Genomic DNA, 54,416 nt, shown 5'->3' with positions numbered 1-54,416 from the left:
GCCTGCGACGCCGACATCATCCCCGTCCTGCTCGGGGGTGAGGGACGGATCCTGGACATCGGACGCGCCTCACGGCTCTTCCCGCCCCACCTCCGCAAAGCCCTCATCGCCCGGGACCTCGGCTGCGCCTTCCCCGGCTGCACCATCCCCGCGCCCTGGTGCGAAGCCCACCACATCACGTACTGGTCCCGCGGCGGAACCACGGGCACGGAGAACGGAACCCTGCTGTGTTCCCATCACCACCACCTGATCCACAAAGAGGCGTGGACCATCCGGCTCCGGACCGGGGTTCCCTGGTTCATCCCGCCACCCCACATCGACCCCGGCCAAAAACCCCGCCGCAACCACTACTTCACCCCCGCCCGACCCACCCGGGCCGCATGACCGCAGCCGGACTGTGGCGGCCATATCGCGGCTCTACTGCCGGCCGTGTCATCACGGACCCGGCAGTCACGGCAGTTCGGGCAGCGACGGCGTCAACAGGCCAACGTGCCACCACGTGATCGCACACCAAGGGGTAACGGCAGCACGGGTTGCCGTCCGCGGTTGCCACGGCTCCTTGGCACGGCCGCACGACAGCGGCCAGAATCAGCCACTGCGCTACCCGGGCCGAGTAACGACCACGTAATCGCAGACCAGGCGGTCGCGGCAGCCGGGCAGCGACGGCGGCTCCCGGTTACGGCCGTCTGACGGACGCCCGCGGTCTCCCGGGCAGTTGAGCAGCTTCCACGACGGCGGTCCGGGGCATTGGCTGCATCACCCGGGCCAAAGTGCGGGCCGTGAAATCGCAAGCCCTGATGACAACGGCATCCCGCACGGCGATTAGGGTTCGGCATCCTGGCAAAACATCAACAACACTTCATCGCAGCTATTCGACAGCAAACCGAGATGCGACTGCGTTTTCCCAGCCACGAGGCCGCCGGAACGAGGGCAGCGCGCGGGAGACTTCCGCAAATGCCATCCTTGCCACGCAAGGCCACATGTCATGCGACCCCGCGCCCCAGCGGGCAAATTACCGGCGGTGGCAGTTGCTGGCAGGTGCTGGCGCCGTGGCAGTGACACGGCGGCCAGCCATGAGCTACTTCTGCATGGGGTGCCCCCGACAGGAACAGTTAGCCCGAGAGAGCCCGGTCCCGGCCTCAGCAGCGCCGGCTCAGCGCTTCACGGGAGGCGCGAGCGGGAGCAGTGCCGCCCCGGCAGTGGCCGTGTCGGCAGACATTTCCCAAACGCGGCGCAGAGCGCAGAATTTCCACCAGTGGTGTTTCAGGACGTCGGGATTGGCACGCTGCGGACGGACTTCCGTCTCGCCTACTGCCACAGCCAGGAGGATCGGCGATTCGCCGTGCTGCCATGATTCCCACTCCCCCGCCACGGGATCCACGAGGCTTTCTTCCGCCTTCATACCGGCGACGAGCTGCATCACGACCTTGTCATCGAGCGGTTTGACGGTGCCGTCCCGGCTGGTGCCCTTAGTCTTGTAATCGATGAGGCAGGTCCGGCCGTTGATCTTCGCTACGAGGTCCAAGGTGCCGGCATAGCCAACCGTCTTGTTCCACACCGTGATCTCTGGGGCGATGGGTTCAACCTGGAAGAGATCCCACCATTCATCGAATCGCGCAGCGAAGGCTTCCTCGCCGTTGGCGGCGAGGGCCTCGCGGGTTTCCTTCATCTGGTGCGGCCGGCCGAGCGCGCGCAACGCAACCTGCTCACAGTAGTTGTGGACCCGATCGCCGCGCTTGGCGGCCTCGTCCCGGTAACTCTCCGCCGCCTTGGCTGCCCGGCTGACTGCCTGGCGCAGCTTGCCGGGGCTCCCCAGGATGCCGGGGAGTTCGGGATCCTGGGCAAGGCTGTTGGCCCCCATGTAGCCGAACCAGCCATCGAGTCCGTGGGGCTGTTGGCCAATCACCGTAGTGATTGACGGGACGGAGAATTGTGCCGATGTGGAGCGAGCGTACATCCGGCCATAGTCAGTGGCGTGGGCGAGGAGTGGAGCAGTCATGTAAAGACTCTTTCACGGGGGTCAGACAACGATGAAAAGCAAAATGGCCCGCCCCGCTGAGTCAGCGGAACAGACCATTTCGTTGGTGGGCGATACTGGGTTCGAACCAGTGACCTCTTCGGTGTGAACGAAGCGCGCTACCACTGCGCCAATCGCCCCAACGACATTGAATGCTAGCCCACCCGGACGGATTTTAGAAATCGGCGCTGATGACGACCCCCGCGACAGGGGGTCGCACCGGTCGCTCGCACCAGTCCGGTGCGGAAGAACTCGCACCAGCCCCTTCGCGGAAAGATAACGCGAAGTGCACCAACGGTCGGCCACTACGCCAGAACACCGCCCGTGCGAGCAGCACCTCACACGGCTCCCAGCAACGCGTCACCCGCGCAGGCAGCCCTTACTCCCCAGTTGCGGCGTCACCTTACCAGCCCGGATTCCGGACGCCCGATCCCCCCTACACCCTGGAACTCCGCACACCGGGTCCCCAAGAATGTGGGACCTACACCCGGATCCCAGGCACGGAGTTCCGCACGAGCACGAAGCCGCGCACCCAATTCCCAACCCGGAGACTCCACGCCCAAGCCCGAGCCCAAGCGGTGGACGGCCTTCCATGGCCGCCAGGGCATCCCTGCGAAGCTAATTACAGCCCTGTAATTCGAAAAATCCCCTAGAAATCAAGGAAGTAGGGCCATTGAGTCGGCGCCAGCGAGCCTCGATTTGTAGATTCCCGGAACCTCCTATAGAGTTCTTACTCGTTGGAACGCGAGGAAATGCCGAATGCGGCAAGGAAATGCACCCCAATAATGCGGACGTAGCTCAGCTGGTAGAGCACCACCTTGCCAAGGTGGATGTCGCGAGTTCGAATCTCGTCGTCCGCTCGCAGGACACTGTCACGGCAAAGGTTCTTCGGAATCCTGCTTACACGGTGGGTTGGCCGAGAGGCGAGGCAGCGGCCTGCAAAGCCGTATACACGGGTTCGAATCCCGTACCCACCTCGGTGAAAACCATGGTTTCCGGTGTAGGCCGGATGAAATGGGCGATTGGCGCAGCGGTAGCGCGCTTCCCTGACACGGAAGAGGTCACTGGTTCGATCCCAGTATCGCCCACCAAAGCAAGGTAACTTGCTTGATGCAGTACCACCGGCCAAGCCGGCATGGACTTCATATTGCGGACGTAGCTCAGCTGGTAGAGCACCACCTTGCCAAGGTGGATGTCGCGAGTTCGAATCTCGTCGTCCGCTCTCTTGTGTAAATGATTGACACAAATCCACTCCGGATTCTTCCGGTTGCGGGCGATTGGCGCAGCGGTAGCGCGCTTCCCTGACACGGAAGAGGTCACTGGTTCGATCCCAGTATCGCCCACCATCAAGCAGCTCCCCTGGAGCTGCTTTTTTCATGCCCTTGTGGCCCCCGGACGTTAGCCGGATTATCGGTATCGGGCGTTGATCTGGGCGGGCCCTGCCGGACCGGGCCACAAGGCCCTTGACAGGAGTCCGCCGAGAACGGGCTGGCTCTTGGCATGAACCGGACGGGCCGTTAGTATCGGAAGCCGGAGGGGCGATCTGGCTCCGCGACCGAAGGGAGGTGCCCGTGGGTTTACTTGACGATCTGAAGGGCAAGGCTCAGCAAGTCATTGGTGGCAACGAACAGGCCATCAAGGACGGCATCGAAAAGGCCGGCGATTTCGTCGACTCGAAGACCGACGGCAAGTACGCCGACAAGGTCGATGCAGTGCAGAAGGGTGCTTCCGACTTCGTGGATCAAGCAGACGACAGGCCGACCACGGCCCCCGTCGTCGAGCGGCCCCTCGTCGCGGATGAGCCTCCTGTGGCCGGGGAAACCCGGCAGCAGGGCCTCTGACCCAGGTACGTCAGCGAGGTGTCGGTCCCGCCGAGAGGCGGCGCCGGCACCTTCGGCGTTTAACGACGCCGAATGAAGCAACGCGGGGTTCGCCTTGGTGGGGTTTCGATGTCGGAGTGTCACCACGTCGCCGCGTTCCGGCTGCGGACGGTTCAAACTCGCGACGATCCCGGCCCAGGCCGAACCTCGCCTACGCCGGTCCAGGCCTAAGACGGTTCGTGGTTCTGGCCCTCACGGGCAAGCGCGGTAAGCCGGGAAACGGCGCGGAAGTACTTCTTCATGTACCCGCCGGTCATCATTTCCTCAGTGAAGAGCTGGTCGAACGGCACGCCGCTGGCCAGGATGGGCACGTCCTTGTCGTACAGCCGGTCCGCCAGCACCACGAACCGCAGAGCCACGGCTTGCTCGGTGATCGTGTGCACGTTCTTCCACACGACGCCTTCGATCCCGTCCAGCAACTGGCGGTAGCGGCTCGGGTGCACACCGGCCAGGTGGTTGATCAGGGTGCTGAACTCGTCCCGGGCTACGGTCTTGCCGTCGAATTCGGACTGCATGTGGTGGGTCAGGTCATCATTGCGCAGCGGAGCGGGCGCTGCCGGCAGGCCGCGGTGGCGGAAGTCCTCGCCGTCGATTCTTACGACGTCGAACTGGTCGGCCAGCACCTGGATTTCGCGCTGGAAGTCGACGGCGGCAAAGCGTCCGTCGCCGAGTGAACCCGGCAGGGTGTTCGACGTTGCGGCGAGCTTGACGCCCGCGTCGGCGAGTTCGCGCATGAGCCGGGACATCAGCACGGTGTCGCCCGGATCGTCGAGCTCAAACTCATCGATGCACACGAGCTTGTAGTGGCTCAGGGCCTCCACGGTCTTGCGGAACGACAGCGCGCCGACGAGGTTGGTGTATTCGACGAAGGTGCCAAAGGCCTTGGGCCCGGGGGCGGCGTGCCATAGCGATGCCAGCAGGTGGGTCTTGCCGACGCCGAATCCGCCGTCGAGGTAGATGCCCGCCCGGGAGGTGTCCTTCTTGCCGAAGAGCCGCTTGAACAGGCCATCGCCATCGCGCGCGCCCACACCAGCGGCGAAGTGCTGAAGGGCGTGGACCGCGTGCGCCTGGCTGGGCTGGGCGGGGTCGGGACGGTAGCTGGAAAACGACACCTCACCAAACCGCGGCGAAGGATAGAACCCGTTGAGGAGTTCGTCCACGGAAACTGCCGGCGTGCGGGCGGCGAGCTGTTCGATGTGTACCAAGGTGGTCCGTTCTGCTGGTCTCTTGTCCCCAGCAAGAATACCGGCAAGGGAAGGCCGCCCCGTGTGCGCGGATGCGAACGGGCGCCCGGCGTGAGCAAGACCACATTTCCCCGTGTGAACCCGGTGAAGCATTCCCGCGGGGCCGTGACTAGTGTTGTAACAGGCTGGTGCCGCGCACTCTTTTCCGCGCCCGGCCCCCTGACCGTTTCAGTGAAAGGCCATCACAATGTCCTACCCCGTTGAGCAGAACGAAAAGTTCGCAGCTTACGCCCACCCAGAACGCCTAGTATCGACCGACTGGCTCGCCGCGGCAATCGACGCCGGCGCGTTCGACGGCGGCAAGCTCGTGGTGGTCGAGTCGGACGAGGACGTGCTGCTGTACGAAACCGGCCACATCCCCGGCGCCGTCAAGATCGACTGGCACACGGATCTCAACGACGAGGTCACGCGCGACTACATCGACGGTGAGGCTTTCGCCGCCCTGGCCGCGGCCAAGGGAATTTCCCGGGACAGCACCGTGGTCATCTACGGCGACAAGTCCAACTGGTGGGCCGCGTACGCCCTGTGGGTGTTTACCCTGTTCGGCCACGAGGACGTCCGGCTCCTGGATGGGGGCCGCGATAAGTGGATCGCCGAAGGCCGTGCCCTCACCACCGAAACCACGGTTCCGGTTCCGGGGACCTACCCTGTCGTGGACCGCAACGATGCCCCGATCCGCGCCTTCAAGGAGGACGTCCTAGCGCACTTCGGCAAGCCGCTGATCGACGTCCGCTCGGCTGAGGAATACACCGGCCAGCGCACCCACATGCCGGCCTACCCGGAGGAAGGCGCCCTGCGCGGCGGGCACATCCCCACTGCGGCCTCCATCCCTTGGGCCCGCGCGGCCGCCGAGGACGGCACCTACCGCGACCGCAGCGAACTCGAGGCCCTGTACCTGGGCGAGGCCGGGCTCAAGGAAGGCGACGACGTCGTGGCGTACTGCCGGATTGGCGAGCGGTCCAGCCACACCTGGTTTGCGCTGAAGTACCTGCTGGGCTTCGACACCGTCCGCAACTACGACGGGTCCTGGACCGAATGGGGCAACGCCGTGCGCGTCCCGATCGTCAAGGGCGCCGAACGCGGCGCGGTCCCGGCCGGTCGCTAGGGGACGGCGACGCCGGTTACGACCGGGACACAATTGCCGCTCGTGCGTAAGCTGGGAGAGATGAATACTTCTGCCCTCCCCGCCGCACTGGCGGAAATTGTTGACGACTTCCAGGCCCTGACCGAACCCGAGCGGCTTCAACTGCTCCTTGAGTTCTCGCAGGGACTACCGGAGCTTCCGGAGCGGCTCCAGGACCACCCGGAACTGCTCGAGCAGGTGGTGGAGTGCCAGACCCCGCTCTTCCTCACCATTGAGACAGAACCGGCCGACGGCGGCGCGCCGGAGCGCGTTCGGCTCTACTTCAAGGCGCCCAAGGAAGCCCCGACCACCCGCGGCTTCGCCGGCGTGCTCCACGAAGGACTCGACGGCCTCAGCGCTGCGGAAATCCTGGCCGTCCCGGACGACATGCCCGAACAGCTCGGCCTCACCCGGGCCATCACTCCCCTGCGCATGCGCGGAATGACCGCCATGCTGGGCCGGATCAAGCGTAAAGTCGCCGCCTCCGGATCCCAGCACGCGCCGGCGCGGTCCTGACCTGCGACGCCCGGACAATCAGCCGATATGGCCCGAAAACAGGCATCCCAGGGAACTCCGGCCACCGCCGCACTCGCGGCCGCCGGGGTTCCCTTTGTCGCGCACCCTTACACGCATGATCCTGCCGTAGCGAGCTATGGCCTTGAGGCCGCGGAGATGCTGGGCATCGACCCCGCCCGGGTCTTCAAGACCCTGATGGTCGACGTCGACGGCCGGCTCGCCGTCGGCGTCGTGCCCGTGAGCGGAAATCTGGACCTCAAGGCGATGGCTGCGGCCCTGGGCGGCAAGAAGGCCGCGATGGCGGACCCCGCCGCGGCGCAGCGACGGACCGGCTACGTGCTCGGTGGCATTTCGCCGCTGGGGCAACGCCAGTCCTCCCCCACCGTGGTGGATGACAGTGCCCTGGCGCTGGCAACCATCCTGGTATCGGGCGGCCGGCGTGGCCTGGACATCGAGCTGGATCCGGCCGAGCTCATTCGGCTTACGGCCGCCCGCACCGCGAGGATCGGCACCCGGCACGACTGACTGCCGGCGATCGCGCTCTCCCGGCGATCGCGGGGCACATCACGGCATTGTTGGCGTGAATCACCGCCGCCACCTGTCAGCCCGGTGTGGAGTGCCCGGCCGCCGGCTCCTGGTCCCCGGGATTGGCACGGGGCGCCAGCTGCTGCCGGAGCCAGGCCGTGACCTGCCGCTCCCAGCGCTCCGGATCCACGTTCCATTCTTTGGTGTGCCGAGCGGTGTTGAAGGACTCGAACGTGACCATCTCGGGATTCTTCTCGGCCAGCTCGGCGGAGGGCCCGTACGGGACGTATTCGTCGTCCACGCTGTGCACAATGAGGGTCGGCGTCCGCAGTTCCACGGCCCTCGACACCCAGTCCATCGCCTTGAGGTCCACCGGGGCGGCCAGCCCGGTCAGCCTCCGGCCCAGGGGGTGGCTGAGCATCAGTTGCCCGTACCGCCCCACGGAGGACGGGATCCGGTTCAGCTCCGCATGGTGGGCCAGCACGTTGACCCAGTTGATCACGGGGGCGTCCAGAACCATCGCCCGGATCAGCTGCCGGTGCCGCGAGAGGTCGGCCGTCTGGAGGCAGATCGCGCCGCCCATTGACCAGCCGAACAGGACGACCTCGCGGGCGCCCTGCTCCAAGACAAAGTCAATGGCGGCTTCGACGTCGCGCCATTCGGTGGAGCCCAGCCCGTAGCGCCCGTCGCTGGCTGACGGCGCCAGGCCGTCGTTGCGGTAGGAGATCAACAGACTGGGCATGCCCAGTTCCCGAGCGGTCCGGACGGCCCTCAGGCCCTCCTGCCGTGAGGCGCCGCGCCCGTGCACCATGATCGCCCAGACGTCCGACACCGTGTCTTCCGACGCCGGTACGGCGCGCACCAGCCATGCCGGCGCGGTTCCGCCCTCGACGTCGATCAGCACGTCGTCCGCTGAAAGCCCGATGGCGGCCGGATCCGGATAGGCCGCCCCGCTCCACCAGCCGCGGCGGGCGGTGGAAATGTCCCCGCTGTAGACGGTCTCGACTTCCCGCAGCACGGTGCGTTCGGCCGGCGAGTAGGACAGGATCCGGCCGATCCGCGCATGGCCCCGGCCGCCGTCGAAGAAAAACCCGTACACCCCGTCCACCGTGGCGTCCGGGGTTGCGGCCAGGATGACCTGCAGCCCGCGGCCCTCCCGGATCACGGCCAGCACTTCCTGGTCCGCGTCGCGGAACCTGGCAGGGGTGATGACACGGCGGGCGAAATACAGCGCGAGGGCGGATGATCCGGCAGCGAGCACCCCCGCAGCGGCGCTGCCTCCGATGATCCCCCCGACCGCCCACTTCGCGCTTCCGGACGGCCCGGCAGCGGCGGATGGGGCAGGGACCGTTGCAGAGACTGCGGCAACAGGGGTTGCCGTACCGCGTGTGGCGGTCCGGGAGAGATCCGGCGGGAGGCGCAAGGAGGATGCCATGGCACCATTCTGACTGAACTGTCCGACAACAACGGCATTATGCCCTTCACGAAGGTGGGGGCTGCTCCCGCAGCACCGCGCAGCCAGTTCCCCGCCAGCGGACAGACGGCGGGGCCGACCGACGGGCGGGGCCGGCACGCGGCGGAGACACACCAGCGGGGACACGGCACGATGCGCGCCTGGAGAGAACCATGCACGGCGAGACCAGCGCGACTAGGCTGGGGTCATGAGTGATCCAATCGTCATTTTGACAGAAGAGCCCCTCGGTGCGGATGACCGCGTCAACATCGAAACCCTGATTGCGGACGGCGATGCGCCCCTGCTGATCCTGGTCCCGGCCAATACCGAGCGGCACCTGATGGTGGATTTCCTGGAAAACCTTTCCATGCTCGAAGTTTCCAAAGCCTTCCGTGAACTGACGGCACATTCCGACCCCGCGGAGGAGCGGGCCGAAGCCGCCGACACCCTGGCAGCGTCCCTCGCGGCCCTGGCCGGCCTCGGCGGCGGAGTCTCAGGCGAAATCGTCGAGGGCAAGGCCGTGGACGGTCTGGTTGCCAAGGTCAAGGAACTCAGCGCCGGGCAGGCCGTGGTGATCACCCGCCCGCATGCTGTCGCCGACACCTTCCACACCGACTGGGCCACCAAGGCACAGGACAAGCTGGGCCTGCCCGTCCTGCATCTCTACGCCGGTTCGGGATTTATCGGGGACTCCTAAGCGTTATCCAGACTATGAGCATCTTCAACAACAGGCCCAAAGCCATGCCCCTGGCAGTGCCCTCCGCTGAACCCGACCCCGGCACCGCCACCACGCCGCTCGAACACAACCCGGTCGAAAAGACGGATGCGCAGTGGCGCCAGGAACTGACCCCGGAGGAGTACCGGGTGCTGCGCCAAGCCGGCACCGAACGGCCCTACACCGGAGAATACTGGGACACCCACACCCGGGGCGTGTATCAGTGCCGGGCGTGCGGCACCGAGCTCTTCACGAGCAACGAAAAGTTCGACTCGCACTGCGGCTGGCCGTCCTTCTGGGCGCCGCTTGCCGACGGCACGGTCCGCTATATCCACGACCGCACCATGGGCATGGACCGGGTGGAAGTCCGTTGCGCCACGTGCGATTCCCACCTGGGCCATGTGTTCGACGGCGAGGGTTACGGCACCCCCACGGACCAGCGGTTCTGCATCAACTCCGTCTCGCTGAAGCTCGTACCCGCGGACGACGCCGGAAAGTAAGCCCTACTGCGGGGCCGGCCGGTGCCGAAGCGCCGCCGGCGGGCCCCGCAGCCCTCCCTCTTCTTCCGCTGGAACAGCCTTTCGGAATCACTTGCCACAGTCTTTCTTATGCTCGAGGCAATTTTGCATTAGAGCTGCTGTTTGCTTGCTACGCTCGATTTAGATCCAGCGACACGCACCACAGCTACTAGAAAGGCGACCGTCGACGATGACCACGACCGCTCTTACCGCCCCCGCCCAGATCGCGGCCAGCAACCAGGAATGGCTGCGGCTCAAGGCTGCCGCCACCGCGCTGCAGGCCCTTCAGATCCAGGACGGATCCGTCCCGGAAGCCACAGCCCACGAAGCCGCAGCCGGGTACGTCGCAACCATCACCGCAGCGGTTTCGGCCTTGGCACCGTCCTTCCCGCACGACGCCCGCTACCTTGAACTGCTCGTCACCGACTTCGGCCGCTGGGCCGATGGCGGCTTTGGCGTGCCGGACTTCCTGGATTCACTGCAGGCCTTCCAGCCGCAGCAGCACCGCGTCAACGGGCTCCAGCACCTCGTCGTCTTCCCGATGTACACCCAGAACGGCAGCAGCAACCGCCTGGTCGAAGCCGTGCTGATCGAAGTCATCTGGCCCGAGTTCATCGGCGGCTTGGAACAGGGCGAATACTCCAACAAGCTCTTCGTCCCGATCCGCTTCCTCGACTTCACCCCGGGCTACAACACCAACTCCGCCGTGCTCTTCCCGGAGACCGTCGCCGTCCGCGAGACCCCCACCTTCACGTGGGGCGCGATCTTCGCCGACCGCGAGGCTGCCCGCTTCCGCCGCGTCCTGCGCGCCGCTGCGGACATCACCTCGCTGCAGCTTCCCGACGACGCGGCAGCACTGCTGGAGGACCAGAAGCTGACGCAGGAAACGTTCGTCATGTGGGACCTGATCCATGACCGCACCCACATGCGCGGAGACCTGCCGTTCGACCCGTTCATGATCAAGCAGCGCATGCCGTTCTTCCTCTACTCGCTGGAGGAGCTGCGCTGCGACCTCACCGCCTTCCGCGAGTCGGTCAAGATCGAGAGGGACGAGGACGCAGATCCGGAGGCACGCCGTCACGCCAAGCTCGTCCAGTACGCCGTGATCTTCGATCGCATCTTCCGCTTCGCGATCACCGGAACCCGCGTCCGCAACTACGACGGACTCGGCGGCCAGCTGCTCTTCGCGTGGATGCACCAGCACCACGTCCTGCACTGGACCGACAGCAAGCTCAGCATTGACTGGGACGAAGTTGCCGACGTCGTGGTTGAACTCGGCGCCCGCATCGAGGAACTGTACTGGCGCTCGATCGACCGTCCGAAGATGGCCCACTGGCTCGCCGCCTACGAGCTCATCTCCGGCACGGTCACGCCCAACCCGGCGTCGGTCTGGGCCAAGGGCCCGGACGCCCTCCCGCTGGCCGGCCCGCCGCGCGGCCTCACGGACCAGGTCCTGGACGACGAGTTCCCGCTCTCCATGTTCTACGAGGCCCTTGAGAAGAAGATGCGGCCGGTCATTGAATCCACCGCCGGCATTACGGGGTCCTCTGACACCGGAGAAACCAGCGGCAGCGGCGCCGAGGCCCTGAACGCCGGATGAGTGCCGGACGCACTTTGAACGTGCTGGTCACGGGGGGCAGCGGGCCGTCGGGAATCGCGACGGCCCGCGCCCTGCGCGACGCGGGCCATGCGGTCTTCACGGTCGGCTCGGACGCCGCCCGGATCGAGGCCGCCGCTGCCGACGCCGGCAGCGGCGTCACGCCGCTTGTCTGCGACCTCGCCAGCCTCTCCGACGTCCGGGCCTTGCGGGCGATCGTCGCGGGACTGGCGGGAAGCGTCGACGGCGTCATCCACCTCGTGGGCGGCTGGCGCGGCGCGAAAGGCATCACGGACCAGAGCGACGAGGACTGGGACTTCCTGGAACGCAACGCCGTCACCACGCTGCGGAACGTCAGCCGTGTCTTCTTCGATGACCTCGCGGCCTCGGACACCGGGCGCTTCGCCATGGTGTCCTCAACGGCCGTGAGCGCCCCGACGGCCGGCGCCGCCAGCTACGCCGCGGCCAAGGCCGCAGCCGAAGCCTGGACGCTGGCGGTCGCGGACGGCTTTCGGCGGGCCCGGCCCGCGGCCGACGGCACCGGAAGTACCGAGCCAACCGGCCCGGTGCAGCACGCCACCGGCCAGGACCAAACGGAACTGAGCAGCGCCGCCGTCATCTTCGTGGTGAAGGCCCTCGTTGACCCTGCGATGCGGGCCAAGGCCCCCGAGCGCAAATTCCCCGGCTTCACGGACGTCGCAGACCTGGCGGCTGCCGCCGTCGGGCTCTTCAGTACTCCCGCCGAGGAACTGAACGGCCAGCGGCTGCTGCTCAGCCACTGAACTGCCCCCCGGACTTAGCGACCGGACTTAGCCCTTGCGGGCCGACCTCTTAGACTGAAAGCGTGAGCAAAGCGATGACCAGCACAGTTGAAACTGCCCCTGCCAGCACTGCGGTGCGGCTCCATGATCCCTCCGTCCGCGGCTTCGCCTCGGACAACTACTCCGGCGTGCACCCGGAGGTCCTCGCGGCCCTGGCCGCCGCCAATGAAGGGCACCAGGTCTCCTACGGCGAGGACGAGTACACCGCCCGCCTGCAGAAGCTGATGGAAGACCACTTCGGCGACGGCATCGAGTGCTTCCCCGTATTCAACGGCACCGGCGCCAACGTCCTTTCCCTGCAGTCGCTGCTGCCGCGCTGGGGTGCCGTGATCTGCGCCTCCACCGCCCACATCAACATGGACGAGAACGGCGCACCGGAGCGGATCGGCGGCATCAAGCTCCTGCAGGTCCCCACCACCGACGGCAAGCTCACGCCTACGCTGATCGACCAGGAAGCCTGGGGCTGGGGCGATGAGCACCGCGCCCAGCCGCTGGCCGTCTCCATCACCCAGACCACCGAGCTCGGCACGTGCTACACCCCGGATGAGGTCCGGGCCATCGCTGAGCATGTCCACTCAAAGGGCATGAAACTGCACATGGACGGCGCCCGGCTGGCCAACGCCGCCGCGCACCTCGGCGTTCCGCTGCGCGCCTTCACCCGTGATGCCGGTGTGGACATCCTCTCCTTCGGGGGCACCAAGAACGGCCTGCTGTTCGGCGAGGTTGTCATCGCACTGAACCCGGATGCCGCCCACGGCCTGATCTACCTGCGCAAGATGAACATGCAGCTGGCATCGAAGATGCGCTTCATGTCAGCGCAGTTCATTGCCCTGCTCGAGGGGGATCTGTGGCTGCGGTCGGCCTCGCACGCCAACGCCATGGCCGCCCGGCTGCGCGCCGGCGTCGAGTCGATCCCCGGCGTCACGCTGAGCCAGAAGACCGAGTCCAACGGCGTCTTCGCCATCCTGCCTGCCGGTGTCGCAGACCGGCTGCGTACGTCCTTCCGCTTCTACGACTGGAATGAGGCGGCCCGTGAGGTCCGCTGGATGTGCTCCTTCGACACCACCGAGGAAGACGTTGATTCGTTCATCGCGGCCATCAAGCGCGAGCTCGCAGCTGCCTGATTCCTGCACTGCTTCCCCTGTCCGGCGGCGAGTCTTCCGGGCAGGGGCACAGCCGTTGCATAACCTTCCAAGGTGAGCTCCCTCGATCAGGTTCCGGCAGATTTCCTCTTCGCCTTGGGGACCCTTCGACAGGCTCGGTGCCGCAGCGAACTTCACCTGGATGAAATTCCGGCACCGTCACGGCTGGCACCGTTCGCCGTCGCCCTGGGCGCAGAAGTGATCGGCCCGGGCGAATCCGCCGGCGGCGCGGTCCACGGCCCGGCCGCCGCGGCTTTGGCGCGTGCGTCCGGCAGCGACGACGTCGAACTCGCCACCGGCCGCTTCATCCTGCTCCACGATCCCGACGGCTCGGCCGTGTGGGACGGGGAGTTCCGGATCGTCACCTACATCCGCGCCCAACTGGAACCTGAGATGGGCAACGACGAACTGCTGGGATCGGTGGCGTGGGCCTGGCTGGTAGAGGCGCTGGACAACCACCAGGCACCCTACCGCTCCGCCGGCGGCACGGCCACAAGGGTGCTCTCAGAGAGCTTTGGAACGTTGTCGGACAGGCCGGATTCGATCGACATCGAACTCCGGGCTTCCTGGACCCCCGCCACCCCGGACATCACCTCGCACCTGGAGGCGTGGTCGGACATGGTCTGCACCTTCGCCGGGCTGCCGCCCCTGCCCGAGGGTGTCACTCCCCTTCCCCGGCGCCCCCGCGGACACGCGTGAGGCGTTTATTCGGCCACGGTCACGGCCTTATACGCCATGTTGTCGGTAAACTGTAGGGACCATGACCCCTCAAAATCCGGAAATCAGCACGGCCGGCGCCGTTCACAATACGACAGAGGCCGCTGACACCACAGCCCACATCACGGTGGAAGGCTTCGACAGCCTGGTCCCTGAAGTGATCGACCTCGACGCCCCCCGTGACGGCGTGCCTCTGGTCATCGAAACCCAGTCCGGACTCGAACGCTGCGCCGCGGCCCTCGCCGCCGGCCACGGGCCAGCGGGCGTGGATGCGGAACGGGCCTCGGGCTTCCGCTACGGCCAGCGCGCCTTCCTCGTCCAGATCCGGCGCGAAGGCTCCGGGACCTGGTTGATCGATCCCGAACCGTTCGGGGACCTGAGCATCATCAATGACGCCCTGCGCGGCGTCGAATGGATCCTCCACGCCGCCAGCCAGGACCTCCCCTGCCTGTCCGAACTCGGCATGTGGCCGGACAAACTCTTTGACACCGAGCTCGCCGCGCGGCTGGCCGGGCTGCCCCGAGTGGGCCTCGCCGCCGTGATCGAACAGCTCCTGGGCTTCGGTCTGGCCAAGGAACACTCCGCCGCCGACTGGTCCACCCGGCCGCTGCCGGAACCTTGGCTGCGCTATGCCGCCCTCGACGTCGAAGTCCTCACCGAGCTGCGCGAGGAACTCATCGAACTCCTCGTCGCGGACGGCAAGCTGGAGTATGCCGAACAGGAATTCGCCGCCATCCTTGAGGCCGGACAGGCCCCGCCGCGCGTTGACCCGTGGCGCAAGACCTCCGGGCTGCACCAGATCCGGGACCGCCGCCAGCTGGCCGCCGTCAGGGAGCTGTGGCTGGAGCGCGATTCCCTGGCCCAGAAGCGCGACGTCGCCCCCGGCCGGCTGATCCCCGACTCCGCCCTCGTCGCCGCCGCCAAGGCCATGCCCACCACGGTCCCGCAGCTCCTCGGCACCAAGGGGTTCCATGGCCGCGCCGCCCAGCGCGAGGCGCCCCGCTGGCTGCGCTGCATCGCCACCGCCAGGGCCCTGGAAGACCTTCCCCCGCTGCACCTGCCCACCAACGCTCCCCCGCCGCCGCGCGTCTGGTCGGACCGGGACCCGGAGGCCGCCGCGCGGCTTGCCACAGCCCGCCCCAAGCTCCAGGCCAGGGCCGAGGAACTGAATCTGCCCGTGGAAAACCTCCTGACGCCTGACTACCTCCGCCGGGTCGCGTGGCGTCCGCCGGTCGAACTCAGCGAGGAAGGCGTGGCCGAAGAGCTCGCGAACCTCGGAGCACGCCAGTGGCAGATCGAAATCACCGCTCCGCTCATCACCGAGGCCTTCCTGCACCCCGAGCCGCTGCCCGTCAAGGAGCCGAAAGCTTCCGCGGAGGTGCCGTCCGGTTCCGCCGGATAGTCCGCCCCTCACGGGAAACCTCAAACGCGGCTCCCCCGCCTCCTTGCCAGCTATGTTACTGGCGAGTAACATGATGCATGATGTCGCCCGGATTCCACCTGCCTGCGGCAAGTCCTGCACCAGGCCTTGCCGCTAGCGCGGATCCGGCACCCATGTCTCAATGAGGAGCACCACGTGAGCCCAGCCAGCACGAGCGGAACAACCAGCAGCGGGAAAACCAACAGCGCGAGTCCCCGCACCGCGGATCCCCGCGCCATTCGCGAGGTCGTCTTCGTCGACGGCGTCCGCACCCCCTTCGGCCGCGCGGGCGAAAAGGGCATTTATGCCGGCACCCGCGCCGATGACCTCGTGGTTAAGTGCATCCGCGAACTGATGCGCCGAAACCCCTCGCTTCTGGCGGAACGGATCGACGAAGTCGCGATCGCCGCCACCACGCAGACGGGCGACCAGGGCCTGACCATCGGCCGCACCGCCGCCCTGCTCGCCGGGCTCCCGCGGACCGTGCCCGGCTTCGCGATCGACCGCATGTGCGCCGGCGCCATGACCGCCGTGACCACGACGGCAAGCGGGATCGGCTTCGGCGCGTACGACGTCGTCATCGCCGGCGGCGTGGAACACATGGGCAACCACCCGATGGGCGCCGGCGCCGACCCCAACCCGCGCTTCATCTCGGAGCGGCTCGTTGACCCGGCGGCCCTGAACATGGGCAACACGGCCGAGAACCTGCACGACCGCTTCCCGGCCATCACGAAGGAACGCACCGACGCCTACGCCGTCGCTTCCCAGGACAAGCTGGCCGCTGCCTACGCCAAGGATCAGATCCAGCCCGACCTCGTGCCGGTGGCCACGATGAAGCCGGGTCAGGGCTGGACGGTGAACACGGTAGATGAGCCGCCGCGCCCGGGCACCACGGTTGAGGACCTCGCCGCACTGCGGACCCCCTTCCGCGCCCACGGCCGGGTCACCGCGGGCAATGCCGCCGGACTCAACGACGGCGCCACCGCCGCCCTGCTGGCCTCCGCGGACGCCGCCGAGGAACTCGGCCTGCCGGTCAGGATGCGCCTGGTGTCCTACGCCTTCGCCGGTGTGGAACCTGAGGTCATGGGGATCGGCCCGGTTCCGGCCACCGAGAAGGCGCTGAAGAGCGCCGGCCTCGGCATCGGGGACATCGGCCTCTTCGAGATCAACGAGGCTTTCGCCGTCCAGGTCCTCAGCTTCCTGGACCACTTCGGGATCGCCGACGACGACCCCCGTGTCAACCGCTACGGCGGCGCGATCGCCGTCGGACACCCGCTGGCGTCCTCCGGGGTCCGGCTGATGAACCAGCTGGCCCGGCAGTTCGAAGAAGACCCCACGGTCCGCTTCGGCATGACCACCATGTGCATCGGCCTCGGCATGGGGGCCACCGTCATCTGGGAGAACCCCCACCACGCGGATTACGGCACCGAGTACACCATCCCCGATTCCGCCACCACCACGACTGGAGCCCCAGCATGAGCGCCGCTGATTTCCGCAAGCTTGCCGATCTCTTCCCGAACGAGACGGCCACCCACTCCTACGTCCAGGACATCGAGCTACCCGCCGCAGGTGGGAAGGCGACTGATGGCAAGAGCCCCGGCACCTTTGCGCTCATCACGCTGGACAATGGCCTGGACCACTCCAAACCCACCATGCTCGGGCCCAACACCCTCGTGGAACTCGGGACGGTCCTGGAGGGGCTGAAGGAGCGCGCTGCCCGCGGCGAGATTGCCGGCGTGGGCGTTACCGGCAAGCCGTACTTCCTGGTGGCGGGCGCGGACCTGTCCACGGTCAAGTCCGTCAGCGGGCGTGAACAGGGCCTGTGGATGGCCCAGCTGGGCCACGAGGTCTACTCCACCCTGGCCGACCTCGGCGTCCCCAGCTTCGCGTTCATCAATGGCCTGGCCCTGGGCGGCGGCCTGGAGATCGCGCTGCAGTCCACCTACCGGACCGTCTCCACGGGCGCCGGCGCCCTGGCGCTGCCGGAAGCCTTCATCGGGCTGATTCCGGGCTGGGGCGGAGTTTATATCCTGCCGCGGCTGATCGGGCCGGAGAACGCGCTCAAGGTCATGATCGAAAACCCGCTGAGCAACAACCGCACGCTCACGGGCCCGCAGGCCTTTGAGCTCGGCGTGGCGGACGCCATGTTCGAGCCCGCGGACTTCATTGAGCAGTCCGTCGCCTGGGCCGCGAAGGTCATTGCCGGCGCCGTGGCGCCCGAGCGGGCCAACGCCGTCGACCCCGCCGATCCGGAGGTCGCAGCGCGCTGGGCGGCCGCCGTCGCGAAGGGCAGGGCCTTTGTCGAGGCCAAGACGTCCAATGCCTCCCCCGCGCCGGCCAAGGTCCTCGAGGTCATGGAGGCCAACCGGACCCTGACGCAGGCCCAGTCCGCCGAACTCGAATGCGACACCCTCGCGGACCTCATGCAGACCCCCGAGTTCCGCTCCACCGTCTACGCGTTCCTGGACCTCGTGCAGCGGCGCGCGAAACGCCCGGCCGGCGCCCCGGACCGAAAGCTTGCCCGCCCGGTGGGAAAAGTGGGCGTCGTGGGCGCCGGTCTGATGGCAAGCCAGCTCGCCCTGCTCTTCGCCCGCCAGCTCAAGGTGCCGGTGGTGATGACGGACATCGACCAGGCCCGGGTGGACAAGGGGGTTGGCTACGTGCACGCCGAGGTGGACAAGCTGCTGGCCAAGAAGCGGATCAGCCCCGACGCCGCGAACCGCACCAAGGCGCTGGTCACCGGCTCGGTGTCCAAGGAAGTCTTCGCAGACGCCGACTTCGTGATCGAGGCCGTCTTCGAGGAACTCAACGTCAAGAAGCAGGTCTTCAAGGAGGTCGAGGCGATCGTATCGCCCGAGTGCATCCTTGCCACTAACACCTCGTCACTGTCTGTCACGGCAATGGCTGCGGACCTCGAACACCCCGAGCGGCTCGTCGGGTTCCACTTCTTCAACCCCGTGGCGGTGATGCCGCTGCTGGAAATCGTCCGCGCGCCGAAGACCGACGACGCCGTGCTGGCCACCGCCTTCGAACTCGCCAGGGGCCTGAAGAAGTCGGCCGTGCTCGTCAAGGATGCCGCCGCATTCGTGGTCAACCGCATACTGCTGCGCCTCATGGGCGAAGTGACCGCGGCCTTCGACGAGGGCACCCCGGCCGAGGTCGCAGACAACGCGTTGCGGCCGATGGGCCTGCCGATGACTCCCTTTGTGCTTGGCGCCATGGTGGGCCTGCCGGTGGCCCAGCACGTCCAGGAGTCGCTGCACGCGGCCTTCGGGGACCGGTTCCGGGTCTCGACGAACCTGCAGGCGCTGATCGACAACGGCGTGAAGTCCATCTGGGCTCCGGGTGCGGACGGCAAGCCCGTCATCCCGGCCGAGACCCTCGCGCTGATGTCCTTCGGCAGCAGCCCGTCCACCGCGGAGGAAGTCCTGCGCCGCACACAGGACGCCCTGGCGGAGGAAATCGGGCTCATGCTCGAGGAGGGTGTGGTGGCCGGTCCGGAGGACATCGATCTCTGCATGATCCTTGGCGCAGGCTGGCCGATGTTCCTGGGTGGCATCACCCCGTATTTGGACCGGGTGGGCGCCTCAGAGCGGGTCAACGGCAAGAAGTTCCTGGCCCCGGGCGTAGCCTCCGAGCCCGCCGCCTGACCGGCTCCCAAGGCCACGCAGAGCCGCCGCCGCCCGCACCGATGAAAGGTGCGGGCGGCGGCGCTTGCTGCTGGGTGCGCGCCGTCGATTCGTTACTGACCGGCGGAGGGCGTTGCGGCACCGCCCTGCCCGCCGGCTCCGGCTCCACCTGCGGTCCCGCCGCCGGCAGCCCCTCCTGCGGTCCCGCCGCCGCGACGCCCCTGGCCGGGTGAAAAGTTGCCGGATCCGGTTCCTGTTCCGGCGCCGGGACCCTGGAAATTGCCGAAGTTGGAGCGGGATCCACGCGTTCCGGCATCAATCTGCTTCTGGATGGCCGAGCCAGTAAACATGCCGGCTGCCACCAGGACCACGCACGCCAGGACCTTCGTGGACCGCCCCATGACGTACTTGCTCTTGGGAATGAAGGGTTCCTCGTCGGCGCCGGGCAACTCGGGGTTGTCGCTGGCTTCGGCCGGTTGCTCGGCAGCTCCCGCCAGCCAGCTTCCCGGGGCGGCGCCGGATTTCGGTTGGAGACTGCGACGCCAGCCTGTCACCGGCGTTGGATCTGCGGCCTGTGTCGCCTCCGCTGCGGGCAGCGCTTCCGTGGGGGACGACTCTGCGGGTTCGCCGCCACCGCGCGCGGCGCCGCTGGTATCTGGGAAGAAACTCTTCATGGAAATCCTATTCATAGCGGAGTGCATCGATGGGCCGCAGCTTCGCGGCTTTGTTAGCGGGGTAGACACCGAACACGAGGCCTATGAAGGCCGAGACGGCAAGCGACAGCCACACTGTCCACGGCTGCACCTCAGGCTGGACCCCCAGGACGGGGAAGGCGCTGCCGGCAAAACCGATCACGATTCCAGCGATACCGCCAATGACCGAGATGATCAGCGATTCAATCAGGAATTGCGCGACGATGCTCCCGCGGGAGGCGCCGATGGCCTTGCGGATGCCGATTTCACGGGTCCGCTCGGTGACCGTGACCAGCATGATGTTCATGACGCCGATCCCGCCGACGAGGAGGCTGATGGCGGCCACGGCACCCAGCAGGATAGTGAGGGTCTGCGTGGTGTTGGTGGCGGTGGTGAGGATCTGTGCTTGGTTCCGCACTTGGTAGTCACGGGTGCTGGCGTCAACTCTGTGGCGGGCATCGAGGATCATCTGCAGTTCGTTCTGCGCCTGGTTCATGACATCGGCTGATGCGGCCTGCACGGTGATGGATGCCAACGTCGGAGCGTATCCGGTGAACTTGTTTTGGGCGGTGGACAGCGGTACCACCACGATGTCGTCAGGGTCGTTCAGTCCCGAGGACCCCTTGACGGTCAGCACGCCGGTTACGGTGAAGTTCTGGCCGTTCAACTGGATGGTCTGCCCGACGGCGGAAGCCGAGTTGGTGCCGAAGAGATCGGCGGCGACAGTATTGCCGATGACGGCCACGGGGTTTGCGGCCTGTTGGTCGGCATCGGTGAAGAGGGCGCCCGATGCCACCGTACTGTTGCTGATCTCGAAATAGGGCGACGTTGTGCCGAGGAAGCTCGCCACCGAGTGCGTGGCGTTGTTGTAGGTTCCCGTCACGCCTTGCGCCTGCACGATCGGTGCGGTGCGGGCGATGTCGGGGGCGAGGACGGGGTCGGTGAGGGCTTTTTCGTCGTCGAGCGTGAGGTTGGTGCTGCGGGTGCGGCTGGCGCCGACCTGGGCTCCGGCTCCGGCCCGACCGCCCACCGATGTTGAGCGGCTCACGGTCAGCACGTTGGTCCCCAGCTTGCCAATTTGGGCCTTGATGGCGTTGCTGGTTCCGGCGCCGACGGCGAGCAGCACAATGACGGCGGCGATGCCGATGAGGATTCCCAGCGTGGTCAGCACCGAGCGCATCTTGTTGGCCGCGACCCCGGCGAGGGCAAACCGCGCGGACTCCAGGAGGCTCACTGCGCCGCAACCAAGGCATGACCGCCGAACGGCTGCTGGCGGTCGTCGGAGACGATCCTGCCGTCCTGCATGCGCACGACCCGGCCTGCCCGCTCGGCGACGTCGGCCTCGTGGGTGATCATCACGATGGTCCGGCCCGTTCCGTGCAGCCGGTCGAACAGGTCCAGGATTTCCGAGGATGACCGCGAATCCAGTGCGCCCGTCGGTTCATCGGCCAGCAGCAGCACCGGGTTGGTGACGAGGGCCCGCGCAATGGCCACGCGCTGCTGTTGGCCGCCCGAAAGCTGGGATGGCTTGTGGTCAGCCCGGCTGGACAACCCGACGGCGTCGAGCATCGCCAAGGCACGGGTGTGCCGTTCCTGCCGGCGGACGCCGGCGTAGGCGAGCGGCATGGCAACGTTCTCGACGGCTTTGGTGCGGGAAATCAGGTTGAAGTTCTGAAAAACAAAGCCGATCTTGCGGTTGCGGATCTGTGCCTGCTGGTATTCGTCGAGCTCTGCGGTGTGGATGCCGTCCAGCAAGTAGTTTCCCGACGTCGGGGCATCCAGGCAGCCAATGATGTTCATCATGGTGGACTTGCCGGAGCCGGATGCCCCGATGATGGCCACGAAGTCGCCGCGCTCGATGGTGATGCTGACGCCGTCGAGCGCCCGGACCTCTGCCTCGCCCTTGCCGTAGAGCTTGTTGACGTCGGAGAGTTCGATGACCGCCGCCATGGCCTACTGCCCTCCGTTCCGGGTGCCGCCGCCACGGTTGCCGCCGCCGAACCCGGCACCGCCGAACCCGTTGCCTTGTGTGGTGCCGGTACCGGTACCGGTGTCCAGGGCGCTCGAAATGGCCGGAAGTTCAATCTGGTCACCCTCGGAAAGTCCGCTGAGGACTTGGGTCCGCCCGTTGGCGGTGATCCCCGTGGTGACGCGCGTCGGCGTCGGCGTGCCGTCCCTAACGACGTTGACGATCTGGCCCGCCCCGACGGTGGACACCGCGAGGCTTGGTACGAGCAAGGCGTTGTCGGCAATGCCCGTGGTCACGGAGATGTTGGCGCTCTGGCCCAGGCGCAGGGTTGATGGCGGATTGGCGATCGAGACCGTGACCGGGTAGGTCACCACGCCGTTGGTGGTGCTGGAGGTCTGCGCGATCGAGACCACCTTGCCGGTGACGGGCGCGGCGTTGGCGTCCTGGCTCAGGGCGGGGAAGGTGAACTGAGCGGTCTGGTCCGGTTTCATGGTCGCGACGTCGGATTCGGAGAATCCGGCCACCACCTGTAGATGGCTTGTGTCACTGATCGTGACGAGGCCGCTTCCGGAGGCGGAGGACGTTGACGCGGCGGCGGCACCGGCGGACGCACCGGTGGCGGCCGGGCCGGACGCTGCGGCGCCGTTTCCGGAAGATCCGGTCAGGGCGCCCACCGTGGCGCTGACCGCCGTGATCGTGCCGGCCGCCGGGGCGTTCAGGGTGCACGCGGCGAGGTTGGTCTGAGCGGCTTCGACCGCGAGCTGCGCGCTGGTGACGTTGGTTCCGCCCGAGGAAGCCGCGGAATTTTGGGCATTGCCGAGGGCGGTGGCCGCCGTCGAGACCTGCTGCTTGTCTTTGAGCTGCGTCGAGGAGGCCTGATTTTGCGCCTGGGCCAGGGCTTGCTGGTCCTTGGCCAGCTGGTTCTGCGCCGCCGCCACGGGGTCCACCCACGTGGCCGGTTTCGGGTTGGGGACGGGCTGAGCCCTGGCGGCACTGACGGCCGCCGTGTCCGCGTCCACGGTCTTTTGCGCCGCCGCGACGGCGGCGGCCTGCTGCGAGGCGTCGAGGTTGGCGGACTGCTGGGCGTTGACCAGGTTCTGGTTGGCGGAGGACACCTGGCCCGCAGCCGAAACCTGCTGCTGATTGGCCTGCGCGCTGACCGACGTCAGCTGTGCCTGGGCCGTCTTGAGCGCATCTTGCGCATTTGTGGGGTCGATGGTCAGCAGTTGCTGACCGGCCGTCACCTGCTGGCCCAGCGTCGCGCTGACGGAAACGATGGGGCCGGTGCAGTTCTGCGCATTCACCACTGTGGTAGTCGCGGGCGAGACGTTGCCCGACGCGGTCGCGACCGAGGAGATGCTGGCCTTGCTCACCGCGACCGTCCGGACCGATGCCGCGGGAGACGTTGACCCTGCGGCCGTGACGGACAAGTAGGTCCCCGCTCCGAGCGCCAGAATAACAGCGCCCAGGGCAGAGTTGATGACAAGGGTTTTTGAGGTCATGGCTGGACCGTATCCACCATGTCTGGGCGCAAGCCGGGAAAACCGTGGGAGGGCGCCGGTGCGGCCCGGTTTTGACGGAAAACAGGGCCAGCCTCCGCCGCCATGGACGTAACAAAGCCGTAAGCCCGCGCGTGGCCCCTCGGCAACGGCGCACGTTCCGGGTGCTGTCCCGGCCTCAGAGCTCCCGCAGGGTCCCGCCGTCGAGTCCAAGGATCCGGTGCGCGGTGGCGCGGGCGTAGGAGAGGTCGTGGGTGACCATAACGACGGCGGTCCCCCGCGCCGCCGCGGCCGCGACGGCCCTGCCGAGCCGTTCGAGTCCGTGCCGGTCCAGCCCCACGGTGGGCTCGTCCAGGGCCAGCACTGCCGGTTCGCGGGCCAGGACCGTGGCCAGGGCGAGCAGCCGCTGCTGCGAGGCGGACAGTTCGGCCGGGTGGACCGCCCCGGCGTCGGCGGAAAGCCCGACGGCGGCCAGCGCGGCCCGTGCCCTGTCCCCGGCTTCGGCTTTGCCGAAGAGCTGCCGGAGGCCGAACGCAACTTCCCGCAGGACGGTCCGTTCGAAGAGCTGGTCCCGCGGATGCTGGAACAGCACGCCCACCGAGGCCGCCACCGTTCCCACCGGCACCCCGGCGATGCTGCGTCCGCAGACCCGGACGTCTCCCTCGGCCGGCCGCAGCAGTCCGTTGAAGTGCCGCAGAAGGGTCGACTTGCCGGCGCCGTTGGCACCGGTCACGGCGATGATCTCGCCCGGGTGAACGGCGAGGTCCACGTCCCGCAGGACCCGTTGCCGGGGACCGGTCCCGCACCGCCGCTGGTCCTGGCCGTAGCCGAACCCGACGCCGCACAGTTCAAGGCATGGTTCGGGCGTTACCGCCCCGGGGGCAGGTACGGCGGGAGGCACCGGGCCCGGACCGGGGACTGCGCCGGCGTCAGGGCGGTGAGTTCCGGGCACAAGCACCCCGGCGTGCTCCAGCTCGGCCGAGCCGATCAGCTGTGCCGGCGCCCCCGCGGCGGTGACTGTCCCGGCGTCGAGGACGGTCCAGTGCGTGGCTTCGCCGGCAAGCCGGTCGGCCGCTTGGCTCAACAGGACGACGCCGGTGCCGGTGGCACAGAGTCCGCGGATCAGCTCCTCGATCCGGGCGGACCCGGCCGCGTCCAGGGAAGCCATCGGCTCGTCAAGGATGAGCATGTCCGGTTCCGCGATGACCGCGCAGCCCACCGCGAGCCGACGCAGCTCTCCGCCGGAGAGCGTGGCCGGGTCGCGGTCCAGTAGCCCGGACAGGCCGGTCCGCGCGGCGGTGTGTTCGACTGCGCGGAGCATGTCCCCCCGTGGCGTCGCACGGAGTTCCATGCCGAAGGCCAGCTCCTCGGCGACTGTGGCGCGCACCGTGGAAAGCATCGAGGCGGCGTCCTGCGGGACGAAGGCCACGCGGCGGGACCATTCGGCCGGGTTGATCCGCGGGTCGTCCGGCGCGCCGTGGAAATCCAGCCGGGTGCCGTCGAGCTCTAGGCTGCCTCGGAACTCCCCCGCCTGGCCGGCGCGCAGCCAGGCTGCCAGCAGTTTTCCGAGCGTGGACTTTCCGCTCCCGGAGCCGCCCAGGACGGCGGTCAGGGAGCCGGGCGTGACCGAGAGAGTTACATCGCGCAGCGCCGGCTGGCTCTCGCCATGAAACGTGAAGGCATCAATCCGCGCCCGGAGCGCCGTGCGGGTGGCCGCTGTCACGACGACCCTCCAGCAGGCCAGGAGACAACGAGCCGCGCGGCGACGGCTGCAGCAGCGAGAACGAATGCCGCGGCCCGGAAGAGCCGCTGGGCAGGCGGGTCGGCGACGTCGCGGTAACTGGTGCGGGGTCCCGGGCTGCCGAACCCGCGGGCCTCGAGAGCCTGGGCGCGGCTGCCGGCGTCGTCCATCAGGGCCAGAACCAGCGGAATCATCTGCAGGCGCAGCGCGCGGGCGCGCGACCACAGGCCGCCGCGGATCACCATCCCGCGCGTTTCCTGGGCCTGCCGGATCCGGTCCAGGCGCCCCGCAACGGCAGGCAGGAGGGTCAGGGTGGAGGCCAGGACGAATCCGAACTGCGGCGGTATCCGGCGGGCCGAGAGGGCCGAGACGAGGTCCGGAACGCTCACCGTGAAGGAAAAGAGGAGGAACACCAGGACGCAGGCGGCGGTCCGGGTTCCGAGCTCCAGCGCGAATCGCAGGCCCTCGGCGGTGACCCGGGCCGGTCCCCACTCAGCGAGGACAGTGTGGCCTTCGGGGAAGAAGAGACCGTGCAGCACCAGCAAGGACAGGAACAGGGGCACAAGGATCACCGCCGCGGCCGACAGGACCCGCCCCGCGACTCCACGGCGCACCGCGAGGACCGCCGCGGCGAGTCCGACGGCGACGGACAACGGCCAACTGGCTGCCGCCGTCGTGATCACGGCAGTACAGGCCGCCGCAGTCAGTGCGGTGAAGGGGTGAAGGCGCAGGGTCATAGGATCAGGGCCGCAGTGTCACAGCATCACGGCTCAGGCGTCGGGCGCCGACGGGGCTTTGCCGGCGAGTACGCGGAAGCGCCGTACGAAGGGGAACTGGAAAGTGGTGCGGCGGGGCAGGGCGTAGGCCAGCAGCGCCGCGACGGTGAAGACGATCGCTTTGTCCATGGGGTCCGAAATCAAGGCCTGCTTGGTGATGGCGGCCAGGAGGGTGTCCCCCATGGCGCGGAAAGCGCTGACGATCGCACCGGTGCCGAGGCCGGACGTGCCGCCAAAGACGAAGGCGGCGATCGGGGCGGAGACGACGCCGGCGAGGATTCCGGTGATGAAGCCGGCCACGGGTGCGAGGTAGAAGCGGCGGAACAGGCCGACGCGGGCAGCCATGCCGGCGAGGAAGCCGATGAGGGCGGCGCCGGCGGCGAACGGCAGGACCGTGGGATTGAAGAAGGACCAGACGATGCTGCTCAGCGCGCCCGTGGCGGCGCCGGCGGCGGGACCCGCCAGGACGCCGATCAGGACCGTGCCGATCGCGTCGATGTAGAACGGCAGGCCGGTGCTGCCCATGAGCTGCCCGAGGACCACGTTCAGGACAAGTGCCACGGGGATGAGGACCAGAGTGGAGGTGGGAAGCACCGGCAGGACGGCGACAATCAGCAGCACCGCGCCGAGCAGGAAGCCGCCGAGGGCCACGAGGGCCGAGAAACTCGCCGGGCCGTTGGCAATGTCAGCGGGCTGGGTCAGCACCAGGAAGACGTAGGTGGCGGCGATGGATGCGGCGCCGGCAATTTCGAGCAGGCGGCGACCGCGGCCGGCCCCCTGTCCAGGGTCCGTGACAGTAAGAGCTGGCTGTGACATGGGAGGTGTTCCTTTGGGTGGGTGCGACAACATCCGCCTCATGTCACCTCGGCGCAGCTACCATCCTAGCGATCCGCGGACCCGCGCGGGAACCCACTGGCGGCCCCGTCTCAGGCGGAACGCCTCAGGTGCCCGGCGACCGCGCACCCACGGCGCGTCCAAGGGCACCAATTGAGGAAATCAGTTCGTCGAAACAGTGTTCGGGATTGTTGTCGGACACAATCCTGGCGTTGGGCGGCAGCCCCCACAGCCCACGGAAGTCTGCCACCGTGGTGCCGATCAGGAGCGGAGAGTCCGTTTCGACGTCGACCGTGGCCGGGCGGGTGGTGAACGGTGTTCGTCCGGCGGCAACGCACGCCGCGAAGGCGTCGTGCACGTGCGCCACATAGCCTTGGTCGTAGAGCCGGTGGAATTCGAAGTAGAAGCGCAGGGCGTCAGACAGGCAGGCGACGAGCGGGTTCCCGGACGGGCTGCGCAGACCCTCCGGCTGCTCCGGAAGGACCAGTTCAGGTTCCGGTGCGCCCGCGGCCTCGCTCAAGCGCCGCAAGTGCTCCGGTTGCATCTCGATCCGTTCGGTGGTCTCCAGCGCACAGACGATCGGCAGCTTGTCCTCGGGCAGCCCGCGGTAAGCGGCGAACACTTCCTTGGCGGCGTGCGGGTCCACCGAAGTGTTCCATTCGGCCGTCGGGGTGGTGTTGCCCTGGTAGTAGTAGCTGCCGCCCATGATGACGAGCCCCTTGAGCAGCCGAGGGAGCTCCGGTTCGCGGCGCAGGGCGAGGGCAAAGTTGGTCAGCGGGCCGGTAACCAGTCCGGTGATCTCCCCCGGATGTGCCCGCACCTCCTCCACCCAGACGTCGACGGCGTGCCGCGCCGAGATCTGCTGGACCGGCGGCGGCAGCTCGGCGTAGCCGATTCCCTGCGGCCCGTGGGTCTCCTCGGTGGTGACCAGCGGGATCTCCAGCGGAACCTCGGCGCCGATGGCCACCTCGATGCCTTGGCGGCCGCACAGCTCCAGCAGGGCCAGGTTGTTCAACGCCACCTGCCGCGCCCCGACGTTCCCTGCGGTGCAGGTGATGGCCTGGATCCGGATGTCGGGCCGGGCCAGCAGATAGACCAGGGCCAGCGCGTCGTCGATCCCGGTGTCGACATCCATGAGGATCGATTGGGTCGCTGGGAGACCGTCCGGGAAGCTGCCCCCGGTCCGACGGTTCAGGGTCGGATTATTAAATGCCGGATTATTCAGTGCCGACTCGCTCGAGGCTTGATTGGTCAGAACAGTGCCACCTTGGGTGTGCGCGGGAAGAGGTCGTCCAGCTCGGCGAGTTCGGCAGGGCTGGGCTTCCAGGCCACGGCGGCGGCGTTCTGGCGCACCTGCTCCGGCGTGGTGGCGCCGGCGATGACGCTGCTGACGGACGGCTGGGCGGCCAGCCAGGAGAATGCGACCTGGACCTCGGTGAGACCGCGTGCGGCGGCGAAGTCGCCGAAGGCACCCAGCTGTTCCCAGTCGGCGTCGTTCACCAGGTTGGTGCGGCTGTGGCTGAGCCGGGAGCCCTCGGGGGCGCGGCCGGCAGAGTACTTGCCGGTCAGCAAGCCGTTGGCGAGCGGGAAGTACGGCAGCACGCCCAGCCCGTAGGCCTCGGCGGCGGGGGTCACCTCAAGCTCCGCACGGCGGTCCAGCAGGTTGTAGTGGTTCTGGCTGGAGATGAAGCGCACTCCCCCGCGGGCACGGGCCACGAACTCGGCCTCGGCGATCTGCCAGCCGGCCCGGTTGGAGTGACCGATATAGCGGACCTTGCCGCTGGTCACGAGGTCCTCGAGGGCCGAGAGCGTCTCATCGATGGGCGTCAGCGGGTCCGGGGTATGGAACTGGTAAAGGTCGATCCAGTCCGTGCCGAGCCGGCGCAGCGAGGATTCCGCGGCCTTGATGATGTAGCGGCGGGATCCGCGGGCGCCGAAGTCCTCGCCGTTGGCACCGCGCATGTCCATGCCGAACTTCGTGCCGATCACGGCGTCGTCCCGGCGCGAGCCAAGGGCGCTGCCCAGCATCCTCTCGCTGAGTCCTGGTTCCCGGCCGTAGCTGTCCGCGACGTCGAAAAAGGTGATCCCGGCGTCCAGGGCGGCATGCACGACGGCGTCCGTGCCCTCCTGCGATTCCGTCACGGTCCCGGGCCGGCCCAGGTTGTTGCAGCCCAGTCCCACGACCGAGACGGATAGTCCGGAATTTCCCACACGGCGGTATTCAGTCATGGATTTACCCTATAACGGCCGGTCGGGCGTCCGGTCCAACGCCGCCGTCACGGCTATCCCGCGGGCAGTTCCAGGCCGTGCTCGTCCATGGCGTCCTGGAGCTGCGCGAGGGTGCGCGGGCAGACGCCCGGCATCCCGGCAAGCCGGCGCCGGCCAAGCTCCACGAGATGCTCGAGGGTTTCCACCCCCGCGTGCGCGAGGGACTTGCGTGCCGGCGCCGCCAGTCCCGTGGGGAGCGGTGTGCTGCCTGGTTGAGAGGATTTTCGCGTCATTGCGTTGCCTTTCAGTCGGTTGCCCCCAAACTGATGCGAGCCGTGTAGGGCTCCTTGCCGGTGTTGGCTAGAGCGTGAAGCTGCTGGCCGGCTTCGGTGAGTGTTTGAGCTTGAAGGTCTCCTCGCCAAACGGCGCGGCCCCAATGCTCAGCTTGGTGAAGTCCAGGTCCTCACCCCGGATGCATACCTTGATGGCGTTGACCGTCTTGTTGACGTCCGGGGTGAGGCAGAAGATGTTCAGCCGGCCATCTGAAAACTCGCTTCGATCCACGATCCCCAGGCCCCGCCAGGCCAGATGGCTGATGAGGGCATCCTTGGCTTTCTCCTCGAGGTACTTGTCGCGGCTGGTCCCCTCCTTGGTCTTCAGCGCGTACTGGGCCACCACCCAGAACTGTTCCTCGTCCGGAATTTCGGCGTAGCCGTCCTCGGCGCACTGCACCGCGAAGGCGTCCATGAGGCGCTCGGCAACGTCGGCGTCCTCGACGTCGGTCTCGTCGGTTTTGCTTTGGTGCCCGACGACGCCGTGGTTCATCACGAACTGGCTGTAGTCCTCGTCAAACCAGGCCTCCCTGAACTGCAGGGTGCCCTCTTCGTCGCGTTTGTAAACCCGGATAATTCCACTCATATGCCAGTTCCTTCCTGGTCCGCACGGCGCCGCCAAGGGTGGGGCCGTACGGGGTAGTGCTCAACAGACGTGCTGGCTACAGCAGCGGCAGGCTGCCGGTGCTGGGGTGTTCGTGGCCGGGCAACGGACGCGCGAACGGCACCTTGGTGCCCAGGACCTGGGCGACGACGTCGTGCGTGATCTGCTGGGCGGTCAGCCCGACGCGTTCGAGGACCTGTTTGCGGGTGCCGTGATCGAGGAATTCGACCGGGAGGCCGACCTCGTTGAGGGCGGTGTCCACTCCCGCGGCGCGCATCTCCTGGCGGATCCGCGAGCCGACACCACCGGCGCGCACACCGTCCTCGATGCAGATGACCAGGCGGTGGTGCGCGGCGAGGTCGATGATGGACCGCCGGACCGGGAGGACCCAGCGCGGATCCACCACCGTGGAGCTGATCCCCTGGGCGCCGAGCCGGTTGGAGACGTCCAGCGCGAGTTCGGACATGGCGCCGACGCTCACGATCAGGACGTCGTTCTCGGTGGAGCCTGCGGGGCGGCGGGCCAGCACATCGACGCCGTCGGCCAGGCGTTCGAGCGCCTCGACCTCGGCGCCGACGCTGCCTTTGGAGTAGCGGATCACGCTGGGGGCGTCTTCGATGGCCACGGCCTCGCGCAGTTCCTCCCGCAACCGTGTCGCGTCGCGCGGTGCGGCGAGGTGGAGGCCGGGGACGATCTGGACCATGGCCATGTCCCACATGCCGTGGTGGCTCGCGCCGTCCGGCCCGGTGACGCCGGCCCGGTCGAGGACGATCGTGACGCCTGCTTTGTGCAGGGCCACGTCCATCAGCAGCTGGTCGAAGGCACGGTTCAGGAACGTTGCGTAGACGGCGACCACCGGGTGCAGTCCCCCGAACGCCATGCCGGCCGCCGAGGTGAGGGCGTGCTGCTCGGCGATGCCGACATCGAACACGCGGTCCGGGTGCCGGGCGGCGAACTTGTGCAGCCCGACCGGGATCAGCATGGCCCCCGTGATGCCGACGATGTCCTTGCGCTCGTCGGCGATGTCGGCGATCTCATCGGCGAACACGGCGGTCCATGACTTGGCGCCACCGGCCTCGGAGGGTGCGCCGGTCTCCGGGTCGATGATCCCGACCGCATGGAACTGGTCCGCTTCATGGGCGCGGGCCGGGGCGTAGCCATGACCCTTTTCCGTCATGGCGTGCACGATCACGGGCCCGGCATAGTTCTTCGCCGTGGAGAGGGCGTTTTCCATGGCCTGGAGGTTGTGGCCGTCCACCGGACCGATGTACTTCATGCCGAGGTCCTCGAACATGCCCTGCGGAGCCCACCAGTCCTTGAGGCCCTTCTTCATGGCGTGCAGGCTCTTGTAGGTGAACTGCCCCGCGGGGCCGCCGTTCTGCAGCCTGCGCTTCCACCATTCGAGCGTGCCTTCATAGGCGGGGGCGGCGCGGAGGGAATCGATGGTGGGACGCAGGGATGCAAGGTAGTCGGCGAACCCGCCGACGGTCGGGGCGTAGGAGCGTCCATTGTCGTTGACCACAATGACGACGCGGCGCTTCTTGTCCGCCGCGATGTTGTTGAGGGCCTCCCAGGCCATGCCGCCGGTCAGGGCACCGTCGCCCACCACCGCAACGACGAAGCGGTCGCCGTCGCCGGTCAGTTGCCGGGCGCGGGAGATGCCGTCGGCCCAGGACAGTGACGAGGACGCGTGCGAGCTTTCGACGATGTCATGCTCGGATTCTCCGCGGTCCGGGTAGCCCGAGAGGCCGCCCTGCTGGCGGAGGGTGCTGAAATCCTGGCGACCGGTGAGGAGTTTGTGGACGTAGGACTGGTGGCCGGTGTCGAAGACAATGCTGTCACGGGGGGAATCGAAGATCCGGTGTACCGCGATGGTGAGCTCAACGACGCCGAGGTTCGGGCCCAGGTGCCCTCCCGTCTGGGAGACGTTGCCGATCAGGAAATCCCTGACCTCGGCTGCCAGCTGATCCAGCTGCGCCCCGGACAACTTACTCAGGTCCTGCGGATTCCGGATGGTGTCCAAGATTCCCAACGGCCCCTCCTTCGGGTGGTAGACATGCCTTTTAACTCTAACGCCTCCGGGGAACGCCCGCTGCCGGAACGGCGCAGGAACACCGAAGGAACGCAGAAGCCCCGGCCGGTCAATGACCGGCCGGGGCCGCTACTGCTATTCCTCCCGGCGGGAGGACCTCCCCTAGTTCGCGGAGATCTGGCGCAGCACGTACTGCAGGATGCCGCCGTTGCGGTAGTAGTCCGCTTCGCCCGGGGTATCGATGCGCAGGACCGCGTCGAATGACGTGACGGAACCGTCCTCAGCCGTGGCGGTGACCTTGAGCGTCTTGGGCGTGGTGCCTTCGTTCAGGGCGGTAACGCCCTCAACCGCGTAGGTTTCCGTGCCGGTCAGGCCCAGGCTGGCAGCGTTCTGGCCGGCCGGGTACTGCAGCGGCAGGACGCCCATGCCGATCAGGTTGGAGCGGTGGATGCGCTCGTAGCTCTCGGCAACGACAGCCCTGACGCCCAGCAGTGCCGTGCCCTTGGCTGCCCAGTCACGGGACGAGCCGGAGCCGTACTCCTTGCCGGCCAGGACCACCAGCGGGGTGCCCGCGGCCTGGTAGTTCTGCGCGGCGTCGTAGACGTAGGCCTGCGGGCCGTCGGCCTGGGTGAAGTCGCGGGTGAAGCCGCCCTCGACGCCGTCCAGAAGCTGGTTCTTGATGCGGATGTTCGCGAACGTGCCGCGGATCATGACCTCGTGGTTGCCGCGGCGTGAGCCGTAGGAGTTGAAGTCCTTGCGCTCCACACCGTTGGCCAGCAGGTACTGTCCGGCCGGGGTGTCCGACTTGAAGGAACCGGCCGGGGAGATGTGGTCCGTGGTGACGGAGTCGCCGAGCTTGAGCAGCACGCGCGCACCGGTGATGTCCTGGACCGGCTCCGGCTGGGCCTTCATGCCATCGAAGTACGGGGGCTTCCGGACGTACGTGGACTTCTCGTCCCAGGCGAAGGTGTCGCCGGCCGGGGTGTCGAGTGCCTTCCAGCGGTCGTCGCCTTCGAAGACGCCCTCGTAGCCGCGGGCAAACATTTCCTTGTCGATCGAGGAATCAATGACCTGCTGGACCTCGACCGGGTTCGGCCAGATGTCCTTCAGGAAGACGTCGTTGCCGGCCTCGTCCTGGCCCAGGGCGTCGTTGTCGAAGTCGAAGTCCATGGTACCGGCCAGGGCGTAGGCGATGACCAGCGGCGGGGAAGCCAGGTAGTTCATCTTCACGTCCGGGTTGATCCGGCCTTCGAAGTTGCGGTTACCGGAGAGCACGGCGGTGACCGAGAGGTCGTTGGCCTGGATGGCCTCGGAGATCTCGGCGTCCAGCGGACCGGAGTTGCCGATGCACGTCGCGCAGCCGTAGCCGACGATGTAGAAGCCGAGCTTCTCCAGGTACGGAGTCAGGCCCGACTTGTTGTAGTAGTCGGTGACGACCTTGGAACCGGGAGCCACGGAAGTCTTGACCCACGGCTTGGAGGTCAGGCCCTTGTCGACGGCGTTGCGGGCCAGCAGTGCGGCGGCCAGCATCACAGACGGGTTGGACGTGTTGGTGCAGGACGTGATCGAGGCGATCGAGACTGCACCGTGGTCCAGTTCGAACTCGCGGCCGTCGGCGGTCGTGACGCTGACCTTGTTGGACGGGCGTCCGTTGGACTTCGGGCCGTGGGCGTGCGGGGCCTGGTCCGTGACGTGGCTTGCCGATCCCGTGAAGGACGGCGAGTCGGACGCCGGGAAGCTCTCGTCGATTGCTTCGTCGACGCTTCCGCCGGCGAGGTCTTCCTTCACGTAGTTGCGCAGGTCCTCGCGGAACTGGGCCTTGGACTCGGTGAGGATGATGCGGTCCTGCGGGCGCTTCGGGCCGGAGATCGACGGAACAACCGTGGACAGGTCCAGCTCGAGGTACTCGGAGAACTTGATCTCCTTGGAAGGATCGTGCCAGAGGCCCTGTTCCTTCGCGTAGGACTCGACGAGGGCGACGTTCTCTTCGGACCGGCCGGTGAGGCGCAAGTAGTCGAGGGTGACGTCGTCGATCGGGAACATCGCGGCGGTGGAGCCGAACTCGGGGCTCATGTTGCCGATGGTGGCGCGGTTGGCCAGCGGCACAGCCGCGACGCCTTCGCCGTAGAACTCCACGAACTTGCCCACCACTCCGTGCTGGCGCAGCTGCTCGGTGATGGTGAGAACGACGTCGGTGGCGGTGGCGCCGGCCGGGATGGAGCCGGTGAGCTTGAAGCCCACGACGCGCGGGATGAGCATGGAGACGGGCTGGCCGAGCATGGCGGCCTCGGCCTCGATGCCGCCAACGCCCCAGCCCAGCACGCCCAGGCCGTTGACCATGGTGGTGTGCGAGTCGGTGCCGACGCAGGTGTCCGGGTACGCCCGGACGACTCCGTCAACTTCACGGGTCATGACGGTGCGGGCCAGGTATTCGATGTTGACCTGGTGCACGATGCCGGTGCCCGGGGGGACAACCTTGAAGTCATCAAACGCCGTCTGGCCCCAGCGCAGGAACTGGTAGCGCTCACCGTTGCGCTGGTATTCAATCTCCATGTTGCGCTCCAGTGCGCCGGAGTTGCCGAAGGCGTCAATCTGGACGGAGTGGTCAATGACCATTTCGGCCGGTGCCAGCGGGTTGACCCGCTTCGGGTCACCGCCGAGCTCCTTGACAGCCTCACGCATGGTCGCGAGGTCAACGACGCAGGGCACGCCGGTGAAGTCCTGCATGATCACGCGCGCCGGCGTGAACTGAATTTCGGTGTCGGGCTCGGCGCTGGGGTCCCAGCCTGCCAGTGCACGGACGTGGTCGGCCGTGATGTTGGCACCGTCCTCGGTCCTCAACAGGTTTTCAAGCAATACCTTGAGGCTGAACGGAAGGTTTTCTGCACCTTCGACGGAGTTCAACCGGAAAATTTCGTATTCGGTTCCGGCTACATTAAGTTTGCCTTTTGAACCGAAGCTGTCCACAATGCTCATCGCAGGACTCCTCTCGCAACAGTTTCATCTTTGTCGCGCTGCTGAACCCTTGCTAGTTAGGCCTGCCTAACTAATACAGGCATCAGTACATGGTTGTACGCGATGCAGGTACGGAACACAGGGAACAGCCGTTCTCGTTAACGGCAGTCTCACTAACAGCAGTGTTGATGGAGCGCGACGACGGACTACTACGCCCATCCTAGTAGCATCACGGTTGGGGAGTCAGTAACGCCACAGTCTCCATGTGGTGGGTGTGCGGGTAGAGGTCGAAGGCGCGCAGCGCCGCCATCCCCCAGCCGCCCTGCCGGAAATAGCCGAGGTCGCGGGCGAACGACGCCGGATCGCAGGACACATATGCGATTGCCGGGGGACCGGCGTCGATCAGCTGTTTGACCACTGCTTTGCCGGCCCCGGCACGCGGCGGATCCAGGATCAGGGCGTCAAAGTTGCGGGGTTTCTGCCGCAGCACCCGCTCCACGCGGCCCTGGACAATTTCCACCTGGGCGGCGTCGTGCAGGTTCTTGCGCGCGTCGCGGCTGGTTCCCGGCGCTCCCTCCACCGAGAGCACGGAGCCGGTCACGCCCACGGCGTCGGCCAGGGGCGCCGTGAACAGCCCGGCCCCGGCGTAGAGGTCGGCCACTACGGAGCCCGGCGCGAGGTAACCGCCGTCGTGGAGGAAGCCGGTGACGGCCCCGACGAGCGTGTCCGGGCCGTCCCGGTGGATCTGCCAGAAGCCGTCGCCGGTGACCCGGTAGTCGTGGCCGGCCGCAGATTCCTGGACATAGGTGCGGCCGCGCAGTTGCAGGACCTCGCCGGTGGTCGGGTGCAAACTGGCCACCGAGACGTCGTCGGGCAGCTGCGCCAGGATGCTGCTGAGCCGCTTGGACCTGGTCCCCGCGGCGGGCACGAGCAGCACGAGCGGTCGGGAGCCGTTCGCCGGGGCGGCGACCTCGACGCGGTCGATACCCTGCAGGTCGATATCCCAGAGCCGGAGTGCGTTGATGCCGTCCACGGCCAGCGGCATCTCCCGCACCGGCAGGATGGCGTCGGAGCGGTGGGCGTGCATGCCGAGCTTGCCTGCGGGGGTCACGGCGAAGGCGGCACGTGTCCGCCAGCCCAGGCCGGCCGCGGCGGCATCGCCCTCCCCTGTGTCAGGTCTCGTGCGCTCCGCTGCGTCTTCCGCGGTGTGGCCCCCGGCGGCAGTGCCGACGGCTTCGACGGTGATCTGCCCTGTGGGCGAAAGGTCGACGCCGGCCAGCCGCTTAAGCTGTTCGGCCAGGACCTCGGCCTTGAGGCTACGCTGACGTGCCAGGGAGATGTGGCCAAGTTCGGCACCGCCGACGGGCGGATGGCGGTGAGACCATGAACGGCCGGAGTCGGCAAGGTCCCAGAAATGCGGTACGCGGTCCGGCGAGGGTTCCAGGACCTCCACCACATCGGCACGCCAGAATTTGGCGGAGGGGCCGTCGTCGGTGAGCCGGACGCGGACTTTCTCGCCGGGAATGCCGTGGCGGACGAACACGACGCGGCCCTCGTGCCGGGCCACGCAGTGCCCGCCGTGGGCGACAGGCCCGACGTCGACGACGAGCTCGGTGTGGGTGTGCGTCCGGGTGTCGGGGGTCATTGGATGTCCTGCAGTTTCTTGGCTTCTTCGGATGACTTCAGCTGCCACGGCACACTGGCCACCATGACGCCGGGCTCGAAGTGCAGCCGGGTCTTGATGCGCAGCGCGGTCTGGTTATGGACCAGTTGTTCCCACCATTTGCCGACCACGTACTCCGGGATATAGACCACGATCAGGTCGCGCGGCGAATCGCGGCGCATGTTCTTGATGTACTCCATGATCGGAGTCACGGTTTCGCGGAACGGGCTGGCAAGCACGGTCAGGGGCACCGGGATTTCGAGCTTCACCCAGTCGGCGACAGTCGCCTCGGTCTCCTCCGGGCTGATGTCCACCGTGATGGCGTCCAGCCGCGACGGGCGGGAGGCCCGGGCGTAGGCGAGGGCGCGCAGCACGGGTTTGCGGACGTGGGAGACGAGCAGCACTGCGTGCACGCGGGTGGGAAGGGCGCGCGGCGAGGAGTCCTCGTCCACGGCGAGTTCCTTGGCCACGTTGTCGTAGTGCGCCCGGATGCTCCACATGATCAGGAACAGGACGAACATGGCCAGCAGCGCGATCCAGGCGCCCTGTGAGAACTTGGTGATGAGGACGATCACAAGTACCAGTCCGGTCATGCCGAAGCCCACCGTATTGATGGTCCGCGACTTGATCATGCGCAACCGCACGGCGGGGTCCTTGGATAGTTTCAGTTCCCGGCCCCAGTGCCGGATCATACCCAGCTGGCTCATCGTGAAGGAGATGAAGACGCCCACGATGTAGAGCTGGATGAGTTTTGTGACGTCGGCGTTGAACGCGATGATCAGTACGAGGGCACCTGCCGCCAGCGCCAGGACACCGTTGCTGAAGGCCAGCCGGTCTCCCCGGGTGCGCAGCTGGCGCGGCAGGTAGCCGTCCTGGGCAAGGATGGAGCCGAGCACCGGAAAGCCGTTGAACGCAGTGTTGGAAGCGAACACGAGGATGACGCCCGTGGCCGCCACCACGATGTAGAACGGGATGGAACCCGCCCCGAAGACGGTCTGCGCAATCTGGCTGATGGCCGGGTTCTGGATGTATCCCTCCTCCAGCGGCTTGCCGTTCAAGAGGAATTCCGTTGCCGGATCCTGCACGATATGCACCTTGGTGGCGTTGGCCAGGTAGATGATACCGGCCAGCATGGCGGACGCAATGACGCCGAGCAACAGCAGTGTGGTGGCCGCGTTCTTGCTCTTGGGCTTCTTGAAGTTGGGCACGCCATTGCTGATGGCCTCGACGCCGGTCAGGGCCGCGGCGCCGGAGGAGAAGGCCCGCAGCAGCAGGAATGCCCCAGCCAGCCCGACAAGACCCTGATCGAAGCCCGGATCCGGCACGATAGTGAAGGCGGCCGAGGGCGCCTGCCCCAGCTGGCCGGTCACGGCCTGGAAGATTCCGACGGCGGTCATGCCGAGGATGGAGGCCATGAAGATGTAGGTCGGCACCGCGAATACGCTGCCGGCTTCCCGGATACCGCGCAGGTTCACAAGGGCCAGGATCACGACACCGATCGTGGCAATCGCGGCCTGCTGACCGTGCAGCGATGGCACGGCCGTGGTCAGGTACGTCGCAGCCGATGACATGGAGACAGCCACGGTCAGCACGTAGTCGACCAGCAGCGCCGCGGCCACAGTGAGGCCCGCATACTTGCCCAGGTTCACATTGGCGATCTCGTAGTCGCCGCCGCCGGAGGGGTACGCGTGGACGTTTTGGCGGTAGGAGGCCACAACGGTCAGGAGCACCACCATAACGGCGAGGCCAACCCAGGGCGCAATAGCCACCGCACTCACGCCGGCCAGGGCCAGGGTGAGGAGGATTTCATCGGGCGCGTAGGCCACGGAAGACAGTGCGTCCGAGGCGAAAATGGGCAACGCGATCCGCTTCGGCAAGAGCGTGTGGGCCAGACGGTCGTTCCGGAAGGGTTTGCCTACCAGCACCCGCTTCACGGCATTGAAAATTGTCAGCACCACACAAAGCTAGTCTGATTCGGACGCGATGTCATGACGGCGAAGTTGGCGTGCGCAATGATCCGCCCGGAGGCCCGCGGCCTTGGCCTCCGCGCGTCCCGTGGCCGGTAGAGTTTTACGCAGTATCAGACGCAGAACCAAGAGGAGGCCCATGTGGCGCACTTCGTGATCATGGGTTGTGGCCGTGTCGGGGCAACCCTGGCACACACGCTCGAGGAAGCCGGCCATTCCGTGGCTATTATCGACCAGGACGACCGTGCGTTCCGCCGGCTCCGTGCGGGCTTCACCGGCCGCAAGGTCACGGGGGTCGGGTTCGACCGCGAGACCCTCAAGCGGGCCGGCGTCGAGGAAGCCTACGCGTTCGCGGCGGTCTCAAGCGGCGACAACTCCAACATCCTCGCCACCCGGGTAGCCCGCGAGACCTTCCACGTTCCCCACGTCGTGGCCAGGATTTATGATCCGGGCCGCGCCGAAATCTACCAGCGCCTGGGTATCCCCACGGTGGCCGCGGTCCGCTGGAGTGCCGACCAGGTGCTGCGCCGTATCCTGCCGGAACAGCACGTCGCCGGCGATTTCCGCGAGCCCTCGGGCCGCCTGGTCCTCGCCGAGGTGGACCTCAACCCCGGCTGGATCGGGCACCCGATCTCGTCCATCGAGAAAGCGGCCGGCATCCGGGTCGCGTATCTGACCCGGTTCGGCGAGGGGACCCTGCCCGCCGCCGGCATGTCCTACCAGGACGGCGACACCGTCCACGCCATGCTGAACGTGGACCGCAGCTCCGAGGTCGGCCATATTCTCGCCAAGTCCCCCGCCAAGGAGTCCTAAGTGAAAGTCGTCATCGTCGGTGCCGGAAGCGTCGGATCCTCGATCGCCCGTGAACTGCTGGCCCACAAGCACGAAATCCTGCTGATCGATGAGAAGCCGGAGGTCATCGGCCGCAGCGGACTGCGCGGCGCCCACTGGCTGGTCGGTGATGCCTGCGAGCTGAGCACGCTGCAGGACGCCAAACTCGAGGACGCCGACGTCGTGGTTTCCGCCACCGGTGACGACAAGGTCAACCTTGTGGTCTCACTGCTGGCCAAGACGGAATTCGGCGTGGGGCGGACCGTCGGCCGGGTCAACAACCCTAAGAACGACTGGATGTTCGATGACTCCTGGGGCGTCGACGTCGCGGTTAACACCCCGCAACTCATGACCGCCCTGGTGGAGGAAGCGGTGGAGATCGGCGACCTGGTCCGGCTGCTGACGCTCCAGACCGGGGTGTCCTCGCTGGTGGAGTTCACGGTCCCGCATGATTCCCACGTGATCGGCCTGACCGTGGGCGATGTCCAGTGGCCCGAGGACTCCACCCTGGTGGCGATCCTGCGCGACCAGGCACCCATCACGCCCAGCCGCGACGACGTGATCGACGGCGGCGACGAGCTGTTCTTCGTGACTACGATCGCGGCCGAGGACGACCTCCGCGCCCTGCTGGCGCCCGAGTCGCCGCTCGATGATCAGCACCCGGTGACCTCGGACCAGCACGGCCACGTCACCCAGCCGGCCGGAGACGACGGCTTCGACGGCTGACGGGCTTTAACCGCAGTTGCGCTGTCAGTTGTGGCTGTTCTCAGGATTGGGAACAGCCACAACTGACAGCGCAAGCGGTTGGTCGAGCTATTCTGTTTCGGCTTCTGCGTCCGCGTCGGCCAAGACCGGCGCGGGCCGGGTCAGCAGCCAGGCAATCCAGACGCCGAGGATATAGAGCGGGGCCCCCATGAGCAGCCGGGTGGTGGCGAGGGCGGCGAGGCCTTCTTCCCCCATGAAGTAGAGCGGCACCTGCACCACGAGCCGCAGGACCAGCACGGAAACAATCACCCACGTGCCGATCCCGTAAGCCTTTACCCGCTTCGGATCTTTACGCCAGTCCAGGCCCTCGTTGCGGATGAAGCCGAAGAGCAGACCGGCGATCGGCCAGCGCACGGCCACGGAGATGGACATTGCCAGGATGTAGCCGATGTTGGTGAAGAACCCCAGGACGTAGAAGTTCTCCGCCTTTCCCGTCGAGGTGGCGAGCCAGGCGGAAAGCCCGACGCCGATGAACCCCGCCAGTGCCTGCGTCAGGGGCTTGCGCTGGACCAGCCTGGCCACGGTAAAGGCTGCGGCCACTGCCACGGAAGCGATGACGGCCAGCGACAGGTTCTCGCGGTCTATGGTGAAGGCGATCAGGAAGACGAGGCCCGGCAGGATGCTCTCCGCGATGCCCTGGATGCCGCCGGCGCTCTTGAGCACGTCAATATTGCCGTTGCTCGACCGGTGCAGGCCGGCCTTCGCCGCATAGTCGCCCGCAAGCTGGGCCACGGTCGGCTGCGATGCGACGGGCCGGGAAATGTCCTGGTCGGTGCCGGCGGATTCCCCCGGCTCCCGCGGGCCGCTGTCTCTGTCTTCCCGCCGGGGGGTCCGCTCGGGGTGTTCGGGCAAGGTCATTGCTCCTCCTGGCGGGAAAGTATTTCGTAGCGCGGATTGAAGATGGTGGGCAGTCCGTCACGGATGGTGACCATGCCCTCGAGCCGGAGTTCCGTGCCAGCGTCGACACCGGGAATCCGTCGGCGCCCCAGCCATACGACGCGCAGCCGGTCCTTGGGGCCCGCGGGCCGCTGGCGCTGCGCGCCGGGACGCACGCGGTGGGTGGACACGGTGGCGGGCAGGCTGCCGGCCGCTTCGGCACCGGCGCCGCCCTTCACGCCGGCTCCCAGGAAGCGGGAGACCGGGGCTGGCGCGTCGTGATCGATCACGATGGCGGTGAAGGCGGCCACCTGGTTGGCCGGCACGTACGTGACGGACTCGATGAAGCCGTGGCATAGCACCCGTCCGCGGTCCGGCAGGTCCCGGACCGGCACGGCGGCGGTAGCTTTCTTGCCGGCGGCTTCAGCCAATCTGGGTTATCTCCGGTCCGCGTTCGGGCTGTTCGAATTCGGGGGCCGCGTGCGGTGAGGGCGCGGCCGCCGTGTCCTTGGGAAGGCGGAGCTGCAGCAAGTCGCGCGGCGGCATGGGGTTCTCGCCGCGGACGACGACAATCTGCCGGAAGAGCCCTTCCAGCCCGGCCGCGGAGTCGCGGTCCAGTGCCGCTTCACCGCCGAAGACGCCGCGGAGGAACCAGCGCGGGCCGTCGACGCCGATGAAGCGAGCCACGCGGTAGCCCTGGCTGCCGTCCGCGCCGCCTGCAGGGAGCTTGGCCACGAGCTCGGTGCCGAAGCTGCCCTCGATCTCTTCGACCTGGCCGCCCTGGCTGCCAACCGACTGGCCGATCTGTTCACGGATTTCGTCCCACAGGCCCTCTGAGCGGGGGGCTGCGAAAGCCTGAAGCTGAAGGCTCGACCCCTCCAGGTCCATCGTGACGGCTACGACCCGCTGGGTGGCCTCTTCAACTTCCAGGCGGAGCTGGAGTCCCTCGCGGGGGGTGATCAGGAGCGCGCCAAGGTCCACGTAGCCGTCCTGGCCCTCGATTTCCGAGACGTCGAAGGGACCCGTCGAGGCCCGGCCCGCGGTCTTGGCTGCGTTGCCGCCCGACTTCGTGCCGTCCACAGTCGCCGTGCCGTCAACAACAGCTTCCTGGTCCGTGTCCGGCCCTGTCAGCTGTTCCTGCTTGGCTTTCTTGCCACGCCCAAAAACCATGGGGTTGTCTCCTTAGTTGTGATCCTGTGCCGCCGCGCGGCGCCATCCTGGCGCCTGCCTGCGTGGCCGTCCGCTACCCGGCAGCCGCCTGCTCAATTTTCCCTGCACCGCTGATCTTGCTGCAGCGCTGTGTGCGGCACTGCAGAATCCCGGATGACCCTCATGGCCAGGCCGGAACCTGTATTCAGGCCGGTCCGCCGAAACCGCCGGTGGAGCCGAAGCCGCCTCCGCCTCGGACCGAGCCGTCCAGTTCCTCGACGGGGAGGAACCGTGCGTACTCCACGCGCTGAATGACCATCTGTGCAATTCTATCGCCGCGCCGCAGCTCGATCGCCTCGTCCCGGTCCGTATTGAGCAGTGTCACCGCGATTTCTCCGCGGTAGCCGGCGTCGACCGTGCCGGGGGCGTTCACAACAGTCAGACCGTGCTTTGTGGCGAGGCCGGACCGGGGGTGGATGAGCGCAACGAAGCCGTCCGGGAGGGCAATAGAAACCCCGGTTGGAACAAGGCGGCGCTCCCCCGGTGCAAGGACCACGTCCTCGCGGGCGCGAAGGTCGGCGCCGGCGTCGCCCGGGTGCGCGTACGACGGCGGCTCGAGCCCGTCGTCGAGCATCTTCAGCTGTACCGTCAAGGTGGGCGTTCCATACTCTGCATCGCGGGCCGTTCGTGCGGCCCCGGCGACGGCGGTGTTTTCTTCAGTCACAGTCCCTCACTCTAACGCCAGCGACGAGTATCGTCCTAGCCGCCTGCGCGCCCGGGGGCTGCCAACCGGCCGCGCGTGCGGGCCGCCGGGTAGGAGCGAGGTCGGCACGGACTTCGAGCCGGGTGAAGCCGAGATGAAATAGCCCGCGAAAGATGGAAAGCTGGGCTTATGCCCGAATCCAGCGCAGCTGCGCCTGCCCCCAAGAGTGCCCCGAGCGACTCCACTGTCCTGTACGCCGAGAAGCTCTGGCCGAACTTCTGGATCTGGCTTGTGTCGGCGGGGCTCTCCAGCGCCGGAATCCTCATGCTGGCGCCCATCAGCATCTGGGCCGGCATTACCGCAGCCATTGTGCTCTTCGTCGTCATCTCTGTGCTTCTGTTGCTGTCCACGCCGTCGATCACCGTCACGAAGACGACCCTGAAGGTGGGCCGGGCCACGATCGAACGCGGGTTCCTGGGCAAGGCGACGGCATTCCGGGGCAAGGAGGCGACGGCGGAACGCGGCACACGCCTTAACGGCCTGGCGTTCTTATGTATCCGCGGCTGGGTGGATCCGGTGGTCCGGATCGAGATCGAGGACCCCTCGGACCGCACCCCGTATTGGCTCACATCCACCCGCCACCCGGAGCAGCTGCTTGCCGCACTCAATTCCTGACTTGCACCGGTTGCCGGGAGCCTAGCCCTCGCAGTCCTTGCAGTACTTGAGGCCGTCCTTTTCTCGGGCAATCTGCGAACGGTGGCGGACGAGGAAGCAGGAGGCACAGGTGAATTCGTCTGCCTGGGCGGGCAGGACCCGGACCAGCAGTTCCTCCCCGGACAGGTCAGCGCCGGGAAGTTCGTAGCCTTCGGCGAGGTCAGACTCGTCTTCATCCACCACAGCGGAAGGCTTCTCCGTACGCCGCACCTTCAGAGCCTCAATGGAATCCTCACTGAGGTCTTCTTCGGTCTTGCGCGGCGCATCGTAATCAGTCGCCATTATTTGTTGCTCACACTCCGCATTCGTTCGATTCGATCGATGTGACCAATTTGCTCAATTTGCTCAATTTGATCAAATGGTTCGCCGGTCCCGGCGGCCCTGCCAGGCTTGTGACCCTGGGCCCCCGGAGCGGTTCTCCGATGTCAACGCCGGACATGCGGTTTTTGTGCCCGGTGTCGGTCATTTTTGCTTAAGCTCCTGCCGAACACCAGAGCCCGCCGCTCCCTTCCTCCCGTTATCTTCCGCAGACCGGCCAAAACCGGCGGAAAGTCGCGGAAAATCACGGCGCGCCAGCCGTCCTAACCCGAAATGCGTCCCGCTGGTGGCAGAGTTTCGATTGTTAGTAATGCCAGGGTGGAGGATTTGTATGCAGGATCTACGGCTTGTAGGCGTCCACGACGACGGAGAGCATCTCCTGTTGAGTGGCACCGGCGGCGAGATGTTCCAGCTGCCGATCGATGAAGCACTTCGGGTAGCAGCCGGCCGGACGGCGGCCAAGGCCGCTTCCAGCGCGGCCGCGGCACCCATTGCCATGTCTCCGCGGGATATCCAGACCAGGATCCGGAACGGAGCCACCGCCACCGAAGTGGCGGAACTGTCCGGCATTCCGCTGGAAAGAGTTCAGCGCTATGAAGGGCCGGTCCTCGCTGAGCGCGAGTACATCGCCGAACAGGCGCGCAAGGTGGAGGTGGCCTCCCCCGCCCCGGGCCACGACATCTACCGGTCCGTATTCGGGGACAACCCGGCTTCCCTCAGCGACATGGTCGAGCACCGGCTGAAGGCCTACGGCGTCGAACCCTCAACTCTGGAATGGGACTCCTGGCGGCGTCCCGACGGCAGCTGGAACGTGGTGGCCCGCTTCGAGCCCAAGCCCGGCGGCCCGGCCGGGATCGGCGAGGAACCGCCGGCCATGTGGACTTTCCACCCCGCCCGGAAGTCGCTGCACAACGCGAACCGCTGGGCCCAGCAACTGAGCGAACTCGAGCCGCTCGAAGGTCCTGTTCCGACGCGCCGGCTTACCGCCGTTTCCGACCGGCCCTTTGACTTTGAAACCGACGCCGAGGCCGCAGCCCGGACGGCGACAGGTCAGCACAGCATCATCCATCAGATGCTGCTTCAGCAGGACCGGATCCACCAGGAACAGGACGCCGACGGGCTGCTGGACATGTTGCGTTCCCGCCGGGGTCACCGGATCGGGGTGGACGAGGACGCCGACGACGCCCTCGCCATGCTCCTGAACAATGGGGTCCCCGCGGCCCATCCCCGGCCCGCCGAAGTGCCCGAGATGGCCGAACTGGTGGAACTGGCCGACGCGTCTGAGATTTCGCAGGATGCTGAACCGGAGTCCGTCCCCGCGCCCGTTGAGTCTGACGACGTCAATCCAGATATCACCGACCCTGGGCAGCCAGCTACTCCTTCGGCGGAGGCGTCCGCCCCGGTTGAGACCGATGCCTTCACGCGCCGCCGCGATGGCAGGCCGTCGATGCTCTCGCGTCTGACCCTGGCACCGCGCATCCCCGAAGAGGACGACGTCCTGAAGCTCCACGACGGCGTCAGCACCGAGACGCGGGAAGTCACCATCGCGGCCTCGCAACTTCGCCCGCCGGCCAAGAACCCGACCGCAAGCCCCGGACTGGACGAACTGATCGGCGGCGGAAGCTCGCGCCGGCAGCACCGCGAGTCCCAGGGCGCTACCCGGAACGACGCCGCTACGGACCAGCCGGAGCGCCAGCCGGCCAAGCCGAAAAGATCAAGTGTTCCCAGCTGGGATGAAATCGTCTTTGGGACCCGCAACGACCAGTAAGACAACCGCGGTGTCTCAGCGGCGGGGCGCTTTCTTACCGTCGGCCTTGAAGCACAGCAGCGGAACTTCCCGTTCGGCCTTAGTAAGGGAACCATGCTGGCCTACAACTTCCAGGGCCGTGGGCCGGACCCGACGCGTATCGTAGAGCGCCAGCGAATCCCGGGCCGCGATCATGACGTGCCCGATCCGCAGGGCTGCTTCCGCGCGCACGTCGCCGAACAACCCGCCTGCGATCGCTTCCTCACGGGTGAAGGCCCAGATTCTGTCCCCGAAGCGGGCCCGCCAGCTTTCCAGCAGGCGGGCACGGGCGACGTCGTCCGTTCCGTCCTCAAGGTACAGGTGAACCATCCGCGGCTCGCCGGCGGTGTGCCGCACGCCGGCGATGAGCGCCGGATCCGCGGAGTAGTCGATCCGCTGCGACTCCGGCACGTCGACCATGCCGTGGTCCGCCGTGAGCACCACGGTGGTTCCGGGCGGCAAAGTGGCGTTGAGCCGGCGCACGGTGGCATCGAGCTCCTCAAGCTGGTGCTCCCACTGGGGAGACTGGCAGCCGTAACGGTGCCCTGCTTTGTCCAGCTCGTTGACGTAGAAGTACATCAGCGAGGGCCCGGCGCCGGCCATGGCCTCGGCCGCCGCGCCGGTGCGGGCGTGTGAAGTGACGCCGGTGACGAATCGCCCGCCGCGGAGCGCAGCCTGGGTCATAGCCGAGGTGCTGAACTGCGGGAGACTGACCGTCGTGACGTCGACGTAGTCGGCAGCCCTTTCAAAAACGGTGGGGAACGGCTGCCAGGTCTGCGGGTCGACGCCGGCATCCCAGTTGCCGAGCATGTTCACTACCCGGTCCTGGTCGGGGTCGAGGACGTCGTAGCCGACCATGCCGTGCTGGCCGGCCGGGAGCCCGGTGCCAAAGCTCGCAAGGGACGCCGCAGTGGTGGACGGGAACGCCGAGTCCAGTGACACCGGGACGCTGCCCTGCCCCGCCTGAAGGACCGAGCGCAAGAATGGCGTGTGCGCGGTCTTTTGCTTCAGCAGGTTGCGCCCCAGCCCGTCGGCCAGCACCACGCAGATCCGTTGGGCCGGTGGCAGGTGCAGTTTGTTCTCGAAACCCGGGACCCCCAGGCTTGCCGCGGCACTCGTCAGGACCTCGGCGATCGAGCGGTGACCAAACGCCGGAGCCGGCGGGAGCGGGAAGGACCCGACGGCGGCCGTCACCGGGGCAGCCTCTGGCTCACGGACGTGAGCCATGTCAGCGCTGGTGGCCGCGGCTGAGGCGGTTTCCGAACACGCCCATCCGCGGTCGGGGCGGCAGACCGGGCCCGGTGTGCGGGACCGGTGCCGCGGAACCGGTGTTGACGGCACGAAGGGCGCGGGCGAAGAGCTTGGCATCCTGCACGGCCTGCAGGCCGTCGGCTTCGGCGCTGATCCGCAGGACGATGTCCTCCTGCGCGATGGTGCCGCTGTAGCCGTGATCGGCCTCGCACTGCGGGTCCCCGCAGCTGGCCGGCCCCATGTCGAGTCGCTGGCCGCCGGACCAGGCAATGGACAGCGTCAGCTCGCGGACCGGGTCAGAGGGCTTATAGTCCTGTGGCTGGGCGTAGACGTAGCTGAGGACCACCGAGCGGATCTGCGTCACCGGGACGGACTCGGTGGAGACCTGGGCGACGGTCTGCTCGCCGGCTTCGTCGAGCTGCTGGTCGTCCACATGGGTGATGACCAGCATGTCCTCCGTCAACACCAGGACCGTGATGTGGCGGCGGACCTCGGCACGGTCGAAGTGCGTCTCGAGGTGCACCAGATGTGCCACGCAGTCGCGGCCATCCAGGGCATCCGCGACAACGTCCGCCACGAGCCGCGGGTAGAACCCGGCCTGCTGGAGGGACCCTTCCAGGCTCTGGCCCTGCGCGCTGTGGTCATGGAGGCCATGGTGATGCGCGGTCTGGCGTCCGGGGGCAGTCGCCAGGGGTTTGGGTGTTGGAGGCTGGGAGCTCATGGTCTCCATTTTCACAGATCGGCTGGGGACTTGCTAACTGCCCGGTCCGGAACAGGGGCTACGGGGACGGGGACGCGGGCCTAACTGCGCATTGCGCGGCGCGCGGTGTCCGTCCGTTGGGCGGCATTGGCGATCCTGACGTCGGCGGCCAGGATGGAGGCGCCGTCGGGCCCAGCGAGGACGGGGTTGAAGTGCACGAGCGCAACCTCAGGATGGTTGTCCTTGAGCCGTGTGAGCCGGGCGGCGAGGTCCTCCAGCGCCGCAACGTCGACGGCGGGAAGGCCCTGGTACCCGAACAGTTTCCTCGACGCCCGGGGCGCCCGGATGAAGTCGTGGACGTCGGAGCCGGAAAGCGGCGGCACGCGGTGGGCCCAGTCATCGAGCAGGTTCACGGCGTCTCCGGCCAGGCCGAAGGAGATCACCGGCCCCAGCAACGGATCCTCGATGGCACGGAATGTGCAGGCCTGCCCCACCGGCACCATCGTCTGCACTTCCAGGGACGAAGAGCCGTACCGTTCCAGCGATTTCCGCATCTCCAGTACGTTGCGGCGTAGCGAATCGGCGTCCTGGATGTCCAGCCGCACGCCGCCGAGGTCCAGCCGGTGCCGCAGGGCCGGATCCGTGGTCTTCAGCACCACCGGCCAGCCGAGCCCCTCGGCCGCCGCGACGGCCTCCTCCACCGTCTCGAACCCGACGGACGGAACCACCCGGATGCCGTAGTGGCCCAGCAGCCGCGCGGCCGTGTCCTGGTCCAGCCGGACGAGCTGCTCCCCGCCCACATTATGCAGCAGCTGTTCCAGCTCTTCCCGGGCGGCGTCCGGGTGGCAGCCTTCGGGTTCCACGAACAGGCCTTGGTCCCGGTCCAGCCACTGGGCATAACGCACGACGGCGGCCAGTGCCGCCACCGCCGTGCCGGGGTTGGAGTAGCAGGGTACCGGCGGAGTGAGCAGAGCCTGCTGGGGCTGCTCCGGCTCCACGCCGACCATGCCCTCCACGTAAATGGAAGGATCAAGGATTCCGCTAAACGCGGCAACCACGGGCTTGCCGGCAGCCGCGGAACATTCCGCCAGCACACCGGCGATTTTTTCGACAGTGAGGCCGCGCGCCGGAAGCAGCGCCACCACCACGGCGTGCACCGTGTCCGACGTCAGCGTTTCCTGCAGGCTCCGACGCAGGGCCGGCAGCGCGCGGGACATGCCGGCGTCGAGGTCGACGTCGGCGACGATCCGGTCCACGCCGAGCCCCTGCCCTGCGGCGCTGTCCGCCACCACCTTGCCGAGGGCGCGCGAATTGCTGAAGACGGCGATGCCGGGGCCCTTCGGCAGCGGCTGGCTGGACACGATCTGGGCGACGTCCATGAGTTCTTCGATGGTCTCCACCCGGATCACGCCGGCCTGCCGCATCATGGCGTCCAGGGCTTCAGGAGGCGCCTGCGTGGTGCGGACGGCGTGCCCAGGCGGCAAATTCAGGCCCATGGCGTCGGACTTGGCCACAATCACGGGTTTGGTCCGGGCCAGACGCCGCGCCAGCCGGGAAAACTTGCGCGGGTTGCCGATCGATTCCAGATACAACCCCACCGCAGTGGTGTCGGCGTCGTCCTCCCAGTACTGCATCAGGTCGTTGCCGGAGACGTCGGCGCGGTTGCCGGCGGAGAGGAAGGTCGAGATGCCCACCCTGCGGCGGCTGGAGGCGGCATAGAGAGCTACCCCGATCGCGGCCGACTGGCTGAAAAGCCCCAACCCGCCGCGGCGAGCCAGCGCGGGCGCCATCGAAGCGTTGAGGGAAACGGCCGGGTTGGTGTTGACGATGCCCAGCGAAGCCGGCCCGATCACGCGCATGCCGTTGGCGCGGGCCTGCCGCACGAGTTCGCGCTGGCGGGCCAGGCCGCGTTCGCCGTCGTCCGCGTACCCGGCGGTGGCGACCACGATTCCCTTCACGCCGGCGGCGCCGCATTCCTCGACGACCTTGGGGACTTCGTCATACGGGACCGCGATGATGGCGAGCTTGACCGGACCCGGCACCTCAGAGAGCCGGGCGAAGGAGAGCATCCCGGCCAGTTCCAGGGCCTCCGGGTTGATGGCATACACCGGGCCGTGGAACCCGCCTTCGATGATGTGCTCAAGCAACTGGTAGCCCACGGTTCCCCATTTGCGGCTCGCCCCGATCACGGCCACGGAGGAGGGGGCGAGCAGTTCCTGGATGCTGCGGGCCTCGGCGCGGTGCTCACGGGATTCCATCACGGCCCTGGACTTGTCCGTGGGATCGATGTTGAACTCGAGGCTGACCACGCCGTCGTCAAAGTGCCGTTTGACGTCATAGCCGGCGTCGGAGAACACCATGAGCATCTTGCGGTTTTCCGGAAGCACTTCGGCGCTGAACTTGCGGATCCCGTTTTCGCGGGCGGCGGCCGCGAGGTGTTCAAGCAGGATCGAGCCGATCCCGCGGCCCTGGTGGGCGTCGGCGATGTTGAAGGCGACCTCGGCCTCCTCCGGGTCGTTGAGCCGGTCGTAACGGCCGATGCCCAGGATCTCGCCGCCGATGGTGATCACCAGGGCAACCCGGTCCTTGTAGTCCACCTCGGTGAAGCGCTTGAGTTCCTTGCCCGTCAGCCGGGACTTGAAGGCGAAGAAGCGCATGTAGATGGACTTCTGGGACTGGCCCACGTGGAAGGCCTGGACCGCGTCCGCATCGGAGGAGTGGATGGGGCGCAAATGTGCTGTGCCGCCGTCGCGCAGGACAACATCGGCTTCCCAATATTCCGGATATACGCCGTCCGAGGGCTGATCCACCATAGGCTTAGCCTAGTCATAAACTTACGCAGTACCCGTTCAGCACCCCCTCAGAAGGACCCACCCGCCCCATGGCACGCCGCCAAACCACGCCCCCGGCAGGGGACGCCAGCCAGGATTTCACCGAGAACATCGTCGATATTGATGTCACGTCCGAGATGGAAGGCTCGTTCCTCGAATATGCCTATTCGGTGATCTACTCGCGGGCCCTCCCGGACGCCCGCGACGGGTTGAAGCCCGTGCAGCGCCGCATCCTGTACATGATGAGCGACATGGGGCTACGCCCGGACCGGGGCCACGTCAAGAGCGCCCGCGTCGTGGGCGAGGTCATGGGCAAGCTGCACCCGCACGGCGACGCGGCGATCTACGACGCCATGGTGCGCATGGCGCAGGACTTCTCCCTCCGGCTGCCGCTGATCGACGGGCACGGCAACTTCGGCTCGCTCGACGACGGCCCGGCCGCGCCCCGCTACACGGAGGCCCGGCTGGCGGCTGCGGCCCTGACCCTCACGGACCACCTCGACGAGGACGTCGTCGACTTCGTTCCCAACTACGACAATCAGCTGACCCAGCCGGACGTACTCCCGGCCGCGTTCCCCAACCTGCTGGTCAACGGCGCCACGGGCATCGCCGTTGGCATGGCCACGAACATGGCCCCGCACAACCTCGTGGAGGTCATCGCCGCGGCGCGGCATCTGATCGAAAACCCGGACGCCACGCTCGAGGACATCATGAAGTTCGTCCCCGGCCCGGATCTGCCCACGGGCGGCCGGATCGTGGGCTTGGACGGCATCCGCGACGCCTACGCCACGGGCCGCGGCTCCTTCAAGACCCGCGCCAAGGTGGAGATCGAGCAACTCTCGGCCCGCCGCACCGGCCTGGTGGTCACGGAACTGCCGTACATGGTGGGGCCGGAGAAGGTGATCGAGAAGATCAAGGACGCCGTCAACGGCAAGAAGCTCACCGGCATCAGCGACATCGTGGACCTCACGGACCGCAAGCACGGCCTGCGCCTGGTCATTGAGCTCAAGAACGGCTTCAATCCCAATGCGGTGCTCCAGCAGCTCTACCGCTACACCCCGATGGAAGACTCCTTCGGGATCAACAACGTCACGCTCGTGGACGGCCAGCCGCAGACCCTCGGGCTGCTGCAGCTGCTCTCGGTGTATGTGGACCACCGGATCAACGTTGTCCGCCGCCGCACGGCCTTCCGGCTGGGTAAGAAGAAGGACCGCCTGCACCTGGTCGAGGGCCTCCTGATCGCGATCGTTGACATTGACGAGGTCATCCAGATCATCCGGTCCTCCGACGAGGTTGCCGCGGCCCGGACCCGGCTGATGTCCATCTACGACCTCACCGAGATCCAGGCCAACTACATCCTGGAACTGCGGCTGCGGCAGCTGACCAAGTACTCGCGGATCGAACTGGAGAAGGAGCAGGAGGAGCTCCGCCGGGAAATCGCCGAGCTCGAGGCCATCCTGGGCTCCCCCGCGCTGCTGCGTGGCCTCGTCTCAGACGAACTCGGCGAGATCGCGGAGAAGTACGGTACCCCGCGGCGGACGGTGCTGCTGGAATCCGAGGCCGTCTCCCCCACCGTCGCGGCCGCCGCGGGCGCCGTCACCGGGGCCAAGGGCAAGGCGGCGCCGCTGGCGCTCGAGATCGCGGACGATCCCTGCTGGGCCATCCTCACGGCGTCCGGTCAGATCGCCCGCACTTCCAACCAGGAAAGTCTGGCCGAGGCAGGTCCCCGGACCCGGCATGACGTTTTCTCCTCCGTGGTCAAGACATCAGCCCGCGGCGAGATCGCGGCCGTGACGTCGCAGGGACGCATGCTGCGCCTTCAGGTCATGGACATGCCCGTGCTGCCGCCGACGTCGGGCACTCCGAACATGGCTGGCGGCGTGCCGGCCAAGGATTTCATCACCCTCCTCAAGGGCGAGTCGCTTGTGGCTTTCGTTCCCCTGGATCAGGTCCTCGCAATCGGAACCGCCCAGGGCGTAGTCAAGCGGGTGCAGCCGGACTATCCGCTGAACCGCGAGGACTGGGAAGTGATCGCGCTCAAGGACAAGGACACCGTGGTGGGTGTTTCGTCCGCGGGGTCCGACGACGACGACCTCGTCTTCATCACGCGCCAGGCCCAACTGCTGCGCTTCAGTGCATCCGCCGTCCGCCCGCAGGGCCGGACCGCAGGCGGCATGGCCGGAATCAAGCTGGCCGCCGGGGACCGGGTGCTGTTCTTCGGGACCGCCAACGCGGCCGACGCCGCCGCCGTCGTCGTGACCATCGCTGGGACCGAAGGCGCCCTGCCGGGCACCGCCCCCGGGGCTGCCAAGGTCACTGCGCTGGCCGAATACCCGGCCAAGGGCCGGGCCACGGCTGGAGTGCGGGCGCACCGCTTCCTCAAGGGCGAGGACACGCTGCTCCTCGGCTGGGCCGGCCACGGTCCCGCCAAGGCTTCCTCTTTGGCGGGCGTGGCGCGCTCCCTCCCGGGCGAGCACGGCCGCCGCGACGGTTCGGGAATCCCCCTGTCGCAGGCCATCGACGCCATTGGCCCCAGCATGGCGTGGTCCGAGGAACCGGAGGCCGGGGCCGCGCCGGCGACCTCCGCCGGGACCCCGGCCGGGACGGACGCGTAGCCGTCCGACCACACAAAGCCCGGTCGGGCCGCGGTTTCGCGGCCCGACCGGGCTTTGTGCTCGCTCCTTACCACCGGGCTTTGCGTTCGATCCATAAGCTCGGGCGCCGTCGCCGGGCCCGGCATGAAGGATTGCCCTGGGGGATTGGCGTCCGGCATCAACGTCCGGCAATCTCTCTTTCGGCAAGCGCCATTCCAAGGTTCCGTGGAGTAGTGACTACGCCATGTGGTTGAGGCTCAAGATGTTGCCCTCGGTGTCCAGGAACCATGCGGCCGAACTCCCGTCCGGAGTGGTGGCAATTCCGTCCTCGGTTTTCAGGCCCGGGAAGTCGTATTCCTCGAAGACGATTCCATTGGCCCGGAGTTCCGCGACGGCAGCTGGCAGGTCGTCGACCATCCAGCCTATCTGCGTGTTCTTGGCGGTGCCGGCGTTAGGCGTTTGGTACAGGAGGAACCGGGTTCCGCCGCCGCACGAGTACTGCAGGTTGTCTTCGGCATCCGGGTTGTCGGGTTCGAGCCCGAGCTTGTCGCGGTAGAAACCCCGTGCACGGGCGATGTCCGCCGCCGGTAGCACAGCGCCGACTTGCTGATCCTTGAGCATGGCTATTCTCTTTCCAGGCCCGCCCCCCGGAAGGAATTTTACTCCTCCGGGCGCCGCGCGTACCCGTGAATCTGAAGCAGGATTTCCGGTGACTGCCCGCGGCCCGCCGCGTCCACCGAGCGCGCCGGCGGGCCATTTCATTAATGCGCCGGAGGGCTATTTCATTAAACTGTTCGGACCGCCGTCATGCGGCCATGGTGAGGCGCCCTGGCAACCGGGCGGGACGCGGTTGTGCGGCCGTCATGAGGAGCCGCCGTCGCCAACCGGCTCACGCCGCCGTGCGGCCGCGGCCACCGCGGACGGCCGCGGGTGCTGCCGTGACTGCCGGGTCCGTGACGACACGGGTGGCACCTTGGATCAGATCATGCCGTCATTGTCCGGGTTGCGGTTATGCGGCCCGGGCAAGTCGGGCAGGTGTGAAGTAGTGGTTGCGGCGGGGTTTCTGGCCGGGGTCGATGTGGGGTGGCGGGATGAACCAGGGAACCCCGGTCCGGAGCCGGATGGTCCACGCCTCTTTGTGGATCAGGTGGTGGTGATGGGAGCACAGCAGGGTTCCGTTCTCGGTGCCGGTGGTTCCGCCGCGGGACCAGTACGTGATGTGGTGGGCTTCGCACCAGGGCGCGGGGATGGTGCAGCCGGGGAAGGCGCAGCCGAGGTCCCGGGCGATGAGGGCTTTGCGGAGGTGGGG

Annotated in this window: 47 protein-coding genes and 6 tRNA genes; 24 read left to right on the top strand and 29 right to left on the bottom strand. The window is 67.3% G+C overall.

The window, feature by feature from the left end; all coding sequences use genetic code 11:
- A partial coding sequence (locus tag BLR03_RS19350) for an HNH endonuclease signature motif containing protein (RefSeq protein ID WP_139184602.1) occupies positions 1–384 on the top strand: 384 nt, incomplete at its 5' end.
- A gap of 769 nt (positions 385–1,153) precedes the next feature.
- On the opposite strand, the gene BLR03_RS19345 is transcribed toward BLR03_RS19350, so the two are convergent.
- Complete coding sequence (locus tag BLR03_RS19345) at positions 1,154–1,999, bottom strand: cytochrome (protein ID WP_091255744.1); 846 nt, start codon at positions 1,997–1,999, stop codon at positions 1,154–1,156.
- Positions 2,000–2,082: 83 nt separating this feature from the next.
- Positions 2,083–2,157, bottom strand: a tRNA-Val gene (locus tag BLR03_RS19340).
- 647 nt (positions 2,158–2,804) lie between these two features.
- Here BLR03_RS19340 and BLR03_RS19335 point away from each other — a divergent pair.
- The 6 genes from BLR03_RS19335 (at position 2,805) to BLR03_RS19310 (ending at position 3,858) form a co-directional block, all read left to right on the top strand.
- Positions 2,805–2,877: transfer RNA gene (locus tag BLR03_RS19335), tRNA-Gly, on the top strand.
- Between the two features lie 46 nt (positions 2,878–2,923).
- Positions 2,924–2,994: transfer RNA gene (locus tag BLR03_RS19330), tRNA-Cys, on the top strand.
- Between the two features lie 39 nt (positions 2,995–3,033).
- A tRNA-Val gene (locus BLR03_RS19325) sits at positions 3,034–3,108 on the top strand.
- 58 nt (positions 3,109–3,166) lie between these two features.
- Positions 3,167–3,239, top strand: a tRNA-Gly gene (locus BLR03_RS19320).
- Between the two features lie 49 nt (positions 3,240–3,288).
- A tRNA-Val gene (locus BLR03_RS19315) sits at positions 3,289–3,363 on the top strand.
- Positions 3,364–3,588: 225 nt separating this feature from the next.
- The gene (locus BLR03_RS19310) at positions 3,589–3,858 is read left to right on the top strand and encodes an antitoxin (RefSeq protein ID WP_091255742.1); all 270 of its coding nucleotides are present in this window, start codon (positions 3,589–3,591) and stop codon (positions 3,856–3,858) included.
- Positions 3,859–4,064: 206 nt separating this feature from the next.
- Here BLR03_RS19310 and zapE read toward each other — a convergent pair whose 3' ends face one another.
- Complete coding sequence (gene zapE / locus BLR03_RS19305) at positions 4,065–5,102, bottom strand: cell division protein ZapE (RefSeq protein WP_091255740.1); 1,038 nt, start codon at positions 5,100–5,102, stop codon at positions 4,065–4,067.
- Between the two features lie 226 nt (positions 5,103–5,328).
- Here zapE and BLR03_RS19300 point away from each other — a divergent pair, with 226 nt between their 5' ends.
- The 3 genes from BLR03_RS19300 to ybaK are packed head-to-tail and all read left to right on the top strand — an operon-like array spanning position 5,329 to position 7,305.
- Positions 5,329–6,246 (top strand): sulfurtransferase, encoded by a 918-nt coding sequence (locus BLR03_RS19300; protein ID WP_091255738.1) that lies wholly within the window; start codon positions 5,329–5,331, stop codon positions 6,244–6,246.
- 60 nt (positions 6,247–6,306) lie between these two features.
- Positions 6,307–6,780: a SufE family protein gene (locus BLR03_RS19295; RefSeq protein ID WP_175460620.1), complete on the top strand. Its 474-nt coding sequence runs from the start codon at positions 6,307–6,309 to the stop codon at positions 6,778–6,780.
- Between the two features lie 27 nt (positions 6,781–6,807).
- Positions 6,808–7,305: a Cys-tRNA(Pro) deacylase gene (gene ybaK / locus BLR03_RS19290; protein ID WP_091255737.1), complete on the top strand. Its 498-nt coding sequence runs from the start codon at positions 6,808–6,810 to the stop codon at positions 7,303–7,305.
- 76 nt (positions 7,306–7,381) lie between these two features.
- On the opposite strand, the gene BLR03_RS19285 is transcribed toward ybaK, so the two are convergent.
- On the bottom strand, positions 7,382–8,740 hold the full coding sequence (locus BLR03_RS19285) for an alpha/beta hydrolase family protein (RefSeq protein ID WP_091255735.1): 1,359 nt from the start codon (positions 8,738–8,740) through the stop codon (positions 7,382–7,384).
- A 226-nt stretch (positions 8,741–8,966) separates the two neighbouring features.
- Here BLR03_RS19285 and BLR03_RS19280 point away from each other — a divergent pair, with 226 nt between their 5' ends.
- From BLR03_RS19280 to BLR03_RS19240, 9 genes are all read left to right on the top strand, one after another.
- Positions 8,967–9,455: a hypothetical protein gene (locus BLR03_RS19280; protein ID WP_091255733.1), complete on the top strand. Its 489-nt coding sequence runs from the start codon at positions 8,967–8,969 to the stop codon at positions 9,453–9,455.
- Between the two features lie 14 nt (positions 9,456–9,469).
- On the top strand, positions 9,470–9,973 hold the full coding sequence (gene msrB / locus BLR03_RS19275; protein WP_254788596.1) for a peptide-methionine (R)-S-oxide reductase MsrB: 504 nt from the start codon (positions 9,470–9,472) through the stop codon (positions 9,971–9,973).
- 208 nt (positions 9,974–10,181) lie between these two features.
- On the top strand, positions 10,182–11,591 hold the full coding sequence (locus BLR03_RS19270) for a DUF6421 family protein (RefSeq protein WP_091255732.1): 1,410 nt from the start codon (positions 10,182–10,184) through the stop codon (positions 11,589–11,591).
- Positions 11,588–12,370, top strand: a complete 783-nt coding sequence (locus BLR03_RS19265) for an SDR family NAD(P)-dependent oxidoreductase (protein ID WP_091255730.1) — start codon at positions 11,588–11,590, stop codon at positions 12,368–12,370. The genes BLR03_RS19270 and BLR03_RS19265 overlap by 4 nt, the downstream gene beginning before the upstream one ends.
- 74 nt (positions 12,371–12,444) lie before the next feature.
- Positions 12,445–13,533, top strand: a complete 1,089-nt coding sequence (locus BLR03_RS19260) for a threonine aldolase family protein (RefSeq protein WP_091255728.1) — start codon at positions 12,445–12,447, stop codon at positions 13,531–13,533.
- Between the two features lie 72 nt (positions 13,534–13,605).
- Positions 13,606–14,250 (top strand): DUF3000 domain-containing protein, encoded by a 645-nt coding sequence (locus BLR03_RS19255; RefSeq protein ID WP_091255725.1) that lies wholly within the window; start codon positions 13,606–13,608, stop codon positions 14,248–14,250.
- A gap of 61 nt (positions 14,251–14,311) precedes the next feature.
- Positions 14,312–15,670 carry an HRDC domain-containing protein gene (locus BLR03_RS19250; RefSeq protein WP_091255724.1) on the top strand — a complete coding sequence of 453 codons (1,359 nt, stop codon included), beginning with the start codon at positions 14,312–14,314 and terminating at the stop codon, positions 15,668–15,670.
- Positions 15,671–15,925: 255 nt separating this feature from the next.
- Positions 15,926–17,167: a thiolase family protein gene (locus tag BLR03_RS19245; RefSeq protein ID WP_091255746.1), complete on the top strand. Its 1,242-nt coding sequence runs from the start codon at positions 15,926–15,928 to the stop codon at positions 17,165–17,167.
- A complete protein-coding gene (locus BLR03_RS19240; RefSeq protein ID WP_091255722.1) occupies positions 17,164–19,338 on the top strand; it encodes a 3-hydroxyacyl-CoA dehydrogenase NAD-binding domain-containing protein in 2,175 nt (724 codons plus the stop codon). Before BLR03_RS19245 ends, BLR03_RS19240 begins: the two co-directional genes overlap by 4 nt.
- A gap of 92 nt (positions 19,339–19,430) precedes the next feature.
- Here the strand turns inward: BLR03_RS19240 and BLR03_RS19235 are convergent, their stop codons facing one another.
- The 15 genes from BLR03_RS19235 to BLR03_RS19165 form a co-directional block, all read right to left on the bottom strand.
- Positions 19,431–19,991, bottom strand: a complete 561-nt coding sequence (locus tag BLR03_RS19235) for a hypothetical protein (protein WP_091255719.1) — start codon at positions 19,989–19,991, stop codon at positions 19,431–19,433.
- Between the two features lie 7 nt (positions 19,992–19,998).
- Positions 19,999–21,243: an ABC transporter permease gene (locus BLR03_RS19230; RefSeq protein WP_091255717.1), complete on the bottom strand. Its 1,245-nt coding sequence runs from the start codon at positions 21,241–21,243 to the stop codon at positions 19,999–20,001.
- Positions 21,240–21,959 (bottom strand): ABC transporter ATP-binding protein, encoded by a 720-nt coding sequence (locus BLR03_RS19225; RefSeq protein ID WP_091255716.1) that lies wholly within the window; start codon positions 21,957–21,959, stop codon positions 21,240–21,242. Before BLR03_RS19225 ends, BLR03_RS19230 begins: the two co-directional genes overlap by 4 nt.
- Positions 21,960–21,962: 3 nt before the next feature.
- Positions 21,963–23,480 (bottom strand): efflux RND transporter periplasmic adaptor subunit, encoded by a 1,518-nt coding sequence (locus BLR03_RS19220; RefSeq protein WP_091255714.1) that lies wholly within the window; start codon positions 23,478–23,480, stop codon positions 21,963–21,965.
- 175 nt (positions 23,481–23,655) lie between these two features.
- On the bottom strand, positions 23,656–25,200 hold the full coding sequence (locus BLR03_RS19215; RefSeq protein WP_091255712.1) for an ABC transporter ATP-binding protein: 1,545 nt from the start codon (positions 25,198–25,200) through the stop codon (positions 23,656–23,658).
- Positions 25,197–25,955 carry an energy-coupling factor transporter transmembrane component T gene (locus tag BLR03_RS19210; RefSeq protein ID WP_091255710.1) on the bottom strand — a complete coding sequence of 253 codons (759 nt, stop codon included), beginning with the start codon at positions 25,953–25,955 and terminating at the stop codon, positions 25,197–25,199. The genes BLR03_RS19215 and BLR03_RS19210 overlap by 4 nt, the downstream gene beginning before the upstream one ends.
- A 33-nt stretch (positions 25,956–25,988) precedes the next feature.
- Positions 25,989–26,810 (bottom strand): glycosyl transferase family 9, encoded by an 822-nt coding sequence (locus BLR03_RS19205; RefSeq protein WP_091255708.1) that lies wholly within the window; start codon positions 26,808–26,810, stop codon positions 25,989–25,991.
- A gap of 124 nt (positions 26,811–26,934) precedes the next feature.
- Complete coding sequence (locus BLR03_RS19200; protein ID WP_091255705.1) at positions 26,935–27,963, bottom strand: nucleoside hydrolase; 1,029 nt, start codon at positions 27,961–27,963, stop codon at positions 26,935–26,937.
- 116 nt (positions 27,964–28,079) lie between these two features.
- On the bottom strand, positions 28,080–29,057 hold the full coding sequence (locus BLR03_RS19195; RefSeq protein ID WP_091255703.1) for an aldo/keto reductase: 978 nt from the start codon (positions 29,055–29,057) through the stop codon (positions 28,080–28,082).
- A gap of 53 nt (positions 29,058–29,110) precedes the next feature.
- Complete coding sequence (locus tag BLR03_RS19190) at positions 29,111–29,329, bottom strand: helix-hairpin-helix domain-containing protein (RefSeq protein WP_091255701.1); 219 nt, start codon at positions 29,327–29,329, stop codon at positions 29,111–29,113.
- A gap of 67 nt (positions 29,330–29,396) precedes the next feature.
- On the bottom strand, positions 29,397–29,954 hold the full coding sequence (locus BLR03_RS19185) for a hypothetical protein (RefSeq protein ID WP_091255699.1): 558 nt from the start codon (positions 29,952–29,954) through the stop codon (positions 29,397–29,399).
- Between the two features lie 76 nt (positions 29,955–30,030).
- Positions 30,031–32,004: a 1-deoxy-D-xylulose-5-phosphate synthase gene (dxs, locus tag BLR03_RS19180; RefSeq protein WP_091255698.1), complete on the bottom strand. Its 1,974-nt coding sequence runs from the start codon at positions 32,002–32,004 to the stop codon at positions 30,031–30,033.
- Between the two features lie 162 nt (positions 32,005–32,166).
- Positions 32,167–34,980: an aconitate hydratase gene (locus BLR03_RS19175; RefSeq protein ID WP_091255697.1), complete on the bottom strand. Its 2,814-nt coding sequence runs from the start codon at positions 34,978–34,980 to the stop codon at positions 32,167–32,169.
- A gap of 208 nt (positions 34,981–35,188) precedes the next feature.
- Positions 35,189–36,604: a class I SAM-dependent RNA methyltransferase gene (locus tag BLR03_RS19170; RefSeq protein ID WP_091255695.1), complete on the bottom strand. Its 1,416-nt coding sequence runs from the start codon at positions 36,602–36,604 to the stop codon at positions 35,189–35,191.
- Positions 36,601–38,577, bottom strand: a complete 1,977-nt coding sequence (locus tag BLR03_RS19165; protein ID WP_175460621.1) for an APC family permease — start codon at positions 38,575–38,577, stop codon at positions 36,601–36,603. The genes BLR03_RS19170 and BLR03_RS19165 overlap by 4 nt, the downstream gene beginning before the upstream one ends.
- Positions 38,578–38,730: 153 nt before the next feature.
- Between BLR03_RS19165 and BLR03_RS19160 the strand changes: the two genes are divergently transcribed.
- The gene (locus tag BLR03_RS19160) at positions 38,731–39,402 is read left to right on the top strand and encodes a potassium channel family protein (protein ID WP_091255692.1); all 672 of its coding nucleotides are present in this window, start codon (positions 38,731–38,733) and stop codon (positions 39,400–39,402) included.
- Positions 39,403–40,146, top strand: coding sequence for a potassium channel family protein (locus tag BLR03_RS19155; RefSeq protein ID WP_091255690.1), 744 nt, complete (start codon positions 39,403–39,405; stop codon positions 40,144–40,146).
- Between the two features lie 87 nt (positions 40,147–40,233).
- Here the strand turns inward: BLR03_RS19155 and BLR03_RS19150 are convergent, their stop codons facing one another.
- From BLR03_RS19150 to dut, 4 genes are all read right to left on the bottom strand, one after another.
- Positions 40,234–41,043, bottom strand: a complete 810-nt coding sequence (locus BLR03_RS19150; protein ID WP_091255689.1) for a DUF3159 domain-containing protein — start codon at positions 41,041–41,043, stop codon at positions 40,234–40,236.
- Positions 41,040–41,492 carry a hypothetical protein gene (locus BLR03_RS19145; RefSeq protein WP_091255687.1) on the bottom strand — a complete coding sequence of 151 codons (453 nt, stop codon included), beginning with the start codon at positions 41,490–41,492 and terminating at the stop codon, positions 41,040–41,042. Before BLR03_RS19145 ends, BLR03_RS19150 begins: the two co-directional genes overlap by 4 nt.
- Complete coding sequence (locus tag BLR03_RS19140; protein WP_091255685.1) at positions 41,485–42,231, bottom strand: DUF3710 domain-containing protein; 747 nt, start codon at positions 42,229–42,231, stop codon at positions 41,485–41,487. Before BLR03_RS19140 ends, BLR03_RS19145 begins: the two co-directional genes overlap by 8 nt.
- Before the next feature lie 184 nt (positions 42,232–42,415).
- A complete protein-coding gene (gene dut, locus BLR03_RS19135) occupies positions 42,416–42,934 on the bottom strand; it encodes a dUTP diphosphatase (protein WP_091255683.1) in 519 nt (172 codons plus the stop codon).
- 168 nt (positions 42,935–43,102) lie between these two features.
- On the opposite strand from dut, the gene BLR03_RS19130 reads away from it, so the two are divergent.
- Positions 43,103–43,588 carry a DUF3093 domain-containing protein gene (locus BLR03_RS19130; RefSeq protein ID WP_091255681.1) on the top strand — a complete coding sequence of 162 codons (486 nt, stop codon included), beginning with the start codon at positions 43,103–43,105 and terminating at the stop codon, positions 43,586–43,588.
- 21 nt (positions 43,589–43,609) lie between these two features.
- Here the strand turns inward: BLR03_RS19130 and BLR03_RS19125 are convergent, their stop codons facing one another.
- A complete protein-coding gene (locus BLR03_RS19125; RefSeq protein ID WP_091255680.1) occupies positions 43,610–43,909 on the bottom strand; it encodes a DUF4193 domain-containing protein in 300 nt (99 codons plus the stop codon).
- A gap of 367 nt (positions 43,910–44,276) precedes the next feature.
- On the opposite strand from BLR03_RS19125, the gene sepH reads away from it, so the two are divergent.
- Positions 44,277–45,713 (top strand): septation protein SepH, encoded by a 1,437-nt coding sequence (gene sepH, locus BLR03_RS19120; RefSeq protein ID WP_091255678.1) that lies wholly within the window; start codon positions 44,277–44,279, stop codon positions 45,711–45,713.
- A 15-nt stretch (positions 45,714–45,728) separates the two neighbouring features.
- Here sepH and BLR03_RS19115 read toward each other — a convergent pair whose 3' ends face one another.
- The 3 genes from BLR03_RS19115 to BLR03_RS19105 form a co-directional block, all read right to left on the bottom strand.
- On the bottom strand, positions 45,729–46,958 hold the full coding sequence (locus BLR03_RS19115) for an alkaline phosphatase family protein (RefSeq protein WP_091255676.1): 1,230 nt from the start codon (positions 46,956–46,958) through the stop codon (positions 45,729–45,731).
- Between the two features lies 1 nt (position 46,959).
- On the bottom strand, positions 46,960–47,703 hold the full coding sequence (locus tag BLR03_RS19110; RefSeq protein ID WP_091255674.1) for a DUF5998 family protein: 744 nt from the start codon (positions 47,701–47,703) through the stop codon (positions 46,960–46,962).
- A gap of 80 nt (positions 47,704–47,783) precedes the next feature.
- A complete protein-coding gene (locus BLR03_RS19105; protein ID WP_091255672.1) occupies positions 47,784–50,495 on the bottom strand; it encodes a bifunctional acetate--CoA ligase family protein/GNAT family N-acetyltransferase in 2,712 nt (903 codons plus the stop codon).
- Between the two features lie 68 nt (positions 50,496–50,563).
- Here BLR03_RS19105 and BLR03_RS19100 point away from each other — a divergent pair, with 68 nt between their 5' ends.
- Positions 50,564–53,128: a DNA gyrase/topoisomerase IV subunit A gene (locus BLR03_RS19100; RefSeq protein WP_091255671.1), complete on the top strand. Its 2,565-nt coding sequence runs from the start codon at positions 50,564–50,566 to the stop codon at positions 53,126–53,128.
- Between the two features lie 216 nt (positions 53,129–53,344).
- Here BLR03_RS19100 and BLR03_RS19095 read toward each other — a convergent pair whose 3' ends face one another.
- Together BLR03_RS19095 and BLR03_RS19090 are read right to left on the bottom strand one after the other, a co-directional pair.
- On the bottom strand, positions 53,345–53,728 hold the full coding sequence (locus tag BLR03_RS19095; protein ID WP_091255670.1) for a VOC family protein: 384 nt from the start codon (positions 53,726–53,728) through the stop codon (positions 53,345–53,347).
- Between the two features lie 388 nt (positions 53,729–54,116).
- A partial coding sequence (locus tag BLR03_RS19090; protein ID WP_139184601.1) for an HNH endonuclease signature motif containing protein occupies positions 54,117–54,416 on the bottom strand: 300 nt, incomplete at its 5' end.

It is taken from the genome of Arthrobacter sp. ok909, from assembly GCF_900104405.1.
GTDB lineage: Bacteria > Actinomycetota > Actinomycetes > Actinomycetales > Micrococcaceae > Arthrobacter > Arthrobacter humicola.
The sequence above is the reverse complement of the archived record's forward strand: the minus strand, read 5'-3'. Positions and strand labels throughout refer to the sequence as shown.

Bases quoted from the DNA above. Each gene is read 5' to 3' on its own strand.
- BLR03_RS19095 (WP_091255670.1), bottom strand. From the start codon at position 53,728: ATGCTCAAGGATCAGCAAGTCGGCGCTGTGCTACCGGCGGCGGACATC.
- BLR03_RS19115 (WP_091255676.1), bottom strand. From the start codon at position 46,958: ATGGCTCACGTCCGTGAGCCAGAGGCTGCCCCGGTGACGGCCGCCGTC.
- BLR03_RS19285 (WP_091255735.1), bottom strand. From the start codon at position 8,740: ATGGCATCCTCCTTGCGCCTCCCGCCGGATCTCTCCCGGACCGCCACA.
- BLR03_RS19190 (WP_091255701.1), bottom strand. From the start codon at position 29,329: ATGACGCGAAAATCCTCTCAACCAGGCAGCACACCGCTCCCCACGGGA.
- BLR03_RS19100 (WP_091255671.1), top strand. From the start codon at position 50,564: ATGGCACGCCGCCAAACCACGCCCCCGGCAGGGGACGCCAGCCAGGAT.
- BLR03_RS19205 (WP_091255708.1), bottom strand. From the start codon at position 26,810: ATGTCACAGCCAGCTCTTACTGTCACGGACCCTGGACAGGGGGCCGGC.
- BLR03_RS19300 (WP_091255738.1), top strand. From the start codon at position 5,329: ATGTCCTACCCCGTTGAGCAGAACGAAAAGTTCGCAGCTTACGCCCAC.
- BLR03_RS19265 (WP_091255730.1), top strand. From the start codon at position 11,588: ATGAGTGCCGGACGCACTTTGAACGTGCTGGTCACGGGGGGCAGCGGG.
- BLR03_RS19110 (WP_091255674.1), bottom strand. From the start codon at position 47,703: ATGAGCTCCCAGCCTCCAACACCCAAACCCCTGGCGACTGCCCCCGGA.
- BLR03_RS19250 (WP_091255724.1), top strand. From the start codon at position 14,312: ATGACCCCTCAAAATCCGGAAATCAGCACGGCCGGCGCCGTTCACAAT.
- BLR03_RS19220 (WP_091255714.1), bottom strand. From the start codon at position 23,480: ATGACCTCAAAAACCCTTGTCATCAACTCTGCCCTGGGCGCTGTTATT.
- BLR03_RS19125 (WP_091255680.1), bottom strand. From the start codon at position 43,909: ATGGCGACTGATTACGATGCGCCGCGCAAGACCGAAGAAGACCTCAGT.
- BLR03_RS19260 (WP_091255728.1), top strand. From the start codon at position 12,445: ATGACCAGCACAGTTGAAACTGCCCCTGCCAGCACTGCGGTGCGGCTC.
- BLR03_RS19130 (WP_091255681.1), top strand. From the start codon at position 43,103: ATGCCCGAATCCAGCGCAGCTGCGCCTGCCCCCAAGAGTGCCCCGAGC.
- BLR03_RS19345 (WP_091255744.1), bottom strand. From the start codon at position 1,999: ATGACTGCTCCACTCCTCGCCCACGCCACTGACTATGGCCGGATGTAC.
- BLR03_RS19295 (WP_175460620.1), top strand. From the start codon at position 6,307: ATGAATACTTCTGCCCTCCCCGCCGCACTGGCGGAAATTGTTGACGAC.
- BLR03_RS19280 (WP_091255733.1), top strand. From the start codon at position 8,967: ATGAGTGATCCAATCGTCATTTTGACAGAAGAGCCCCTCGGTGCGGAT.
- BLR03_RS19210 (WP_091255710.1), bottom strand. From the start codon at position 25,955: ATGACCCTGCGCCTTCACCCCTTCACCGCACTGACTGCGGCGGCCTGT.
- BLR03_RS19270 (WP_091255732.1), top strand. From the start codon at position 10,182: ATGACCACGACCGCTCTTACCGCCCCCGCCCAGATCGCGGCCAGCAAC.
- BLR03_RS19150 (WP_091255689.1), bottom strand. From the start codon at position 41,043: ATGACCTTGCCCGAACACCCCGAGCGGACCCCCCGGCGGGAAGACAGA.
- BLR03_RS19175 (WP_091255697.1), bottom strand. From the start codon at position 34,980: ATGAGCATTGTGGACAGCTTCGGTTCAAAAGGCAAACTTAATGTAGCC.
- BLR03_RS19170 (WP_091255695.1), bottom strand. From the start codon at position 36,604: ATGACCCCCGACACCCGGACGCACACCCACACCGAGCTCGTCGTCGAC.
- BLR03_RS19240 (WP_091255722.1), top strand. From the start codon at position 17,164: ATGAGCGCCGCTGATTTCCGCAAGCTTGCCGATCTCTTCCCGAACGAG.
- BLR03_RS19105 (WP_091255672.1), bottom strand. From the start codon at position 50,495: ATGGTGGATCAGCCCTCGGACGGCGTATATCCGGAATATTGGGAAGCC.
- BLR03_RS19195 (WP_091255703.1), bottom strand. From the start codon at position 29,057: ATGACTGAATACCGCCGTGTGGGAAATTCCGGACTATCCGTCTCGGTC.
- BLR03_RS19140 (WP_091255685.1), bottom strand. From the start codon at position 42,231: ATGGTTTTTGGGCGTGGCAAGAAAGCCAAGCAGGAACAGCTGACAGGG.
- sepH (WP_091255678.1), top strand. From the start codon at position 44,277: ATGCAGGATCTACGGCTTGTAGGCGTCCACGACGACGGAGAGCATCTC.
- BLR03_RS19185 (WP_091255699.1), bottom strand. From the start codon at position 29,954: ATGAGTGGAATTATCCGGGTTTACAAACGCGACGAAGAGGGCACCCTG.
- ybaK (WP_091255737.1), top strand. From the start codon at position 6,808: ATGGCCCGAAAACAGGCATCCCAGGGAACTCCGGCCACCGCCGCACTC.
- BLR03_RS19235 (WP_091255719.1), bottom strand. From the start codon at position 19,991: ATGAAGAGTTTCTTCCCAGATACCAGCGGCGCCGCGCGCGGTGGCGGC.
- msrB (WP_254788596.1), top strand. From the start codon at position 9,470: ATGAGCATCTTCAACAACAGGCCCAAAGCCATGCCCCTGGCAGTGCCC.
- BLR03_RS19200 (WP_091255705.1), bottom strand. From the start codon at position 27,963: ATGGATGTCGACACCGGGATCGACGACGCGCTGGCCCTGGTCTATCTG.
- BLR03_RS19225 (WP_091255716.1), bottom strand. From the start codon at position 21,959: ATGGCGGCGGTCATCGAACTCTCCGACGTCAACAAGCTCTACGGCAAG.